Below are 54,730 nucleotides of genomic sequence, written 5' to 3'. Positions count from 1 at the left end.
CGCCTGCACGTCGAATGCCGCGCCACCGTTCTTGATGCCGAGCTTGTTCTGCAGCAGGCACGCCGTGCTGGGAAACACGAAATCGGGGGTCGAAGTCGCGACGATGATCAGGTCGATCGACTGAGGATCGATGTCGGCGGCCTCGATCGCACGACGCGACGCTTCGAGCGCGAGATCGCTCGTCGTGACGTCCGGTGCGGCGAAGTGACGCGCATGGATGCCCGTGCGCGCAACGATCCACTCATCGCTCGTCTCGATGCCTTCCTTCGCGAGTCGATCGGCGAGCTGCTGGTTCGTGACGCGGTCGGGCGGCAGGTAGCTGCCCGTGCCGAGCACGCGGGAATAGAGAGTCGATTGGGCCATTTATGCTTTAGAGGATTGCGCAGCGGAAGGTTCGGCGTGATGGCCTGCGGCCGGGCTCGTCTGGCCCGCGCCGCCCGCGTCGTGTTCGCCGTCGCCGAGCGACACCGAATTGTCCGCCATCGCGCGCGCGAGGCGCTCCAGCACGCCGTTTTTGACGGCATCATACCCGCGTTTGATCGCCCACTCAAACGCGTAGGCATCGGCCGAACCGTGGCTTTTGATCACGAGGCTCTTCAGCCCCAGCAGCGCCGCACCGTTGTACTGGCGGTGATCGACGCGCTTCTTGAAACGCATCAGCACCGGCAGCGCAAGCAGCGCCATCAGCTTCGACATCAGCGAACGGCCGAACTCCTCGCGGATGATGTCGGACAGCATCTGTGCGAGCCCTTCGGACGTCTTGAGCGCGACGTTGCCGACGAAGCCGTCGCAGACGATCACGTCGACCGTGCCCTTGTAGATGTCGTTGCCTTCGACGTTGCCGCGGAAATTCAGCGTGCTGGCGCGCAGCAGTTCACCTGCGCGCTTGATCGTCTCATTGCCCTTGATCACCTCTTCGCCGATGTTCAGCAGGCCGATCGTCGGACGCTCCTTGCCTTCGAGCGCCGCAACGAGCGCGTGCCCCATCTCCGCGAACTGCAGCAGGTGCTGCGGCTCGCAGTCGACGTTCGCGCCGAGGTCCAGCATCATCGTGTAGCCGGTCGGGTTCGGCAGCGCGAACGCGATCGCAGGCCGCTCGATGCCGGGCAGCGTCTTGAGCACATAACGGGAAACGGCCATCAGCGCGCCGGTGTTGCCGGCGGAGATACAGGCCTGGGCCGCGCCTTCCTTGACTTGGTTGAGCGCGACACGCATCGAAGAATCCTTCTTCTTGCGCAGCGCCACTTCGACAGGGTCGTCCATCGCCACGACTTCGGTGGCGGGCACGATGGTCAGCGCGGGATCGTCGAGGGCTTTCAGCTTTTTCAGCTGGGCGCGGATCGCGCTTTCGATGCCGACGAGCATCAGGTGCGCATCGGGATGCGCGCGGACGAACTTGACTGCCGCGGGAACGGTCACGGACGGGCCGTGGTCGCCTCCCATGCAATCGATTGTGAGCTTTACGGTCATGGAATGCGACGAATTTCAGGCACAAAAAAGCGGCAGTTGAATGCCGCCTTTTTGTTGAGCCAGGAAAGTGTCAAGCGAACCAGTTGTCACGCGAACGGCGATCGTAGCGCGCAACGCGTGACTTGACGCTTAGTCGTTCTTCGTCTTGACGACTTTCTTGCCGCGATAGTAGCCGTTCGGGCTGACGTGGTGACGCAGGTGCACCTCACCCGTGCTCGGCTCGACTGCCAGCGGCGCTGCCGTCAGGAAATCGTGCGAACGATGCATGCCGCGCTTCGACGGCGACTTCTTGTTTTGCTGGACTGCCATGACTAACTCCTAAATAATTTTCCGGATTCTAACACAGCCCGATCCGGCGCTTAACTACCCTGGCCCAAAGCCCTTACGCCTTCCCGCGCCACAACTGCTTAGTGTTTCTTGCCGCCGTCCCCGTCCTTCTTCAGCGCTTCCAGCGCCGCGAACGGATTCGGCCGTTTGCCTTCGTCCTCGTCTTCGGCGGACTCGTCGTCCGCGTCTTCCGAAGGACCGCTCGCACCCGACACGAGGCTTTCGTGAACTGCCGGGCAAACCTCGTGCTTGGGCACGAGCGGCAACGAAAGCAGCAACTCCTCTTCGATCAAGTCGACGAGATCGAACTGGCGTGAGCCCACGATCACATCGGCTTCATCGTCGTCGAGCGGAAATTCTTCAGCTTCTTCTTCGGTCGCAACGACCCGGTACGTCATGTCGACGTCGAACGTCTGGTCGTACGGGGTCATGCAGCGCTGGCACGTGAGCCACGCATGGCCGTGCACCGCGAGGCGCAGATACGGCTGCTGCCCATCGGCGCCGTCGTCCTGCAACTCTTTCTGGGTGAACCCTTCGGCCTGCCACGTGAAGACCGTGTCGCGATCGGGCGCGTCCGCCGGCACTTCGTTCAGCATGCGCGGCAGCTGCGACAGGCGCACGGCACCCGCTGCCTGCCGCCCGCTGCGGGCGAATTCGAACAGGTCGACTGCGTGCGGATCAAGCGACGCCGCAGGTTTGCCAGAAGAAGTGTTCATGTTGCGCTCCTGCCTACAGGCTGACTTGCGGGATCCGGCTTGCTGGCGCCGTACATTTGGCGCCGCGCACGTGCGCGATCTACGCCGCGTACGATTACGTACTTTACTTCCGAAGACCCGGCAGGCGCCACCACTGCGAAAGCCTGCCGACGAAAAGCGGGAAAGCATACCTGTTTTACCTTTTGCGGTCAATCACTTATGCTTGCGCCCTCGCAACACCGCGCCACACCTGACGACTCATCGACCCAATCGACCATGCCGGATACCGTTTGCCGCCCGCCGCGGCTGATTCTCGCCTCCAGTTCCCGCTATCGCCGCGCGCTCCTCGAGCGCCTCGGCGTGCCGTTCGACGTGATGTCGCCCGACCTCGACGAAACCCCGCTCGAAGGCGAAACGCCGGCCGCGACCGCGCTGCGCCTCGCCGGCGCGAAGGCGCGCGCGGTCGCCGCGACGATCGACGCGCCGGACGGCGTACTCGTGATCGGTTCGGACCAGGTCGCGACGTTCGACGGCCACCAGATCGGCAAGCCCGGCACGCACGAGCGCGCGCTCGCGCAGCTCCTGTCGATGCAGGGCCGCGACGTCGAATTCCACAGTGCGCTCAGCTTGTACGACAGCCGCACGGGTGAAACCTGGAGCGAGGACGTCGTCACGCACGTGCGCTTCCGCTCGCTGCCCGAAGCCGAACTCGACGCATACTTGCGTGCGGAAACGCCGTACGACGTCGCCGGCAGCGCGAAATCCGAAGGCCTCGGCATCGCGCTGCTGGATGCCATCGACTCCGACGACCCGACGGCGCTCGTCGGCCTGCCGCTGATCGCGCTCACGCGGATGCTGCGTGCCGCGGGCTATCCGCTCTTTGCCACCCAGGGAGACCGCGCATGACGGCCGGCACGCTCTATCTCGTCCCGAACACCCTCGGCGAAGGCGACGCATCGATGCTCGCCGCCGTGCTGCCCGCGGCCGTCCAGGCGCGCGCCGGCACGCTCGGCTATTACATCGGCGAAAACGCGAAAACGACCCGCGCGTTCCTGAAGAAGATCGGCACGACGCGGCCGATCCAGGAAATCGAGATCCGGGAACTGAACGTCAATACGCCGGCCGGCGAGATCGACCGGCTGCTCGCACCGGTACTGGCGGGGGCGGACGCCGGGCTCGTATCCGAGGCCGGCTGCCCCGCCGTTGCCGATCCTGGCGCGCTGCTGGTCCGCCGGGCGCACGAGCGCGGCGTGAAGGTCGTGCCGCTCGTCGGGCCGAGTTCGATCCTGCTCGCGCTGATGGCATCCGGCCTGAACGGCCAGAGTTTCGCGTTCAACGGCTATCTGCCGGTCGATGCGGCCGCGCGCGCGAAACGCCTGCGCGAACTCGAGCAGTTGTCGCGCAAGGCGCGCCAGACGCAGATCTTCATCGAGACGCCGTACCGGAACCACGCGATGCTCGACACGCTCGTCGCGACCTGCGCGCCGTCGACGCAGATCTGCGTCGCAGCCGACCTGACCCTCGAGACCGAGACGATCGCCAGCCGTACGGTGGCCGACTGGAAAAAGGCGCCTGCGCCGAATCTGCACAAGCGCCCCGCCATCTTCCTGCTGCTCGCGAACTGAGATCGGCACCGGCAACAGCCTCGCGGCACGGGGCACCCCGCTCCGCTCGCCGCGGCGCCGGCCGGCTGCCGCTCAGCGCAGGCTGAACGACGCGCCGCCGGCGGTCAGCGCCTTCATCGCGGCACCGCCGACCGCCGCGCCGAACTTGCGCGCAACGCGATTCGTCAGGCTTTCCTTCACCGTGTAGTCGACGAGATCCGGCGCCTTCAGCACGTCGCGCGCGACCGTGTCGGTCGTGCCGTAGCCGTCGGCGAGCCCGAGTTCGACGCTCTTCTCGCCGGTCCAGAACAGACCCGAGAACATGTCGGGCGTTTCGTGCAGCCGCTTGCCGCGGCCATCCTTCACGGCCTTGATGAACTGCGCATGGACCTGGTCGAGCAGCGCCTGCGCATGGGCATCCATCTTCGGCGTCTCGGGCGAGAACGGGTCGTAGAAGCCCTTGTTTTCGCCCGACGTGTGCAGGCGGCGATCGACGCCCAGCTTGCCCATCAGGCCCGTGAAGCCGAACCCGTCCATCAGCACGCCAATCGAGCCGACGATACTCGCCTTGTCGACGAAGATCTTGTCGGCGGCGGACGCAATGTAATAGCCGCCCGATGCGCACATGTCGGTCACGACGACGTACAACGGCTTGTCCGGATACTTCGTGCGGAGCCGGCGGATCTCGTCGTAGACCATTCCTGCCTGCACCGGGCTGCCGCCCGGGCTGTTGATCCGCAGCACGACGCCGGCCGTGCCGCTGTCGTCGAAAGCGGCATCCAGCGCCGTATTGATGTCGTCGGCGTTCGCGTTGGTGCCCGCCGCGATCTCGCCGTCGATCGTCACGAGCGCCGTGTGGCGCCCGCTCGACGAGAACTTCGAGTCGCTCGAGAAATCGATCAGCGCGAACGCGAAGAGCACGAATACGCCGAGGAACGCGAAGCGGAAGAAGATCTTCCAGCGCCGCGCCGCACGCTGTTCCTTGACGGCCGCGAGCGCGATCCGCTCAAGCGCCGCACGCTCCCAGTTCGGTTCGCGGCTGTCGGGACGGGACGAGGAATCAGGGATGTTCGGTTGGTCGGCCATGCAGTAATGTCGTCAGTCGGTCGTGGCGGAAGGAGGCGGAGCGGCGGGCCCCAGGTCGGCATCCGGCACCCAGAATACCGCACGCCCGTCCGGCGTGTCGCGCTCGTCGACTTCGACCGGCCGCAGACGGCCGCCGCGGCACGGGCCGCCGACGCACTTGCCGGTATCCGGCGCGTAGATCGCGCCGTGCGTCGCGCACATCAGGTACAGGCCCGACGACTCGAAGAATTGCCCTTCGGCCCAGTCGAGCTCCATCGGCACGTGCGCGCAGCGGTTCAGGTAGCCGTAAGCGCGACCTTCGTAACGCACGAAGAACACGACCGCCTGCTCGCCGCGCAACGATGCGTCGACGCGCACGCCGGCACCGCCGTCGGCCAGTGCGTCCGATGCGCACACGCGCACGGCTTCCGGCGCCGTGCTCATGCGTGTTCCCGCAGCCACGCCGCCAGCGAGCCGACGTCCGGCGCGACGAAGCGCGGCGTCAGCGCGGCCAGCGCATCGGCCGTGTGCGCGCCGTACGCGACGCCAATGCCGGCGGCCCCGGCGCTGGCAGCCATCTGCAGGTCGTGCGTGGTGTCGCCGATCATCACGGTACGCGCGAGATCCTGCCCCAATTCACGCGACAGTTCGTGCAGCATCGCCGGGTGCGGCTTCGAGAACGTCTCGTCCGCGCAGCGCGTCGCATCGAACAGGCTCGTCAGCTTCGACTGGTCGAGCACGCGGTTCAGCCCGACGCGGCCCTTGCCGGTCGCGACCGCGAGCAGGTAACCCGTATCGCGCAATTCCGCGAGCAGTTCGCGCACGCCGGCGAACAGTTCGATGCGCTGATCGTCCAGCAGGTAGTGATAGCGATAACGTTCGGCCAGCCGCGGATAGTCGGACGGATCGAGGGTCGGCGCCGTGATCTGAAGCGCGTCGCGCAGGCCGAGGCCGATCACATAGCGGGACGCCTCGTCCGACGGCGCGGGCAGGCCGAGATCACGGCACGCGGCCTGGATGCTGTGCGCGATGTGCGCAGTCGAATCCATCAGCGTGCCGTCCCAGTCGAAGACGATCAGGTCAAATTGCTGTCGGGCCATGCGAGTCAGGCGGTATCGCGCAGAGCGCGGAGTTGATCGAGGAAGCGCCGGCATTCGTCCGGCAGCGGCGCGTCGAACTGCAGCGCCTCGCCGGTTAGCGGATGCGCGAGCTTCAGCCGGTGCGCATGCAGGAACATCCGTTTGAGCGACGGCTGCGCGTTCGCGCGCGCCAGCGCCTTGTTCAGTGCGAAATCGCCGTACTTGGCGTCGCCGGCGATCGGCAGGCCGAGATGCGCGAGGTGCACACGGATCTGATGGGTCCGACCCGTTTTAAGTTCCGCTTCGACCAGCGCATAGTCCGGCCAGCGCTCGATCAGGTTGAACACCGTGTGCGACGGCAGGCCGTCGTCCTGCACGCGCACCCGCCGCTCCCCTTCCGGGGTCGAATACTTGAACAGCGGCGCCTTCACCGCGCGGCGGCGGCCCCAGTCGGACTGCCACTCTCCGTGTCCGCACGCGAAGTAACGCTTGTCCATCCGGTTCTCGCGGATCTGCTCGTGCAGGCCGACGAGCGCCGAGCGCTTCTTCGCGAGCATCAGGATCCCGGAAGTCTCGCGGTCGAGCCGATGCACGAGTTCAAGGAACTTCGCCCGCGGACGCGCCTGGCGCATCTGCTCGATCACGCCGAACGCGACGCCGCTGCCGCCGTGCACGGCGACGCCCGCCGGCTTGTTGATGACGAGCATCGCGTCGTCTTCGTACAGCACCTCGAACTGCGCGGGCGGCACGATCGGCGTGTCGGCGCGCGCGAGGTCGGCCGCCGCCACCCGCACGGGCGGCACGCGGACGATGTCGCCGAACGCGAGGCGATACTGGGCGTCGACCCGACCCTTGTTCACGCGCACTTCGCCGCTGCGCAGGATCCGGTAAATATGGCTTTTGGGCACGCCTTTACAGACGCGCAACAGGAAGTTGTCGATCCGCTGACCGGCCGAGTTTTCGTCGATCTGGATCATCGATACCTGGCCGCTTGCGACTGAATTCTGGGATATTTTGCCTAACTCATTCATACTGAATATAATTTTGCCCAGCCTGACGTTGAGGGTGGCCTGACAGGCCGGCCCCGACGGAATCGGGCAAGGCGCAAGCGCAAACTGCTATTTTACTTGCGCCGGGGGTCTGCTGCTCGCCCCTAATCAAAGAGATGCAGCAAGTTGCACGCACGGCGCCCACCGTCGGCAAGGATCGCGCCCGCAGGCGGATTCGGTCGGCAAGGCGCCGCGGTAACGGAAAGTTGGTTGAAAAGAATTTGATCGGCAGCCCGACGGCGTGAAGTACGTCCGCAGGCTGCCGGTTGCGAAAATACGGCGTTGCGCCCGATTTGGCCCCGCGAAGCGTGCGGGGCTTGGCGACGTCAAACCAGGGAAGTACACCCCAGGCGGGAAAGTCGGGCTGGATTCGATACTCCCCGCTGCGGCCCAAGCCGCAGCATCTGCCGCCCGTCGGCGCGCGCGACGCATTGCGCGCGCCCCGTGGCAGTGCCCCGGTCTCAGGCTTAGCGCGCTTTCGCAGCGTGCGGTGTGTGGACGCCGTGCTTTGAAGCCGTGTTCGCAGGTGCCCTTTGGCCGCCGGCCCCGTCTTTCGGGCCCAAGCGCCTCTTCAGGCAATTCTCCCCGCCATCCTTCCCGCTCCAGCGTGCTCGTGACAACACAACAAGGCGCGGCCTGCCGTCGTTCCCGCCCTCGCGACTGACAACCGCGAGGCGCCGGCAGCAGAGCCGCCTGGAGTCGTTCATGAAACGCATGCTGTTCAATGCGACGCAGCAGGAGGAGCTGCGCGTCGCCATCGTTGATGGGCAAAAGCTCATCGACATCGACATCGAGACAGCCGGGCGCGAACAGCGCAAAGGCAATATCTACAAAGGTGTCGTGACCCGCATCGAGCCGTCGCTCGAAGCGTGCTTCGTCAACTACGGCGAAGACCGCCACGGCTTCCTGCCGTTCAAGGAAGTCGCCCGCCAGTACTTCAAGGAAGGCATCGACATGCGCTCGGCGCGCATCCAGGATGCCCTGCGCGAAGGCCAGGAGCTGATCGTCCAGGTCGAGAAGGAAGAGCGAGGCAACAAGGGCGCCGCCCTCACGACCTTCATCTCGCTCGCCGGCCGCTACCTCGTGCTGATGCCGAACAACCCGCGCGGCGGCGGCGTATCGCGCCGGATCGAAGGCGACGAGCGGCAGGAACTGCGCGAAACCATGGCGCAGTTGCAGATTCCGGACGGCATGAGCATGATCGCCCGCACCGCGGGCATCGGCCGCAGCGCCGAGGAACTGCAGTGGGATCTGAACTACCTGCTGCAACTGTGGCGCGCGATCGAGGCGGCGTCGCAAAGCGGCAATTCCGGCCAGCCGATGCTGATCTATCTGGAATCGAGCCTCGTGATCCGCGCGATCCGGGACTATTTCCAGCCCGATATCGGCGAAATCCTGATCGACACGACCGAGATCTACGATCAGGCCCGTGCGTTCATGGACATCGTGATGCCGGACAACGTGTCGAAGGTGAAGCGTTACCACGACGACGTGCCGCTCTTCTCGCGCTTCCAGATCGAGCACCAAATCGAAACGGCCTACTCGCGCACGGTGCCGCTGCCGTCGGGCGGCGCGATCGTGATCGACCACACCGAAGCGCTCGTCGCGATCGACGTCAACTCGGCGCGTGCGACCAAAGGCGCGGACATCGAGGAAACGGCGACCCGCACGAACCTCGAAGCGGCTGACGAAGTGGCCCGCCAGCTGCGCCTGCGCGACCTCGGCGGCCTGATCGTGATCGATTTCATCGACATGGAGTCGGCGAAGAGCCAGCGCGAAGTCGAGCAACGCCTGAAGGACGCGCTCAAGCATGACCGTGCACGCGTGCAGATGGGCAAGATCTCCCGCTTCGGCCTGATGGAACTGTCGCGCCAGCGCCTGCGTCCGGCCCTGTCGGAAGGCAGCCACGTGACGTGCCCGCGCTGTAACGGCACCGGCCACATCCGCGATACCGAATCGTCCGCGCTGCAGGTCCTGCGGATCATTCAGGAAGAAGCGATGAAGGAAAACACCGCGGCGATCCACTGCCAGGTGCCGGTCGAGGTGACCGCCTTCCTGCTCAACGAAAAGCGTCAGGAAATCAACAAGATCGAGTCGCGCTTCAAGGTCGGCATCGTGCTGATCCCGAACAAGCACCTCGATACGCCGCACTACAAGCTCGAGCGCCTGCGCCATGACGACGCGCGCCTCGACGATCCGCGTGCGTCCTGGAAGATGGCGGAAGAAGCCGCCCGCGAACTGGAGTCGGAAACCGGCTACAGCAAGCGTGCGGCCGACGTGAAGCCGAAGCAGGAAGCCGCGGTCAAGGGCATCACGCCCGAGCGTCCGGCACCGAGCCCGGCACCGCAGCGGCCGGTCGAGCCGGTGGCGGCGCCCGCACCGGTCGCCGCGGCGAGCGGCGGTTTCATCGGCTGGCTGAAGGGTCTGTTCGGCATGTCGCCGGCTCCGGCACCCGCGCCGGTCGCACCGGCACCGGCCAAGGAGCAGGCAGCCCGTCCGGCCCGCGAGCGGACCGAGAAGACCGAGCAGCGCGGCGGCGATCGCAACCGCAATCGTCGCGGCGGCGCTCAGCAGGCTCAGGGCGGTCGCGATCAGGCAGCGGCAGGCCGTGGCCAGTCGCAACGCCAGGAACGCGAAGGCAAGGAAGGGCGTGAACCGCGCGAAGGTCGCGAACCGCGCGAAGGCCGTGAACCGCGCGAAGGCCGTGAGCCGCGCGAAAGCCGCGAGGGCCGTGGCCCGCGCGAAGGCCGCGAACCGCGTGAGAGCCGCGAGCCGCGTGAACCGCGCGAGAACCGCGAACCGCGCGAGCGCACCGAGCAGCCGGAAGCCGTCGAGGCAGCCGGCCGCGGCGAGCGCCAAGAACGCGGCGAACGTCGCGAGCGCGGAGAGCGCCGCAAGCCGACGCAACACGCGGCGACGCTCGAAACCGTCACCCGTGGCGAGAACCATCCGGAAGCGGAAGCCGACCAGGCCGCAGCCGTCGCCCTGCCGGGCGTCGATGTCGCGGCCGACGCGGAAGCCGGCGCACGTGACGGCGAGGAACGTCGCCGCCGCCGCCGCGGTCGCCGTGGCGGTCGTCGCGAACGCGAGGACGAAGGCGCAGTCGTCGACCACGCCGAGCAAGGCGCGGACGGCGAAGCCGCCGTGCAAGCCGTGACGACGGAAACCCCGAGCGCGGTCGAGCCGGCACATACGGCCGCACCGGTCGCGATGGCAGCCGTCGCCGCAGCAGGCGCAGTCGTTGCCGAAGCAGCCGCACCGGTCGCGGCCGAGCCGCAACCGGCACCGGTTCGCGTCGAAGCGACGCCGGTCGCGCCGCTCGAGCCGGCCGTCGTCGCACCGGCAGCCGAATCGGCACCGGTCACGCCGGCCGCTGCTACGGAAGCCGCCCCGGCTCCGGTCGCGGTTTCGCCGACCGATGCATTCGAAGTGCCGGCCGCGCCGGCTGCCGTCGAAGCGCTTCAGTCCGCGCCCGTCGAGCAGGCTGCCCCGGCACCGGTCGTCGCAGCCGAAGTGGCTCCGGCCGCCGTCGAACCGGCTCGCGTCGAAACTGCGTCGGTCGAAGCCGTTGCCGCGCCGGCTCCGGCGCCCGTGCAAACGGCCGCTGCGCCAGCTTCGGCGAGCCTCGATGTCGTGCTGGAACAAGCCGGTCTCGTGTGGGTGAACACCGACGCCGACAAGTTCCGCGCTGCTCAGGAAGCCGCGTCGCGCCTGCCGCGCGCAGTCCGCGTTCCGCGCGAGCGCAAGGCGCTGCCGCCGGTCGACACGACCCCGATGCAGCAGGTCGAAACGTCGCAACATTAAGCGACGCATCGCCCGACCAGGAAAAGCCCGCCTCCGGCGGGCTTTTCCATTTCCGCGCTGCGGGTTTCCGCCCACCGGCCCGGCCAGCCGCTTGCGGCTAGAATAGAAGCTTGGCTCGCACTTCTTTCAACATGTCCCGACGCATCATTCCTCTCGCCGACGTCAGCGGGATGCCGGATATCTCCGGCGTCGCGCATACCCCCGACGGCGCCTTGGCCGACACGTTCGCCAGGCCGCTGCGCGACCTGCGCATCTCGGTGACGGACCGCTGCAACTTCCGTTGCGTGTACTGCATGCCGAGAGACGTGTTCGACAAGAACTACCCATTCCTGCCGCACAGCGCGCTGCTCACGCACGAAGAAATCGAGCGCGTGGCGCGGCTGTTCGTCGCGCACGGCGTCGAAAAGATCCGGATCACCGGCGGCGAACCGCTGCTGCGCAAGAATCTCGAATTCCTGATCGAGCGCCTCGCGCGCCTGAAGACCCATGACGGCCGCCCGCTCGACCTGACGCTCACCACCAATGGCTCGCTGCTCGCGCGCAAGGCGCGCGCGCTGAAGGATGCCGGCCTCACGCGTGTGACGGTCAGCCTCGACGCGCTCGACGATACGTTGTTCAAGCGCATGAACGACGCCGACTTCGCGAGCGCCGACGTGCTCGACGGCATCTTCGCCGCGCAGGCCGCGGGCCTCGCGCCGGTCAAGGTCAACATGGTCGTGAAGCGCGGCACCAACGACAGCGAAATCCTGCCGATGGCCGAGCGCTTTCGCGGCACCGGCGTGATCCTGCGTTTCATCGAATACATGGACGTCGGCACGTCGAACGGCTGGAACATGACCGAAGTGCTGCCGTCCGCGGACGTCGTCGCACGGATCGCAGAACGGTTCCCGCTCGTGCCGCTCGAGCCGCACACGGCGGCGGAAACCGCGCAGCGCTGGGGCTATGCCGACGGCAGCGGCGAAATCGGCGTGATCTCGAGCGTCACACAGGCATTCTGCGGCGACTGCACGCGCGCGCGGTTGTCGACTGAAGGCAAGCTGTACCTGTGCCTGTTCGCGTCGACCGGCCATGACCTGCGCGCCCTCGTGCGTGGTGGCGCGAGCGACGCCGAGATCGCGACCGCGATCGCCCGGATCTGGCAGGCCCGCACCGACCGCTATTCGCAGCTGCGCGGCAGCGTGGCCGCTGACGCAGCGTCCCACGGTGCCGGCAAGCGCGTCGAAATGTCGTACATCGGCGGCTGACGCGCGCCCGCCGCCCCGATTTCCCGCGATGTCCGCTTCCGCCTCGCCTTCCGTCACCGGCCTGCTGCTCGCAGGCGGGCGCGCGACGCGCATGGACGGCGCCGACAAGGGCCTGCAACTGCTCGACGGTACGCCGCTTGCGCTGCACGTGCTGCGCCGGCTCTCGCCGCAGGTCGACGAGACGCTGATCAGCGCGAATCGCAACGCCGATCGCTATGCCGAGCTCGGTGCGCCGTTCGACGCGCGCATCGTGCCGGACGAAACACCCGATTTCCCCGGCCCGCTCGCGGGTCTGCTCGCCGGCATGCGCGCGGCGCGCGCACCGCTCGTCGCGTGCTCGCCGTGCGATACGCCCTATTTGCCGACCGACCTCGTCGCGCGGCTGCATGCGGCGCTCGACGCGCAGCAGGCCGACATCGCGATGGCGGTGACCGTCGACGCGCAACAAGCACGTTCGCCGCAGCCGACCTTCGCGCTGCTGCGCACGTCGCTCGCCGACGACCTCGCGGCCGGGCTTGCATCCGGCGAGCGCAAGGTGCGTGCGTGGTACGCACGCCACAAGACGGTCGAAGTCGAGTTTTGCGACGAGCGTGCGTTTTACAATGCCAACTCCTGGCAGGAACTTGCCGCGCTTGCCCGCCGCTGACGGCGCCGGCATCCGTTCCCGTCCGCCGCATGCGCCTTCGCGCTCCGGCGCCCTCCGCGCGCCACCGGCCACGAACCCGATACGCCTTGCGGCGCAGTCAGACTGATGATCACGCAATCCTCGCCCGCCCCCCGAACCGCACCCGATTCCGCTGCCCCGCTGTCGCTCGCCGACGCGCAGGCGCTCGCGTGCCGGTTCGCGGTGCCGGTCGACGCGTGCGACACGGTGCCGCTGCATGACGCCCTCGACCGCGTGCTCGCGGCCGACGTGAATGCGCCGTTCGACATTCCCGCGTACGACAACTCGGCGATGGACGGCTATGCATTCGACGGCAGCGCACACGCGCCTGCACCGGCCGCCGACATCGCGCTGACGGTCGCCGGCACGGCGTTCGCCGGCCATCCGTTCGACGGCGCCGTGGCGCCCGGAACGTGCATCCGCATCATGACCGGCGCGCCGATACCGGCCGGATGCGACACGGTCATTCCACAGGAACGCGTGCGCGTCGACGGCGACGTCATCCGCTTCGCCGCGCACGACGTCACGCGCGGCGCAAACTGCCGCCGGGCCGGCGAGGATATCGCCCGCGGCGCCTGCGCGCTTGCCGCCGGGCGCATCCTGCGCCCGTCCGATCTCGGCTTGCTCGCATCGTTCGGGTTGCGCGAAGTCACGGTGCGCCGCCGCGTACGCGTGGCCGTATTCTCGACCGGCGACGAACTACGCGAACCCGGCGAACCCGCCGGCCGCGGCACGCTGTATGACAGCAATCGCGGGATGCTGGTCGCGATGCTCGAAAGGCTGCACATCGACGCGCTCGATCTCGGAATCGTCCGCGACGATCCGGCGGCGCTCGAACGCGCGCTGCGCGATGCCGCCGCCGCACAGGCCGACGCGGTGATCACGTCGGGCGGCGTGTCGGTCGGCGAAGCCGATTTCACGCGCGACGTGATGGCGCGGCTCGGCGACGTGACCTTCGCGAGCCTCGCGCTGCGGCCCGGCCGGCCGCTCGCGTGCGGCACGCTCGCGCCTGCGGCCGACGGCGCCGGCCACGTGCTGTTCTTCGGGCTGCCCGGCAATCCGGTCGCGTCCGCCGTGACGTTCTACGCGATCGTGCGCCCCGCGCTGCTGACGCTGGCCGGCGCGCATGCGCCACCGCCGGCGATGTACACGGCACGCAGCACGCAGGCGCTGAAAAAGCGCCCGGGCCGTACCGAATACCTGCGCGCCGTCGCGACGCGCGACGCCGACGGCCAGTGGCACGTCGCGCCGGCCGGTTCGCAGAGTTCCGCATCGCTGAGCGGCCTCGCGGCCGCCAACTGTTTCATCGTCCTGGGCCACGATTCCGCGGCAGTCGACGCGGGCGCCCCGGTCGACATCCTGCCGCTCGACGGCTTGATCTGAATTCCAATCGGTATATCTCTACGGGGGCAATCCGCACATGAAGAAACAAATCTCGTCGATCGCCGCGGGGCAGACCGCGAAGGCACTGATCCTCGTCTACCTGACGTTCAGCGTGCCGATCGTGCTGCTCGGCATCCTGGTCGCGTACATCCGCTACGGGATGGTCGAACTGAGCACGATCCTGAGCGCCCTGCTGCTGAACGCGATCCTTGGTTTCGTGCTGCTGTGGATCGCCTGCCACGCGTACAACTGGGTCGCGTCGCGCTTCGGCGGCATCGAGATCGTGCTGTCCGATCCGCCGGAGGAAGCGTGAGCGGCACGCCACTGATCCGCACGGCCGAAACGCGCGACGTCGGTGCGATTCTCGCGCTGATGCGCGAGCTGGCCGAGTTCGAGAAGCTCACGCACCTGTTCGTCGCGAGCGACGCCGATCTGGCCGACGCGCTGTTCGGCGAGCGCCCCGCCGCCGAAGCGCTGGTGGCCGAGCGCGACGGCGCGATCGTCGCGTATGCGCTGTTCTTTCACAACTATTCGACGTTCCTCGGCCGTCGCGGCCTGTATCTCGAGGACCTGTACGTGCAGCCGTCGCAGCGCGGCACGGGCCTCGGCACCGCGATGCTGCAGCACCTCGCGGCACTCGCAGTCGAGCGCCGCTGTGCTCGCTTCGAATGGTCGGTGCTGGACTGGAACCAGCCGGCGATCGACTTCTACGAAAAGATGGGCGCGACCGTGCTGCCGGAATGGCGCATCGTGCGCGTCACCGGGGATGCGCTGAACGCGCTCGCCGCACGTTGACCGCGGGCCGGCCACGCGGGTCGGTGCTGCAAAGGAAAACGGGCGCCACGTGAACTGAACCCCAAGAGTTGGACATAGATCCGACCCTTGGGGTTTTTTCATGACGAAATACGACGAGCGGTTCAAGCTTGACGTGGTGCAGCGGTATCTGTCTGGCGACAAAGGGTGCAAAGCGCTTGCGAGAGAGTTTGGGGTGGGCAGCACACAGGTGGAGCAATGGGTTGCCAGCTACAAGCGCCATGGTGCCGATGGATTACGGCGCAAAGGACACGTGAAGTACAGCGCACAGTTCAATCTGGAGGCGCTGGAACGCATGCAGCGGGGGAATCCATCCCGCACGCACATGCAAGCGCTGCTGGACATTCGTGATGCAGGAGCCATCGCCCGTTGGGAACGCCAGTATCATGAGGGTGGTTTCGCCGCCCTCCTACCACGTCCGAAGGGACGCCGCCCCAAGATGTCGACTTCGCCGCTTTCCGAACCTGCACCGCCAGAATCCGAACCGGATACTCGCAACTGCCTGGACAATGCCGCCATGGAGGGCTTCTTTGGTACCCTCAAGGCGGAGTTTTTCCACCTCACCGAGTTCGACAGCGTCGAACAATTGCAGGCCGGAATCCGGCAGTACATCCGTTACTACAACCACGAACGCATCCGGCTGAAGTTGAAAGGGCTGAGTCCTGTTCAATACAGAACCCAGCCCCTGCTGGCCTAGCATTCCTGAACCGCCCAACTTCTGGGGTTCAGTTCAGAGGGTGCCCGTTTTTCGTTCCAGCCGGCTTCGGCTGAATACACGATGCGTCATGCATCGTCCGCATCGGCACCGTCGGCGCCTTCCGCGCCGAGCAGCCCGGCCGCCGTCTCGCCCGGCAACGCCTCGACCTGCTTCAGCTTGCGGTTCATCACGCGGGTGCGCTGCTCGGCCGCTTCGATCGAGCGCGTGACCGTTTCGAGCTGCGCCTTCGTGCGCGCGAGCACATCGCCGAACTTGCCGAATTCGGTCTTCACAGCGCCGAGCACCTGCCACACTTCGCTCGAGCGCTGCTCGATCGCGAGCGTGCGGAAACCCATCTGCAGGCTGTTCAGCAGCGCGGTCAGCGTGGTCGGCCCGGCCACCGTCACACGATAGTCGCGCTGCAGCAGGTCGGTCAGCCCCGGGCGGCGCAGGATCTCCGCATAGAGGCCTTCGGTCGGCAGGAACAGCAGCGCGAAATCGGTTGTATGCGGCGGTGCGACGTACTTCTCCGCAATCGTGCGCGCTTCCATCCGCACGCGCGCCTCGAGCGCACGGGCCGCGTCCTCGACCGCCACGGAATCGGCGCGCTCCTGCGCGTCGATCAGCCGCTCGTAGTCCTCGCGCGGGAATTTCGCGTCGATCGGCAGCCACACCGGCGGCGCGTCGCGCGTGCCGGCATCGCGCCCCGGCAGCCGGATCGCGAACTCGACGCGTTCGCTGCTCTTCGGCACCGTCGCGACGTTCTTCGCGTACTGGTCGGGCGTGAGCATCTGCTCGAGCAAGGCCTCGAGTTGCACCTCGCCCCAGGTGCCGCGCGTCTTCACGTTGGTCAGCACCTTCTTCAGGTCCCCCACGCCGGCCGCGAGCGTCTGCATCTCGCCGAGCCCGCGATGTACCTGCTCGAGCCGGTCCGACACGAGCTTGAACGATTCGCCGAGCCGTTGTTCGAGCGTCGCATGCAGCTTCTCGTCGACGGTGCGGCGCATCTCCTCGAGCTTCGCCGCATTGTTCGTCTCGATTTCCTTCAGCCGCTGCTCGAGTGTCGCACGCACTTCACCGATCCGCCGATCGTTGGCCTCGGTCAGTTGCGTGAGCTGCCGGTTCAGCGTGTCGCCGAACAGCCGCAGCGCGACCGTCTGCTCTTCGCGCGCCTGCTGCGCCTGACGCTGCACGCTCTCGCGCATCGCATCGAACTGCTGCGCGTTGCCCGCGACGAGCTTGCCCAGCTGTTGCGCGAAACCCTCGATCTGATTGTTCTGCACGGTCGCGATGCTCGTGAGCTGTGTCGCGAGCGTCTGCTGAAGCTGCGAGAAATTGCCGGTCAGCTCGGTGCGCGAGCCGCGCGCGTTCTCGACGATCTCGCCGCGCAGCTCGCGCTCGAGCCGCTCGACCGCGAGCGCCTGCGCGTGCGCGGCGTCCTCGATCTGGTCGCCGAGCACGGCCGCATCGTCGTGGCGGCCGCCGCCGCGCACGATTGCGACGATCGCCACCGCGAGCGCGACGGCCAGCACGACGACCGTCGCCAGCAACAACGTCGTCGTCATGCGCGCGGCTTCCCGATCACGTCAGGGTTGATCGGGTTCGGCGGTTGCCCCGCGCGCGGCCCTTCGCCCAGCGCGGCGATCAGGTTGTCCGCCGCAAGGTTCGCCATCGCGCGGCGCGTCTTCTCGGTCGCGCTCGCGATGTGCGGCGTCAGCACGACGTTCGGCACCGCGAGCAGCGCGGGATGGACGCTCGGTTCGCCTTCATAGACGTCGAGGCCGGCCGCGGCGATCGTCCCGTCGCGTAGCGCGGCGGCCAGCGCCGCGTCGTCGACGATGCCGCCGCGCGCGATGTTGGTCAGCGTCGCGGTGCGCTTCATCTTCGCGAGCTCGGCCGCGCCGATCGTGTGATGGTTCTCCTTCGTGTACGGCAGCACGAGCACGACGTGATCGGCGCGCGCCAGCAAGTCATCCTTCGACACGTATTCGGCATTCACCTCGGCCTCGATCTCGGGCGCGACCCGCGATCGGTTGTGATAAATCACCTCCATCCCGAAGCCGCGCGCGCGCCGTGCGAGTGCCTGACCGATGCGCCCCATCCCGATGACGCCGAGCGTCGAGCCGTAGATGTCGCTGCCGAGGAAACCGTCGTACGCCCACTTCTGCCAGTGTCCGGCGCGCAACCAGTGCTCGGATTCGGCGATTCGCCGCGCGGCGGCCATCATCAACGCCCAGCCGAAATCCGCAGTCGATTCGTTCAGCACGTCCGGCGTATTGGTGCCGAGCACGTTCGCGGCATTGAACGCGGCCATGTCGAAATTGTTGTAGCCGACCGCCATGTTCGACACGACGCGCAGGCGCGGCGCCGCCGCGAGCGCGGCCGCGCCGACCGGGTCGCCCGCCGTCAGCGCGCCGTCCTTGTCCGCGAGACGCGCGGCGAGCGCGTCGGGGGCGAGCGCGTCGCCATTGTTCCAGTCGACTTCGAAATACTGCTCGAGCCGTTCGATCACGTCCGGAAAGATCGGACGTGCGACCAGGATCTTCTGCATCGCCATCTCCGCATGCCGCGGCCGGCACGCGGTACATCGTGCACCGCCGAAGCCGTCCGCGCTTGGTTGAAAATCGTCAGCCTACGCCGGGAAGAAGATCCACGACGTCAGCAGGAATACGGGTACCAGGACCACGAGCGCCCAGCCGAGATACGCGAAGAAGCTCGGCATCTTCACCCCGCGCGATTCCGCGATCGCCTTCACCATGAAGTTCGGCGCATTACCGATGTAGCTGTTCGCGCCCATGAACACCGCCCCCGCGGAAATCGCGGCAAGCGTCGTCGCGCCCGTCGTCATCAGCGCTTGCGCATCGCCGCCCGCGAGGTTGAAGAACACGAGGTAGGTCGGCGCGTTGTCGAGGAACGACGACAGCAGGCCGGTTGCCCAGAAATACATCGCGTCGATCGGCTTGCCGTCGGGCCCCGTGACGAGATGGACGATCTGCGCGAACGCACCGTGCGCACCCGCGCGCAGGATCACGATCACCGGCGCGATCGTCACGAAGATCCCCGCGAACAGCTTCGCGACCTCCTCGATCGGCGCCCAGTTGAACGCGTTGCCTTCGCGCGCCGAGCGCGGCGTCAGCGCGAGCGACGCGAGCGCCACGACGACCAGCGCGACATCGCGCACGAGATTCTGCAGCGCGACGTGCGTGCCCCACACGTCGAATGAGATGCCGGGCTTCCAGATGCCGCTCATCAGCACGAGCCCGATCACGGCCGCGAGCAACACGAAGTTGACCTTGCCGTCGATCGACAGCGCGCCGCTGTCGGGCGTCGGGTCGAGTGCGGCCGGCCGCTCCTCGCCGGCCTTCCGGTAGAAGTACGTATCGAGCACGAAGAACAGCGTCAGCAGCACCGCGCAGATGAACAGCATCGGCAGTGCGAGATGCGAGGTCGTCCAGAAGAAGCTCACGCCATTCAGGAAGCCGAGGAACAGCGGCGGATCGCCGAGCGGCGACAGCGAGCCGCCCGCGTTCGCGACGAGGAAGATGAAGAAGATCACGACGTGCACCACGTGCTTGCGGTTATCGTTCGCGCGCAGCAGCGGCCGGATCAGCAGCATCGCGGCGCCCGTCGTGCCCATCACGCTCGCGAGCAGCGTGCCGAGCGCGAGGATCGCGGTGTTCAGCTTCGGCGTGCCGTGCAGGTTGCCGTTGACGCAAATGCCGCCGGCGACCGTATAGAGCGCCGTCAACAGCACGATGAACGGGATGTACTCCTCGAGCAGCGCGTGCACCAGCGTACCGAACGCCGTGCCCGCGCCGAACGCGGCGGCGAACGGGACCAGGAACACGATCGCCCACGCCGCGGCGATCTTGCCGAAGTGGTGATGCCAGAACACCGGCGCGACGAGCGGAAACACCGCGATGGACAGCAGGATCCCGGCGAACGGGATGCCCCAGAGTGCGGACAGCGTGGCACCGTCGAGCGTGGCGGCCGATGCAAGCGCGGGAACGGCGCCAAGCGCGGCTCCCGACGCCATGCCCGCCCAGGCGGCATGTCGTTTCATGCAGAACTTCCTTGTGCGAGTGAGTCGAGTGAATCGAGTGAGGATGGATCAGGTGCGCGCGTCATGCGCCGCGTACGACGATCACGTGAACGCGGTACGGGCCGTGCGCGCCCAGCACGATGGTCTGCTCGATATCGCCCGTGCGTGACGGGCCCGATACGAAATTGACCGCACGCGGCAATTCGCCGCGCTCCGCGCGAATCAGCGCGAATGCGTCTTCATGGCCCGCGACGATCCGCGACGCCGGCACGATCGCGATGTGCGTCTCCGGCAGCAGCCCGGCCGACGCATAGGTATCGGGGCCGGACAGCAGCACCAGCGAACCCGTTTCGGCAGTTGCGCAGAAGCAGCCGGTGAGGCCGACGAGATCGCCGTCGCGCGGCTTTCGGCATTCGACCGACAGGCCCGCGCCGGCCCAGTCGAGTTCGGCCAGCGTGCGCCATGCGACGGCCTGCATCGGCAGGCCGTGAGCGGAGAGATAGCGGGCGGCGGCGGCCGGCGCGTCGGCCAGTGTCGCGACTTCGTCGACCGTCGTCGACAGGCGAGCCGCTTCGTCGACGAATGCGGCGACGAGGTCGGCCGGCATCGGCGGGCGCGGCCCCTCGGGATGGCGGGCGAGATAGTCGGCGACGCCGTCGCGCTCCGCTGCATCGGGTTCGGGCGCGCGTCCTTGCGCCGCGCGAATGCGTGCGAGGATCTGGCGACGGGCAGCGGAAGTGTCCATGAACGGTCCTCGTGACGTTGGCGTGCAATACCGTCGGATTATACCGGCCGCCCTCGCCGCGACGCACCTGGCCGCTCGGCCGACGCTTACTGCGATGCGTCCTCGTCGACCGGCTGCGCGATGCCGAACACCTGGCGCAGGTACGCGAGATACGCCTTGTCGTCGCACATGCTCTTGCCCGGCGAATCCGACAGCTTCGCGACCGGCTGTCCGTTGCAGCGGACCATCTTGATCACGATCTGCAGCGGCACGTAGCCGAGATCGTTCGTGAGATTGGTGCCGACGCCGAACGCGAGCTTGCAGCGGTTGCGGAACCGTTCGTACAGCTGCATGACCTTCGGGATGTCCAGCGCGTCCGAGAACACGAGCACCTTGGTACGCGGATCGCAGCGGTTCGCCTCGTAGTGGCGCAGCATGCGCTCGCCCCATTCGAACGGATCGCCCGAATCGTGGCGCGCGCCGTCGAACAGCTTGCAGAAGTACATGTCGAAGTCATTCAGGAACGCGTCCATCCCGTAGACATCCGACAGCGCGATCCCGAGGTCGCCGCGATACTCCTTCGCCCACATTTCGAAACCGTAGGTCTGCGAATCGCGCAGCCGCGGGCCGAGCGCCTGGCAGGCCTGCAGGTATTCGTGAGCCATCGTGCCGAGCGGCGTCAGGCCGTGCTTCATCGCGTAGAACACGTTGCTCGTGCCCGCGAACTGCGGCCCGAGCCCGTCGCGCAGCGTCAGCGCGACCTCCTCGTGCCACACCTTCGAGAAGCGCCGGCGCGTGCCGTAGTCGGCGATCTTGCAGTCGGCGAACTCGGGCTTCGCGCCGAGCAGCTTGATCTTCTCGCGCAACCGTTCGCGGCCTTCGCGATAGTCGGGCTCGCGCTGCGTGTTGCGGAAATAGACCTCGTTGACGATGGCGAGCGCCGGAATCTCGAACAGGATCGTATGCAGCCACGGCCCCTCGATCACGATGTCGATCTCGCCGTTGCCCTTTGGCGAAGGCGTGATCGAGATGTATTTCTCGTTCAGGTGGAACAGCGCGAGGAAGTCGACGAAATCGCTCTTGATGAAGCGCATGCGCCGCAGGTAGTCGAGTTCGTCGTCGGTGAAGCGCAGCGAACACAGGCCGCGCACCTCGTCGCGGATCTCGTCGATGTACGGGACGAGATCGACGCCGGGCGTGCGACACCGGAACCGGTACTCGACGTTTGCGGCAGGAAAGTGATGCAGGACGACCTGCATCATCGTGAATTTGTAGAGATCCGTGTCGAGCAGCGAAGTGATGATCATGATTGCGGCACCGCCAATATCGTGACAGGGCCTCGGCGCACCGCGCGCCGCCCGGTCTGCCGGCCATGTTACCCGAATGCGGGCCCGACCATCGTGAAACCGCCTCCGCCGTCCCCACCGCGTCTTGCGGCCGGCCGCAAGCACCGCGCCCACGGTCGGCCCCATAAACTAATCACGAAACGATATAAGCCGGAAAGCCGACCACGCCATGCGGGTTTTGCGCTTCAGTTACAATGCCGCTTTTGGCGCAAACGCCACCCCATATATACCGCCAAGCAGGAGCGTTTTAATGACTCACGTTGTGACCGAAGGCTGCATCAAGTGCAAATACACGGATTGCGTGGATGTGTGCCCGGTGGATTGCTTCCGTGAAGGTCCCAACTTTCTCGCCATCGATCCGGACGAGTGCATCGACTGCGCAGTGTGCGTCGCCGAGTGCCCGACCAATGCGATCTATGCCGAAGAAGACGTTCCGGGCGACCAGCAGCAGTTCACCGAGCTGAACGCCGAGCTGGCGAAGAACTGGCCGTCCATCACGAAGACGAAGCCGGCACCGGCCGACGCGGACGAGTGGAAGGACGTGCAGGAAAAGCTGCACCTGCTCGAACGCTGATCGCGCAGCGGCGCCGCAAAATATTTTGCACGTCGCCGCTCAAAAGTGTTGACAGGTTGGCGAACGCTCCATACAATCTCGTTTCTCTGCTGTTGTTGTTTGTTCCCCGATAGCTCAGTCGGTAGAGCGCCGGACTGTTAATCCGTAGGTCCCTGGTTCGAGCCCAGGTCGGGGAGCCAAAAACGCAAGAGCCCGTTGAAGGTGGACGGGTTTTTTGTTGGCCGCCAAACAAGCACGCAGATGTACCGATTTATTCCCCGATAGCTCAGTCGGTAGAGCGCCGGACTGTTAATCCGTAGGTCCCTGGTTCGAGCCCAGGTCGGGGAGCCAGACAGCAAAAGGCCCGTCATTCGACGGGCCTTTTGTTTTTTCGGCGCCCGTCGGTCACCGCCGCGCATGCTAGAGTTTCTGTCCCGCATTCGCATCCGGTTCCATCGATGAAGCACCGCCTCCTTTCCGCTGCGCCGTTCACCCTTCTGCTCTCCGCCCTTGCCGCCGCGCCGCTCGCGCACGCGGAGGAAGTCGGCAGCGTCAACACCCATTTCCGCGTGACGGGCTCCGACCGCGTGGTCGTCGAAGCGTACGACGATCCGCTCGTGACGGGCGTCACCTGCTACGTGTCGCGGGCGCGCACCGGCGGGATCAAGGGCACGCTCGGCGTCGCCGAGGATCCGAGCGAAGCGTCGATCGCGTGCCGGCAAGTCGGCCCGCTCAGCTTCAAGGAGCCGCTCAAGCAGCAGACCGACGTATTCAGCGAGCGGATGTCGTTCATCTTCAAGACGCTGCACGTCGTGCGCGTGGTCGACAAGAAGCGCAACACGCTCGTCTACCTGACCTACAGCGACCGCATCGTCAGCGGCAGCCCGAAGAACGCCGTGACCGCAGTGCCGATGCCGGCCGGCACGACGATTCCGGTCAAGTAAGCCCGCGCCGGCCGGGCACTCGAACGATACACTGTCGATTCGACCGCCCGCACGCCCGACCATGTCCGCCTCCCGCCTTCTTCCGGACTCCGCACGTTACTGGCGCACGCCGCTGCTGCCGGACGCGGACCTGCTCACGGCGACCTATCGCGACCATACGTTCGCGCCGCACTGGCACGACGCGTACACGATTCCCGTGATCCTCGAGGGCGCGGAGCGCTACACCTGCCGCGGCAGCGGCCATGTCGCCGATACGGGCACCGTGCCCGTGATCAATCCCGGCGAAGTGCACACGGGCTCGCGCGCGACCGACGAAGGCTGGTGCTATCGCGTGAGCTACGTGCCGGTCGACTACATTCGCGCGCTCGCGAGCGCGATCGCGGGGCGCCCGCAGGATGCGCCATGGTTCCCGTCCGACGTGATCCGCGACGCCGATCTCGCCGCACGGCTCGCGCTGGCTCACCGGATGATGGAGGCCGGCAGCGAGTGCATGTCGCGGTCTTATCCGCACGAGCAGCCGGCCGCCGACGCTCCGGCCGCCGCGGCACCGCGCGTGTACGATCCGCTCGCCGCCGAAACGGCGATGCTCGATGCATTGTCGACACTGATCGTACGCCATGCCGACGCGCGGTTGCGGCCGGCGGCGCTCGCGGCCGACGAGCCGCGCGTCGATGCGATGCGCGAGAGGCTCGCCGCCGATCTCATGTGCACGGTCACGCTCGACGACGTCGCACAGGCCGCCGGCCTGTCGCCGTTCCACGCAGCGCGCCTGTTCACCCGGACGATCGGGATGCCGCCGCATGCGTGGCGCAACCAGCTGCGGCTGCAACGCGCGCTTGCGCCGTTGCGCGCGGGCGTGTCGATCGCCGACGTCGCCGCGGCCAGCGGCTTCGTCGACCAGAGTCACTTCTCCCGGCATTTCAAGCGGATGTTCGGCGTGCCGCCCGGACGCTGGCAAGCGCGCTGACGCCTCCTCGCCCTGCATTCGACAATACGCGGCAAGTGGCACGCAGGTTGCACCGCGTGCGCAAGAACGTACAAGCCGCCACGGGCAGCGCACCGCTATCCTGCATTTCATGGAGACGCGCCCTGTGAAACCTTCCCCCACACCTTCATCCCCGCCCCGCCACCCGCTCAACGAATGGCTCGACGGCGCACGCGACACGATCCCGATGATGATCGGCGCGGCGCCGTTCGGCGTGATCTTCGGCACGCTGGTCGGCGGCGGCCCGCTCGCCGCATGGCACGGCGCGCTGATGTCGCTCGCGGTGTTCGCGGGCTCCGCGCAATTCATCGCGCTCGGCCTCATCGCCGGCAGCGCGAGCTTCGTCGTCGTACTCGCGACGACGCTGATCGTGAACCTGCGTCACCTGCTGTACAGCGCGACGCTCGCGCCGTACGTCGCGCACCTGCCGCTGCGCTGGCGCGCGACGCTCGGCGCGCTGATGACCGACGAGGTGTTCGCGGTCGCCTATGCGCACTACCGGCACTTCCCGCCCGGTGCGATCGGCCCCCACTACTTCTTCGGCTCAGGCCTCGCGATGTACCTGAACTGGCAGGTCTGGACGCTCGCGGGCATCGGTTTCGGCGCGGCCTTCCCGGGCCTCCAGTCGCTCGGCCTCGATTTCGCGATGGCGGCGACCTTCATCGCGATCGTCGTTCCGCAACTCGGCACGCTGCGCTATTTCGCGGCCGCCGCGACGGCCGGCACGCTCGCGTACTTCTGGCAGGGCTGGCCGTACAAGCTCGGGCTGCTGGGCGCGGTCGCCGCCGGCGTCGCGGTCGGCGTCGCGCTGACGCTGCGGCGCGAGCGTTCGCGCACCGCCTCACGCACGGAGACCGCATCGTGAGCTACGCGCTGCTGATCCTCGGGATGGCCGTGATCACCTATGCGATCCGGACGACGCTGTTCCTGTTCGGCGAGCGGCTGACCTTCCCGCCGCTCGTGCGGACCGCGCTCGGCTTCGTGCCCGTCACCGTGCTGACCGCGATCATCGTGCCGATGACCGTCTCGCCGCACGGCGGCACGGCCGAACTGACCTGGCGCAATCCGCAGCTTGTCGGCGCGCTCGCCGCCGTGCTGGTATCGGCGACGACACGCCGGCCGCTCGTGACGATCGCGGTCGGGCTCGCGGTGTTCTTCTTCTGGCAAGGGATCGTGATGCCGCATTGGCTGCCGGCCTGAGCGAACGTCGCCCGCCCACGCTCAAGTTTTCTCCCGGCGCGCCGATATCGGGTAGGAAGACCCGCCATCGGCCTCGGCGCGAACCGGTCCGTCGACGCTGCGCCCGCACCGGTGCGCGGTGTCGGCCGCCGGCCCGCGCGGGCCGCCATCGAGACGACTCATGGGCCAGATCACCCTTTCCCTCAAGGACGACACGCTTGCGTCCCTGCGCAAGGACTACGACGCATTCGTGCGCGTGTCGCTGAAACTCGACCCGCAGTTCGCGACGCCGTCGTTCGAGGATTTCCTGCGCGCCAAGCTGCTCGACAACATGGTGCCGCTGACCGAGCATGCCGTGCAGCGGATGCTCGAAGGCGGCCAGTACGCGTGGGCGAAGCGCACGCTCGACAAGGAATTTCCGGACGTCGTCGCGATCCTGATGCGACAGGCCGGCGAATTCGGCTTCGGCTTCGCGTCGCGCTCCGAATGGACACCCGACGAGCTCGCGAAGGCGTGCCGTGACTGGGCCAAGGCGATCGTCGCCGAAGCACAGGGCGACGCGTCGCTCGTCGATCCGCTCGCCGCGCAGATCAAGAGCGCGGTGCACGACATCCAGGCGCTCGAGGAAATGATGCAGACGCCCGCATGGCGGCTTGCGGAATCGCTGCGCCAGCGCGTCTACGAGGCGAAGCTCGCGTGCGAGATGAGCGTCGGCAGCGCCGCGCGCGACAAGCTCGGCGAACTGCGCGGCCTGCTGCGGCTCGGGCTCGCGCACGGTTCGTTCCAGAAACAGGAAGCGCAGCAGATCATGGAATACCTGCGGCTGCTGAAGCCCGAGATCTTCGTCGACGAGCCGTACGACGTTTTCGCGCGGCTTGCCGCGTGGCTGCGCAGCGTATTCACGCCGTCCGCCGCGCGATCGGCGCACGGACCGGGGCAGGAACAGCACCGGCCATGACGGCCCGCGTCCACGCATGAAGAACGGCCCGGTCCGCGCGAAGCGAACCGGGCCGCCGATCGATCGCCGTCACGACGCGCCGTCCGGGGCGAACGTCGTGCGACGTCGGGGGGCCGCTTACTGCGCGGCACCCGAGGCCGATGCACCGCCCTGCACGCCGGCCGACGCGCCGCCTTCGACCGCCTCGTCGCCCACCTTCGACTTTGCCGTGCCGGCATGATGCTTGGCCGACTTCGCCGCATGCTTCGCGTGCTTCTTGGCCGAGTGGACCGACGACGATGCCGTATCCTTCGCGCCGTCGGCTGCCGCACCGACCGCGTCGGTCGCGCCGCCGACCGCATTGCCCGACGCGTTCGCGCCGGCACCACCCTGCATGCCTGCACCTGCGCCAGCCCCTGCCGCCGGCGCCTGCGCCTGCACGCCGGCACCTGCGGTGCCCTGGGCCGCGACACCCGTCTGCGCGAATGCGGCCGAAGTGGCGAACGCCGTCAGCGCGGCACCGATCAGCATCGTACGAATCTTGGACATGACAATCCTCCTCAAGAAGTTGTGGGCGCGGACCGCGTCGATGCGATCCGTCGCGTCCCCTGCCGCAACGCGCAGCAGGTACGACGAAAGACCCGCGGGCCGCACGTCCGGTTCTCGAATCTCTCAGACTGTTACCCACCGTTTCATTTGCTGACGAATCGCTCACAGTCCTTAACAACTGCGGCGCGCGGGCCTGCACGAGCGTCCGCACTCGCGCGCCGGCCGTCGGTGCCGTATGATGCGGGGCGATTCCTCCCGCGCACGCGCGCTCCCTTCGTCATGCCCAATCTGGATTTCACGCTGACCGGCGAATACGTCGAGCTGCACAACCTTCTCAAGATCACCGGCCTCGCGGATAGCGGCGGCACCGCGAAGATGTTCGTCGCGTCCGGCGCGGTGAAAGTCGACGGCGTGGTCGAGCTGCGCAAGACGTGCAAGATCCGCGCGGGTCAGGTCGTGCTGTTCGGCGATACGCGGATCGCGGTTCACGACGCGTAGCGGTTCCCCCTGGCCGCGACATGGCCATCGGCGCGCGTTCGACACCGTTCGAATAAAGCCGTAAGCTAGCCGTCTCTCAAAATAAAGACAGCGCGGGCCCGCACCCGCGCGAGCGCTCATTCCATGTCGCATTCCGGTCTTACGCGGACGGCCGCCGCGCCGCCGTCCCTGTCCAGTCATGCCGCCGATACCGCGCGCCTCGCCGCGCCGCTCGCGATCGCGCAGCTCTCGCAGATGGCGATGAGCGTCACCGACACGGTGCTGCTCGGCTCGCTCGGCCCCGACTCGCTCGCGGCGGGCGGCCTCGGCGCGAACTTCTTCTTCGTCATCGTGACCGTGCTGCAGGGCGTGCTGTCGTCGGTCAGCGTGAGCGTCGCGCATGCGCGCGGCGCGCAGGCGGAAGACCGCGTGCCGCACATCTACTGGACCGGCTTCGCGCTTTCCGTGCTGCTCGCGATTCCGGCGATCGTCGCGCTGTCGCTGTCCGAACCGATCCTGCTGATGTTCCACGAGCCGCCGACGCTCGCGCATCACGTCGGCGAGTACACCGGCGTCCTGCGGTTCGCGGCGCTCGGCAGCCTGATCGGCGTCGGACTGATGCGCGCATTCCTGCCGGCGATCGGCGCCGCACGACGCCTGCTGTGGGTGTCGATCGGCGGCGTCGGCGTCAACGGCGTGCTCAACTACGGGCTGATCCACGGCGCATTCGGCTTGCCGCGGCTCGGCTTTCTCGGCTCGGCGGTCGCGACGACCATCACCATCTGGCTCACCGCGCTCGCGCTGATCTGGCTGCTGCACGGCCGCCAGCGATTCCGCCATTTCGTGACCGCCGCCCGCCCGAAACTGCCCGTGATGGGCGAGCTGATCGGCATCGGCTGGCCGGTCGCGATCACGTACGGGGTCGAATCGACGCTCTTCCTCGCCACGGGCCTCACCATCGGCGTGCTCGGCGCGACGTCGCTTGCCGCGCACCAGATCGCGCTGAACGTCGCGTCGGTCGCGTTCATGGTGCCGCTCGCGATCGGTCAGGCCGCCAATGTGCGGGTCGGCTACTGGATCGGCGCCGGCCAGCCGGTCGCCGCGCGGCATGCTGGCTTCGTCGCGCTCGGGCTCGGCGTCGCGTTCATGTCGCTGTCGGGGCTCGTGCTGATCGTCGCGCCGCATGCGATCGTCGGCCTGTATCTGCAACTCGACGACCCGGCCAACGCGGCGACCGTGTCGCTGGCCGCGTCGCTGCTCGGCATCGCCGCGGTGTTCCAGATCGTCGACGGCATGCAGACCGTCGGGTCGGGCGCACTGCGCGGACTGCGGGACACGCGCATCCCGATGCTCGCGGCGACCTTCGGCTACTGGGGCATCGGTTTTCCGACCGGTTACTGGCTGGCGTTCCATGCCGGCCTCGGCGCGCGCGGCCTGTGGTGGGGGCTCGCGGCCGGCCTCGCGAGCGTCGCCGTGCTGATGGCCTGGCGCTTTCACCGGAAGACCTCGTCGCTCGTCGCGCCGACGCGTTGAGTTCGGCACGACGCGAAATCGCGGCCGGCGCTATGCTTGTCGGCTGAAGACCCAGGACGCCGCGCCAGCGGCGCGACTGCCTCACGATACGCCAGACGCCGCGCGACGCGCGGCCTTTCCCCTTCCCAAGAGGAGTGCATCATGAACGAAGCAGTTCGGATGGAACGCGACACGTTCGGCGAGATCGCCGTGCCGGCCAACCGGCTCTGGGGCGCGCAGACGGAACGTTCGCTGCAAAATTTCCGGATCTCGACGGAGAAGCAGTCGCCCGAGCTGATCCACGCGCTCGCGATCGTCAAGCGCGCGGCAGCCGCCGTGAACCAGTCGCTCGGCGTGCTGGCCGACGACAAGGCGCGCGCGATCATCGACGCGGCCGACGAGATCATCGCGGGCAAGCATCCGCGCGAATTCCCGCTCGCGGTCTGGCAGACGGGCTCCGGCACGCAGACCAACATGAACCTCAACGAGGTGATCGCGAACCGGGCGAGCGAGCTGCTCGGCGGCGAGCGCGGCGAAGCACGCAAGGTCCACCCGAACGACGACGTGAACCGCGGCCAGTCGTCGAACGACGTGTTCCCGACCGCGATGCATGTCGCGGCCGCCTACGCGATCGCCAACCACCTGCTGCCCGCGCTGCGCACGCTGCGCGCGACGCTCGACGCGAAGTCGAAGGCTTTCGCCGACATCGTGAAGATCGGTCGCACGCACCTGCAGGACGCGACGCCGCTCACGCTCGGGCAGGAGTTTTCCGGCTATGTCGCGCAGCTCGACCAGGGCGTCCGGCACGTCGAATCGGCGCTGCCGCACCTGTACGAGCTCGCGCTCGGCGGCACCGCCGTCGGCACCGGGCTGAACGCGCATCCGGAGTTCGCGGTGCGCGTCGCCGACGAGATCGGCCGGCTGACGAAGCTGCCGTTCGTGACCGCACCGAGCAAGTTCGAGGTGATGGCGGCCGCCGATGCGCTGGTGTTCGCGCACGGCGCGCTGAAGACGGTCGCGGCCGGCCTGATGAAGATCGCCAACGACGTCCGCTGGCTCGCGAGCGGACCGCGCTGCGGGCTCGGCGAACTGTCGATTCCGGAAAACGAACCGGGCAGCTCGATCATGCCGGGCAAGGTGAACCCGACGCAGTCGGAAGCCGTGACGATGCTGTGCTGCCAGGTGTTCGGCAACGACGTCGCGGTCAACGTCGGCGGCGCCAGCGGCAATTTCGAGCTGAACGTGTTCCGGCCGATGATCGCGCACAACGTGCTGCAGTCGGTGCGGCTGCTCGCCGACGGCGCGCAGAGCTTCAACGACCACTGTGCGGCGGGCATCGAGCCGAACCGCGCGCGCATCGACCTGCTGCTGAACGAATCGCTGATGCTCGTGACGGCGCTCAATCCGCACATCGGCTACGACAAGGCCGCGCAGATCGCGAAGAAGGCGCACAAGGAAGGCACGACGCTGAAAGCCGCCGCGCTCGCGCTCGGCTACCTGACCGAGGCGGAATTCGACGCCTGGGTGCGCCCCGACGAGATGATCGGAGCGCGGTAATCGCGGGGAAGTGACGCGATGACGGGCGCGGCACGCATGCGCGGCGCCCGTTGTCGTCAGACGGTGCCCTTCGCCACTTCCTCGGGCTTCATCTCGACGATCTTGTCGAGCGCGGCGCGCACGTCGGCCGCATATTTCGCGAGCACTTTCTGCTCGTCGGTCTCGGGCACGAACGGTGGCACGGGCACAGGGTTGCCGTTCTCGTCGACCGCGACGAACACGACGAGGCAATCCGTGGTCTGGCGCAACACGCCGCCCTTCGGATCGCCGGCATGCACGGACACATGGATGTGCATGCTGGTGCGCCCCGTCGCGACGACGCGCGCCTTCAGTTCGACCAGGTTGCCGACGAGGATCGGACGCTGGAAGCGGATGTTGCCGACGCTGACCGTCACGCAATAGCGGCTCGACCAGACCGCCGCACACGCATACGCGACCTCGTCGATCCACTTCATCAGCGCGCCGCCATGCACCTTGCCGCCGAAGTTCACGGACGACGGCTCGGCGAGGAAGCGGAATACGGTTTCGGTGCGGTCGAGGGCGGCCGGTACGGGGGACGGTTGGGACATCGTGGTAGCTCCAGGCGACGGGGTACTGCAATCGGCGCATTATACGTTGCGCTGCGGCAACACGTCGCGGCGCCCGCCCCACCCGCTGAGCCGGCGTCGGCGCCGGAAATCGGCGCCCGTCAGCGGCGCACCGTGATCCCCTGGTCGATCGTCCCGTACATTTCGAGGCTGCCGCCCCCCGCGCCGGCGGCGCCCGCGCCGCCCTGCGCACAGGCCGCGCAGAGGAGCGCGGCCGCCAACAAGCAGAAAATCGTCTTCATCGTTGCATCGTGTCGCATCCGGCGGCCCACTGCCGCCGCGTCGCGTCATTTTACGCGCGCGCGGCCGGCAGCCGCAGGTCGCGCACCGCCCCGCCGCATCCGACATTTCACCCGAACGCGAAACATCGAATGCGCGCAACGCCTACACTGCAGTCATTCCGACTGACGAGACACGACGATGACCGATCAAGACGATCACCACTTTCCAGGCCTGAGCCGGATCGGCGCACTGATCGCCGATCCCGGGCGCGCCGCGATGCTGTGGGTGCTGATGGATGGCAGCGCGCGGCCGGCGGGCGAACTGACGATGATCGCGGGGCTGTCGCCGTCCGCGGCGAGCGCGCACCTTGCGCGCCTGACCGAAGGTGGCCTGCTCGCGCTCGACGTGCGTGGCCGGCACCGCTACTACCGGCTCGCGTCGGCCGACATCGCGGCGTCGCTCGAGGCCCTGGCGAACGTTGCCCGAGCGGCCGCGCCGAACCGTCCGGTGCCGCCGCCGTCGCGTACGGTGCCGGCCGAACTGCGCTATGCGCGCACTTGCTACGACCACATGGCCGGCGAGCTCGCGGTCCGCATCTTCGACGGGCTCACCGCTCGCGGCTGGCTGCAGGCGGACGGCGACGCGATCGAGGCCACCGAGCTCGGCACGCAGGCGCTCGCGCGCTGGGGCATCGACGTCGCACAGCAACGCGCGCGCCGCCGCCGTTTCGCATGCGGCTGTCTCGACTGGAGCGAGCGCCGCCCGCATCTCGGCGGCGCGCTGGGCGCGGCGCTCCTCGACAGCTTTTGCGCGCACGGCTGGATCGAGCGTGCCGCCCGGCCACGCGTGCTGCGCGTCACCGTGCCCGGACAGCAGATTTTCGACGACTGGCTTACGTCTGCTTGACGCGCACATTGCGACCGGACGACAACGGCGCGCGATGGACAGGTTTTGTTACATCGCGTGCCATCCGACTTACAAAACACCGAGCACTGAAACAGGCCGAGCAGATATTGTGAACTCGACGGCACGAATCGACGCGCCGCGATAACGACGAAGATGCTCATCATGGCCTCCCTGTTCACGCTCAAGCGAACCGCCCGCTGCACGCTGCTCGCGTTCGCCACGCTGGCGACCCTGCCCTCCGCATTCGCGCAAGCGACACAGGCCGCGGCGTATGCGGCCGCCGCCCGACAGCCGGGCGGCGATCCGCCGAGCCGCGTTGCCCGGCTCAACTACATGTCGGGTGCCGTGACAACGGAACCTGCCGGCACCGATACATGGTCGTACGCCGCCGTGAACCGGCCGCTGACGACCGGCGACCAGCTGTGGAACGATGCCGGCGCGCGCTCGGAGCTGCACATCGGCTCGACCGCGGTGCGTCTCGGCGAATCGACGAGCCTGTCGGTCCTGAACCTCGACGACAACACGACGCAGCTGAAGGTCGGGCTCGGCACCGTGTCGACGCACGTGCGCGATCTGCCGCCCGGCGGGACCTACGAAATAGATACGCCCAATCTCGCGCTCGGCGTCACGGGCCCCGGCGACTATCGCGTCGATGTCGCGCCGAATGGCGCGACCACGACCGTCACCGTCCGCAGCGGCAGCGCGACCGTCTACGGCAGCAACGGGCAGTATCCGCTGTCGCCCGGGCAGCAGGTCGTGTTCACCGGCACCGACCTGCAGGTCGCGCAGCAGTCGGCCGCCCCGGCCCCCGACGCGCTCGACCAGTGGGCCGCCGGCCGCGATGCGGCCGAGCAGCGCTCGGTGTCGGCCCGCTACGTATCGCGCGACGTTCCCGGCTACCAGGACCTCGACGCGAACGGTACTTGGCGCGAAACGCCGAATTACGGCAACGTCTGGGTGCCGAACGACACGCCGGCCGACTGGGCGCCGTATCACGACGGTCACTGGATCTGGCAGGCGCCGTGGGGCTGGACGTGGGTCGACGATGCGCCGTGGGGCTTCGCGCCCTATCACTACGGCCGCTGGGCCTATGTCGACGACAGCTGGGCATGGGTGCCCGGCCCGATGGTCGTCAGCCAGCCGCCCGTCTACGCACCGGCGCTCGTCGCGTTCGTGGGCGGCGGCGGGGGGCCCGACTGGAGCGTCGCGCTGACGGTCGGCGGCGTCGCCGCGGCCGGCTGCGCGTGGTTCGCACTCGGCCCGGGCGAACCCTGGCACCCCGGCTGGGGCGGCTGGAGCCCGCATTACTACGATCGCGTGAACCGGAACATCGTGGTCAACAACGTGACGGTCAACAAAACCGTGAACGTGACGAACATCAATAACATCACCAACATCACCAACATCAACAAGACGTACGTGAACTTCCGGGCGCCGCATGCGATCACGGCCGTGCCGGCGTCCGCGTTCGTGCACGGTCAGCCGGTCGCGCACTTCTCGCAGCACGTCGATCCGCAGCAATGGCGCAACGCGCACGTGATGCCGGGCACCCCCGGCATCGCGCCGGTACGCCAGAGCTTTACCGGCGGACTGCGCACGGCCAGCTACCGCCCGCCGGCGGCGATCGGACAGCACACGTTCGTCGCGACGCGCAATCCGGCGGTGCCGGCCGCATATCGCGACCAGGCGGCCGCGCATCTCGCCCGGCAAGGCGGGCGCGTGCCGGGCGCGGGCGCGCCCGTCGCGAGGACGAACGTGCCGGCCGACTATACGGCTCGCCCGGTTCGCGTTCCGGGCAATCCGAAAGCCGGTGCATGGGCGATGCGCAACGTGCAGCTCGTGAATCCACACGGTCCCGTCGTGCAACCGGCGCACGCGCCGCGCGACGGGCAGCCCGCTCCGGCACAGACAGAGGCACAGGCCGCACGGCCGGGTGCGCCGATGCCGATCATGCCGAATGGCGTGCGGCCGATGAACGGCGAAGCCCCCAATGCGCCGCGCGTCGCGAACGGCGCCACGCCGCAGGCACCGGGCAATCCGGCTCCGCATCAGGCGCCCGGCGCCGGAAATGGCGTCCCGCACCCGCCGACGGCCGTCAACGCGCCGACCGGGCACGACAACACGCACGCTGCCGCGGCGCCCGCGCCCGCGTGGATGCAGCCGCACACGCCGATGGAGCGTCAGCGCCCGACGCCGCCGACGGCACTCCACGGAGCGGGACAGAATGCCATGCCGCCCGTGCGCAGTGCTGCGGCGGTCCCGCATCCGGAAGCCGCGCACGGCACGCAACCCGATGCGCGGCAGGAAACGCCGCGCGCGTTACCGCAACCACGGATCGATACGACCGCGCAGATTCCGCAGCCACGTCCGCGTCCTGACTTCGCGGCACCGGCCCAGCATGCGCAGCCGCGGCCCGAGCGGGCGACCCCGACACCGCAACCGCGCCCCGAATTCGGGCAACCGGCACCGCGGCGCGAGGTCGCGCCGCCGCGCGTGAACGAGTACCGGCCGCCCGCGCCGGCCGTGCACGACATGCCACGACCGCAGCCGCAGGCGCCGCGCATGGAGCCGCGGCCGTCGATGCCCGCGCCGCACATGGAGCCGCGGCCGCAACCGGCGCCGCACGTCGAGGCGCCGCGCCCGAGCAATCCGCCGCCCGGCGGCCACGACGAGCGGCACCGCCAGTAACCGCCCGATGAAACGGAAAGGCCCGACCGGCAAATGCCGGTCGGGCCTTCTTCATTCCGTCTGGCGCGGGCCGCGTAACCCGCCCCGCCGTCAAGCGCCCGGGCTCAGACCGCCATCGGCGCGGTCAACGGCTCATGATGCCGGTAGCCGACGAGCGAGAAGTCGGACGGCTCGATCTGCTCGAGCCATTCGGGCGCATAAACGCCCGTCTTCGCGTAATCCGGCACGCGCTCGGCGATCTCGAGCCTCGGGCTGTCGTACGGTTCGCGCGTGAGCTGCTGCTGCAGCATGTCGAGCTGGTTCTCGTAGATGTGCGCGTCACCGATGAAGTACGTGAACCAGCGCGGCGTGTAACCCGTCAGCCGGCCGACGAGCGACAGCAGCGCGGCCCCTTCCGTCAGGTTGAACGGCGTGCCGAGCCCGACGTCGTTGCTGCGGATGTACAGGCACAGCGAGATCTCGCGCTTCGTGACGTTCGGCAGGAACTGGTACAGCAGATGGCACGCGGGCAGCGCGATCTGGTCGAGTACGGCCGGATTCCACGCGTGAAACAGGATGCGGCGATCGGACGGGTTCTCCATGATCGTGTCGAGACACTGGCGCAACTGGTCGATCGCCTTGTACAGCAGCACCTTCGGCGCACCGTCCTCGTCGAAGCGCGTGACGATCCGGAAACCGCGGCGCGTCGCGTCGGCGATCTGCGCGTCGGCGCCCGCGTCGAGCACCTTGTAGCCGGGCCACTGGCGCCATTGCACACCGTACACGTCGCCCAGGTCGTCGACGCCCTGGCGGTACGGGTTCGCGAGCCACTGCGCGTTGTCGTTCGCGTTCGCGTCCCATACCTTGCAGCCGAGCGCGCGGAAATCGGCCGCGCTGCGCGACGCCCGCAGGAATCCGACCAGTTCGCCGATCGCGGACTTGAACGCGAGCTTCTTGGTCGTCACGGCCGGGAAGCCTTGCTGCAGGTCGAACCGCAGCATCGCACCGGGCATGCTGATGGTGCGGATGCCCGTGCGGTTCTCCTGCCAGGTGCCGGTATCGAGGATGGTGCGAACGAGGTCGAGGTACTGTTTCATGCGGGTTCCTTCGGCCGCGAGGGCGGCCGTCACCCGCCGATTTTAGCAAGCGTGACGCGGAACCTCCGGCAACGGCGCCGAAAACCCTCCCAGCGGGTCGCTGCGGTCGCGCATGCCGTGCGCGCACATCAGCCTGTACAGCGTGACGCGCGACACGCCGAGTTCGCGCGCCGCATCGGCGAAACGGCCGCGGTGGCGCAGCAGCGCCTGCTCGATCGCCTGCCGTTCGGCCGCTTCCCGAGCTTCGGTGAGCGAGACGGGCGCCAGGATCGCGAATTCGTTGAGTTCGAGATCGGCCGCGGTAATCATCCGGCCCTCCGACATCACGATCGCGCGGCGCACGCGATTGATCAGTTCGCGCACGTTGCCCGGCCACGAATAACCGTACAGCGCGGCGATCGCGTCCGGCGAGAAACCGCGCAGACGGCGATGCGCATCGCCCTTGAAACGCTCGAGCATGTGGCGCGCCAGCAGTTCGATATCCTTGCCGCGCGCGCGCAGCGGCGGCTCCTCGATCTTCAGCACGCACAGCCGATGGAACAGATCCTCGCGGAACCGCCCGTCGCGCAGCGCCGCTTCCATGTCCACGTGCGTCGCGCAGATCACGCGCACGTCGACCGGCACCGACGCATGCGCGCCGAGCCGCTCGATCTTGCCTTCCTGCAGGAATCGCAGCAGGCTCGCCTGACTCTCGAGGGGCAGGTCGCCGATCTCGTCGAGAAACAGCGTGCCGCCGTTCGCGGCCTCGACACGGCCGATCTTGCGCTGGTTCGCGCCCGTAAAAGCACCACGCTCATAGCCGAACAGTTCGGCTTGCAGCAGCGTCGACGGAATCGCACCGCAATTGATCGCGACGAACGGCGCCGGCGCGCGGGCCGAGCGCTCATGGATCGCAACGGCGGTCAGTTCCTTGCCGGTACCCGATTCGCCGGAGATGAACACAGGTGCATCGGTCGTGGCGACACGCCGGATCGTCCTGAAGAGCCCGAGCATCGCGTCGCAGGTGCCGACCATCTCGCCTTCGGCGCGCCCGGCGCCGACGGGCGACGTCACCGGGTCGGTCAGCGCGACCATGCCGTGCGCATGGCCGATGGTCTCGACGATGCGCGACGCCTCGTACGGCATCGTCACGTAGTCGAAGCAATAGTCGCGAATGAGATGTCGCAGCGTGGCATCCTGCAACTGCCCACGCCGGGTCGCCGCGATCCAGCCGATGTGCTGGATGCTCAGACACGTTTCGAGTTCGCGTAGATCCGCGGGCCGAAAACCCGGCGAGAAATCGAGCAGACCGGCGGTTGCCACGCCGTGTTGCACGACACGCCGCACGTCGCGTGCGCTTTCCGCAAGATCGACGCGCCACCCGCATTCGTCGAAATGCCCGCGCAACGCATCGTTCGGCTCGCGCGAGAAATAGATCACATGCCGCTGCTCGGCTCCCATATACCCACCCCGTTCATCAACCGTCCAACGATTGCCGCACACGCCAAGTCGCGTGCAAAAGGATCGAACCGGGTCAGCCGAAGCGGCTCGATTCGCCATGCCGATGCGCGACGACGACTAGTCTCGCATGATGGCGCTTGTCTCGCGTCCAGTTATTTTTTGGTCACGACGGCTTAGTTATAGGCGCTGAATACGACAAACGAATCGCAGCGCAAATGGGCGAGCGGCCGAATCGCTCAATGGTCGACGTTTATCAATCATCTGCACATAGCACACGCGCAGCGACGCGTACCTGCATCGACACACGCGCCGATTTTCATCCTTGAAGCGTATCGATTGAATCCGCAGTATTCCCAAGCCCCGTCGTTTCACGCCTGAAACATTTTGCGGTGTTTTCGATCGCGATTCATGACGCTCCCCCGCGAACCGCAGACGCGACAACGGTCTTCGCCCGATGGCATGCATTTCGCTGAATGTGTAACGGATCGGAGAAGGCGGCCATGCGAACATTTTTTTCACGGTCTTGCGTGCAGATGACGATCGCGTTTGCGCTCGCGTGCCCGTTCATGCCGGCCCGCTCGGAAGAAGGCACGCGGCCCGAACGCGCGATGCTGCTTGCCGATAACGCTCCGCGCATGCAACAGGAAAGCCGCATCGTTATCCTGCCGATTGCCGCCCCCCAACCGCGTTCGTCGGGCAAGACATGGGTGACGCTGTGGGACGAACTCGCCCCGCCGGCTCGGCTGCCGGTACCGAGTCCTGTTCCGCTTCCCGGCAACACGCAGCATGCGATGGAGGGAAACACCGGAAACCGCATGCATCAATAATCTGCACACGGCGTCACATGCCGCTCAATCGATGAGGATTACAGATCGAATGGGATGGTCAGGCCGTTTCATGCAGCGTCGATATCGCGACGCGAACCGTTTTTTGTGTCCGTCCCCCGGCGGGCACTCTTTTTATTCGGGACATCACTGCGCAAAGGCCGCACCTCGTCACCACCGCCGACGAGGTGCGGCGGACTGGAAACCGCCAATGCGCGCGCATCCGCATCGTCGCGGTCGCGCGCCGCCATTCCGGTAAAATCGGTGCCATTCCGGCTCCCCTCTTCCCAGACCTTCATGACGACGTTGACCCTGATCGTCGCGCGCGCCCGCAACGGCATCATCGGCCGCGACAACCAGTTGCCCTGGAAACTTCCCGAAGACCTCGCGTTCTTCAAGCGCACGACGATGGGCGCGCCGATCGTGATGGGCCGCAAGACCCACGAGTCGATCGGCCGGCCGCTGCCGGGCCGCCGCAATATCGTCGTCACGCGCGACGCAACGCGCCGCTTCGTCGGCTGCGACACCGTCAAGTCGCTCACAGATGCGCTCGCGCTCGCCGCGCGCGACGGGGTCGCCGAAGCATTCCTGATCGGCGGCGCACAGCTCTATGCGGAAGGCCTGGAACTCGCCGACAAACTGATCGTCACCGAGATCGACGCGGACTTCGAGGGCGATGCGTCGTTCCCGGCGCCCGATCCCGCGCACTGGCACGAAGTGTCGCGCGACCCGCATCAGGCCGCCGCGCCGAACACGTTCGGCTACGCGTTCGTCGTCTACGCGCGCAAGCGCGGCTGACACGCGGCACACGACAAAAAGCCCGACCGGCGCACTCACGCCGGTCGGGCTTTTTCGTTTCCCCGCGGCCGACGCCGCGCCGCTTACTGCCCGGCGATCGTCATCTGCTCGATCAGCACCGAGCCCGTTTCCTTCGTACCGCGCACGATCGAATCCGCACCGATCGCGACGATATGCCGGAACATCTCCTGCAACGTGCTCGCGACGGTGATTTCCTCGACCGGATACTGGATCACGCCGTTCTCGACCCAGAAGCCGGCCGCGCCGCGCGAATAGTCGCCCGTCACGTAGTTCACGCCCTGCCCCATCAGCTCCGTCAACAGCAGGCCCGTACCGAGCTTCTTCAGCATCGCGTCGAAATCGTCGCCCGGCTGCGTGTTCGAACTGCGCAGCGCGAGGTTGTGCGAACCGCCCGCGTTGCCGGTCGTCTGCGTGCCGAGCTTGCGCGCCGAATAGGTCGACAGGAAGTAGCCTTCGACGACACCGTCGCTGACGACGCTGCGCGCACGCGTGCGCACGCCTTCCTCGTCGAACGGCGCGCTGCCCATCGCACGCGGCACGTGCGGATCCTCGACGACCTGCACGTGCGGTGCGAACACCGGCTTGCCGAGGCTGTCGACGAGGAACGACGTCTTGCGGTACAGTGCGCCGCCGCTGACGGCTTGCACGAAAGCGCCGAGCAGGCCGGCCGCGAGCGGCGCCTCGAACAGCACGGGCACCTTGCGGGTGTCGAGACGGCGCGCGCCCATCCGCGCAAGCGCACGCTCGGCCGCATAACGCCCGACGGCTTCCGGCGCAGCGAGGTCGACCGCGCTGCGCTTCGACGAATACCAGTCGTCGCGCTGCATGTGGCGGCCAGTGCCCGCGATCGGCGCACACGCGATGTAGTGGCGCGAGTACGGGTAGCCCGCGAGGAAGCCGCGCGACGTCGCGAGCACGAACTGCGAATGCTGCGCCGACACGCTTGCGCCTTCCGAGTTGCGGATCTGCGGGCTGACCGCGAACGCGGCGTCTTCCGCGCGGCGGGCGAGCTCGACGGCCTCGTCGGCCGTCAGCGCCCACGGGTGGTAGAGATCGAGGTCGCGCGGGTCGGTTTCGAGCAGCTCGGCCTCGGCGAGGCCGGCCGCGTCGTCCTCGGCCGTGAAGCGCGCGATGTTGTACGCGGCGGCGACGGTGTCCTTGATCGCGGCCGGCGAGAAATCCGACGTGCTCGCGTTGCCGCGCTTCTTGCCGATGAACACCGTCACGCCGACCATCTTGTCGCGGTTGTGTTCGATCGTCTCGACCTCGCCGCGGCGCACCGACACCGACAGGCCGTCGCCTTCGGAGATTTCGGTCGCGGCGTCCGTCGCGCCGAGTGCCTTCGCATGGCGAAGGATGTCCGAGGCAATTTCTTTGAGCTGGTCCTGCGTGTGCGGGAAATAGCGCGCTTGTACGTCGAGATTGGCTGCCATCGTCGTGATATCCGGTGGCGGGCGAGCCGCCCGCATGTTCAAAATGTTGCGTATCCCGCGATCATAGCAAGGTCCGGGGCCACATACCGACAAGCTTGGGGTGTCCGCGCCGCGATACAATGCCGCCCATGACACGCAAAACCCGAATCCAGCCGATCGAGCACGCCGCCGACGACGACGGCAATGGCTACGATCGCCCCAGCAAATCCCAGTTGAAACGCGAGATGCACGCGCTGCAGGAGCTCGGCCAGGCCCTGGTCGACCTGCCGAAGGACGCGCTCAAGCGCATGCCGATGCCCGAGGACCTCGCCGACGCCGTGCGCGAGGCGCGCCGGATCACCGACCACGAAGGCAAGCGCCGCCAGCTCCAGTACGTCGGCCGCGTGATGCGCTCGCTGACCGACGAGGAAACGGCCGCGCTGCGCACCGCGCTGGACGCCCAGCGAGGCGTGAACAAGGCCGCGACCGCCCGCCTGCACTGGATCGAGCGCACGCGCGAACAGCTGCTCGCCAGCGACGACGCGCTGACCGAATTCCTCCGCCGGCATCCCGAAGCCGACATCCAGGAAGGCCGCACGCTGATCCGCAACGCACGCAAGGAAGCACAGCAAGGCAAGCCGCCGCGCTATTTCCGCGAGCTGTTCCAGTGGATCAAGACCGCGAGCGGTTCGGACGAGGCCGACGCAGACGAAGCGCCGGACGAAGCCGGAGACGACCATGACGACGAAGCGTAACCACCCGGACGAGCTCGTGGTCGGCCTCGTGTCGATCAGCGACCGCGCCAGCACGGGCGTTTATGAGGACAAGGGCATTCCGGCGCTGCAGGAATGGCTCGCCGGCGCATTGCGCTCGCCGTGGCGCGCCGAAACCCGGCTGATCCAGGACGACGCGCCGACGATCTCCGCCACGCTCGCAGAATTCGTCGACGTCGCGGGTTGCGATCTGGTGCTGACGACCGGCGGCACCGGCCCCGCGCGACGCGACGTGACGCCGGAAGCCACGCTGGCCGTTGCGACGAAGGAAATGCCGGGATTCGGCGAACAGATGCGGCAAATCAGCCTGAATTTCGTGCCGACCGCGATCCTGTCGCGGCAGGTCGCGGTGATCCGCGAGACGGCCGACCACGCGGCGCTGATCATCAACCTGCCCGGCCAGCCGAAGTCGATCCGGGAAACGCTCGAAGGGCTGCGCGACGCCGACGGCAAGTCGACCGTGCCCGGCATCTTCGCGGCCGTACCCTACTGCATCGACCTGATCGGCGGCCCGTACATCGAGACCGACGCCGCGGTGGTCGCGGCGTTCCGGCCGAAGAGCGCGCAACGCGCGCCGCGCTGAGCGCGTGCCGGCCCGCTCAGGCGGCCGGCGCGGACTCGCCTGCCGGCGCCGAAGCGGCCGGAATCAGGAAATGCTCGCGGTAATACTTCAGTTCGTCGATCGACTCGTGGATGTCCGCGAGCGCCGTGTGCATCGCGCGCTTCTGGAAGCCCTTGTAGATCGCGGGCTGCCAGCGGCGGCACAGTTCCTTGAGCGTGCTGACGTCCAGGTTGCGGTAGTGGAAGAACCGCTCGAATTCCGGCATCCAGCGCGCCATGAAACGGCGATCCTGGCAGATCGAATTGCCGCACATCGGCGACTTGCCGGGCGATACGTACTGCGCGAGGAACGCCTGCAGCTGCGCGGCGGCGTCCGCCTCGGTCACGGTCGACGCGCGCACGCGCTCGATCAGGCCCGAGCGGCCGTGCGTCGACTTGTTCCAGTCGTCCATCTTCGCGAGCGTTTCGTCGCTCTGGTGGATCGCGAACACGGGGCCTTCCACCGCGATGTCGAGCGTGGAATTGGTCACGACGACCGCGATTTCGATGATGCGGTCGTTATCCGGGTCGAGGCCCGTCATCTCCATGTCGAGCCAGACGAGGTTCAACTCGTTGCGCACGAGCGCGGGCTGGCTGGCGGAAGCGGCGGTATCGGTCATGAGTCATCCTGGAAAATGGCGGACGGCGCGCGGCGCCGCCCGGGCGGCCGGCAGCGCGTGAGCGGGCCCGGTCCGCAAGAACATATAATTCTCGCATAGAACCCTTTGGCGCCTTCGATGTCACCCTTTTCGTTCACCTTGCTGTTCGCGATCGCCGTGCTCGCGATGGTCGTCACCAAGCTGTGGCTCGCGTCGCGGCAGATCCGCTTCGTCGCCGCACACCGCAACGGCGTGCCCGCGCAGTTCAGCGCCACCATTCCGCTGACCGCCCACCAGCGCGCCGCCGACTACACGGTCGAGCGCACCCGGCTGGCGATGTTTGAAATCGTCGTCAGCGCGGCCGTGCTGGTCGGCCTCACGCTGCTCGGCGGCGTCGGCGCCCTCGACACGCTGCTGACGGGCTGGTTCGGCCGCGGCTACGGTCAGCAGGTCGCGCTCGTCGCCGTCGTGCTCGCGATCATGGGCGTGATCGACGTGCCGTTCGAGTATTACCGCCAATTCGGGATCGAACAGCGGTTCGGCTTCAACCGCATGACCAAGCGCCTGTTCTTCACCGACATGCTGAAGAACACGCTGCTCGGCGCCGTGCTCGGCCTGCCGCTGCTGTTCGTCGTGCTTTGGCTGATGAACCAGGCAGGCAGCCTGTGGTGGCTGTGGACCTGGATCGTCTGGGTCGCATTCCAGATGCTCGTGCTGCTGATCTACCCGACCTTCATCGCGCCGATCTTCAACAAGTTCGAACCGCTGAAGGACGAAGCGCTGCGCGTACGCATCGAGTCGCTGATGAAACGGTGCGGCTTCGCGGCGAAAGGCCTGTTCGTGATGGACGGCAGCCGCCGTTCCGCACACGGCAACGCGTACTTCACGGGCTTCGGTGCGTCGAAGAGGATCGTATTCTTCGACACGCTGCTCGCTCGGTTGTCCGGCCAGGAAATCGAGGCCGTGCTCGCGCACGAACTCGGCCACTTCAAGCGCCGCCACGTAATGAAGCGGATGCTCGTGTCATTCTTGCTGAGCCTCGTGCTGCTCGCACTGCTCGGCTGGCTCGCGCAGCGCACGTGGTTCTACACGGGGCTCGGCGTCACGCCGTCGCTCGACACGAGCAACGCGGGCGCCGCGCTCGTGCTGTTCTTCCTTGCGCTCCCCGTGTTCCTGTTCTTCGCGACACCGTTCAGCAGCCTCACGTCGCGCAAGCATGAATTCGAGGCCGACGCGTTCGCGGCGAGCCAGACCGACGCGCAGGATCTCGTCAGCGCGCTCGTGAAGCTTTACGAGGACAATGCGTCGACCCTCACGCCGGACCCGGTCTACACGGCCTTCTACTACTCGCATCCGCCGGCATCGCAGCGGATCGACCGATTGATGCAGCACGCATGAGCCGGCCGACCTCCCGCAATCCGGCTGCGCGCGCATCGGGCGCGCCGCGTGTCGAAGGCCGCGTGATCGCGGCGCATGGCCGCCATTACATCGTCGCGCCCGACGACGGCGGCCCGATGCTGCAGTGCTTCCCGCGCGGCAAGAAAAGCGAGATCGCGGTCGGCGACCGCGTCGTGTACGAACAGGCGTCGGCCGATCAGGGCGTGATCGTCGAGATCGGCGAGCGGCGTAACCTCCTGTACCGTTCCGACCAGTTCAAGTCGAAGCTGTTTGCGGCCAACCTCGACCAGTTGCTGATCGTGCTCGCGACCGAGCCCTATTTCAGCGAGGACCTCCTCGGCCGCGCGCTGATCGCGGCCGAAGCGAACGAGCTGAAGCCGCTCGTCGTGCTGAACAAGATCGACGTCGAGGCCGCGCTGCCGGTCGCACGCGAGCGCCTCGCGCCCTACCGCGCGCTCGGCTACGACGTGCTCGAACTATCGGTAAAGGGCGCGCCCGACGATGCGCGCGCGCAACTGATGCCGCATCTGGCCGGGCATTCGACGATCCTGCTCGGCCAGTCCGGGATGGGCAAGTCAACGCTCGTGAACCTGCTCGTGCCCGATGCCGAAGCCGCGACCCGCGAAATCTCGGCCGCGCTCAACAGCGGCCGTCACACGACGACGTTCACGCGCCTCTACCCGCTCGAAGGCGGCGGCGCGCTGATCGATTCGCCGGGTTTCCAGGAATTCGGCCTCTATCACCTGACGGAAGGCCGCCTCGAGCGCGCGTTCCCGGAATTCCGCTCGTTGCTCGCGGACTGCCGTTTCTATAATTGCCATCATCTGCACGAGCCAGGCTGCGCGATTCTCGAAGCCGTCTCCGACGGTCGCATCTCGCCGTCGCGGCATGCGCTTTACGCGCAACTCGTGCATGAGGCAAGCCAGATCGTCCGCTAACCGCACGGCGGGCAAGGCGGCCGGGCCGGCCCGGCCTTCACAGACAGGAGCCGCGATGCGTTTCAAGGCCCCCGACCTCGCCACCGCGCAGCATTGGGCGAATGTGCTGCAGGCGGCCGGCATCGGCTGCGAACTGCACAACTGCTACGCGACCGGCGCGCTCGGCGGCCTGCCCGCCGACGCTTGCACCCCCGAGCTGTGGCTCGACGACGAGCGCGACGATGCACTCGCCCGGCGGCTCCTCGATGCGGCGTCGCACGGCCCGTCGGCCAGCGCCGCTCCGTGGCGCTGCCGCCAATGCGGCGAGGCGCTGGAGGCCCAGTTCACCGCATGCTGGCAATGCGGCGCCATACGCGATCCGCTCGACGACTGAGCAGATCAACGTGCCGCACAGCAAAAAGGCCGGCATGAAGCCGGCCTTTTTCGTTTCAACGCGCACGTGCGCTGCCGCGTCATGACACCCAGACGGCCAGCGTCAGCATCAACAGCAGGATCATCCACAGGATCACGGCACGCCAAACCAGGCCGACCGCGGACTGCAGCGTGCGCGGCGTGCAATCATCGCCGACCGTCAACGGCCCGCTGTCACCGACCGCCAGCGCGTCGAGACTCGACGGTTCCGCCAGCGGCCCCGCGAGGCGCGCGCCGAGCGCACCGCTGCCGGCCGCGAGGAGCACGCCGTCGTTCGGGTCGGGCCACTGGCGCGTGTGGTTGCGCCACGCGTAGATCGCATCCTCGAAGTTGCCGACGATCGCGAAGCCGAGCGCGGTCAGGCGCGACGGAATCCAGTCGATCACGAAGAACGCGCGCTGCGCGAACGTGGAAAACGCGGCCGTCCGATCGTCGCCCGGCGTCGACCAGCTGCGCGCGAGATATTCGGAGATCCGGTACAGCACGGCACCGGCCGGACCGATCGGCAGCACGTACCAGAAGAACACACCGAACACGTGGCGATGCGACGCAACGACCGCATGAATCAGCGTATGGCGGACGATTTCGCCGACCGGCATGTCGACCGTGTCGAGACCCGTCCACTCGTGCAGGATTTCACGCGCGCGCGGCACGTCGTCGTTGTTGAGCGCGAGATGGATATCGGTGAAATAGTGGCTGAACTGGCGGAAGCCGAGCGTGAAATACACGACGACGACGTTCCAGATGAAAGCGAGCACGAAGCTCACCTTGAACAGCAGGAAGTAGATCAGCGCGACGACCAGCACCCACGGCAGCACGACTGCGAGCCATGCGAGCACGCCATGCTTTTGCTTGCCGGCGTCAAGGCCATGCGCGACGGTTTCCGCGTGAAACTGGAACAGCGCAAACACCGGATTGCTCGGCGACAACGCGCGGACCTGTTCGATGATGAGGGCGAGAAGAACCGAAAAGAAAGTCATGCGTGGCGCCGTCTTCGGAGTTATGTCATTTTTTGCATAACGATAGCACAGCGTAAGCGGCGCATGGCTGCCGACGCGACGGGCCGGCAGCCGGCCGCGTGCGCAGGTTTGGGAGGGATGCTATCCGGCTGCCAAGAAGCGGTACAGATTGCGCAACATGCCGGCAGTTGCGCCCCAGATGAAGTAATGCCCGGCCGATTCGCCATTCGGATAGGGCATCGCAAAAAAACGACGCTCGCCACCCTCCCAGCGGAACACGCGCACCTGATGGTTTGCTGGACTCATCAGGAACGTGAGCGGCACCTCGAAAATCTCGGCAACTTCGAACGCGTCAGCCTGCACGCTAAACGGTGGATGCACGAGCCCCACGACGGGCGTCACGCAGAAGCCGGTCCCCGTCAGATAGTCGGGCAGCGCACCGAGAACCTCCACCGGTTCGGCGGCCAGTCCGATTTCTTCCTTCGCCTCGCGCAACGCGGTGGCCGTCGCATCGCGATCGAACGGCTCGCGACGGCCACCGGGGAAGCTGATCTGCCCGGCATGGTCGTTCAGGTGATCGGCTCGCTGGGTCAGCAGCACGGTAAGGCCACTCTCGCGAACGACGAGCGGGATGAGGACGGCCGCGCTGCGCGGATCGACGCCCTCCTGCAGCCGCACCTCTCCGGGTTCGACGCTCCATTCAAGCGTGCGCGCGAAACGCTCGCGCAGCCCGGGTGGTGTCATCAAGCGGGTTTCGATGGACGGCAGGCCGGCGCCGGTGCCTTCGACCGGCAGCACCTCAGGGTCAATGATGGGGCGGCGATTCAATGGAGGTCTCGAGTTCGTGACGTATCGAGCATATTGTCGCGCCAGAATGAAAAAAGCACCCGGGAGGGTGCTTTTTCCTTACAGCTCTTACTCTTGGGAAGCTGCTGCGGTGCGATCCTTCGACACCAGCTTTTCCTTGATTCGAGCCGACTTGCCCGAACGCTCGCGCAGGTAGTACAGCTTCGCGCGACGCACATCACCGCGACGCTTCACGACGATGCTCGCCAGCAGCGGCGAGTAGGTCTGGAACGTACGCTCGACGCCTTCGCCCGACGAGATCTTGCGGACGATGAAGTTCGAGTTCAGACCACGGTTGCGAATCGCGATCACGACGCCTTCGTACGCCTGAACGCGCTTGCGGTTACCTTCAACCACGTTCACGTTCACGATCACCGTGTCGCCCGGGGCGAATTCGGGGATCGTCTTGCCGGCGAGCGCGCGCTCGATCTCTTCCTGCTCAAGTTTTGCAATCAGATTCATCACTGACTCCTAAAGCCATCTTGTCGGCGTTTGCACCCGCCTGCTTCCAGGCTTGGCCCCGATAGAGGATGGATTCACATCAGGCACCGCGCACGCATGCACGGCACCGCCATTTCCCGCCCGCGCCGCCGCCTCAGGAGGCGTTCTTCGCTTCGCGTGCGAGGTTCGCAAGCCACGCCTCGTCGGCACGGCTCAACAACTTCTCGCGGCGCGCCCGGACGATCAGGTCCGGCCGCTTCCGCAACGTATTCCTCAATGCTTCCTGACGCCGCCACCGCTCGATCTCGGCATGATGGCCGCCGAGCAGCACGTCCGGCACGCGCATCCCCTCGTACTCCTCGGGGCGCGTGTAATGCGGACAATCGAGTAGCCCGTCCGCGAAGCTGTCCTGCACGGCCGACTGCGCATCGTTCAGCACGCCGGGCAGCAGACGCACGACGGCATCCATCATCGCCATCGCCGGCAGTTCGCCACCGGACAGAACGAAATCGCCGAGGCTGATTTCCTCGTCAACACAACGGTCGAGCAGACGCTGATCGATCGCCTCGTAGCGGCCACACAGCACGATGACACCCGGCTCCTGCGCCATTCGCACTGCACGTTCGTGCGTGAACGGCGCACCTTGCGGCGACATCATCACCACACGCGTGCTCGCGACGCCCTGCTCCGCCTGCGCTGCTTTCGCAGCGCCGATCGCGGCCTCGAGCGGCTTGGCCAGCATCACCATGCCCGGACCGCCGCCGTACGGACGATCGTCGACCGTGCGGTAGTTGTCCGCCGTGAAATCACGCGGATTCCAGGTGCGCAGCCCGAAGCGCCCCTGCTTCACGGCCCGGCTGGTGATTCCCCAGTCGGTCAGCGCGCGGAACATTTCGGGAAAGAGCGTGACGACGTCGAACTGCACCGCGCTCTCCGTAACCTGGTTCATTAGTAATCGGCTTCCCAGTCGACGACGATGCGACGTGCCGCCTGATCCACCGTTTTGACGTAGACGCCGACGAACGGAATCAGCCGTTCGTCGGTGGTCGGCCGACCATCCTTGCCGACTGCCGGATACTCGACGCGCATGATCGAATGCACGCCGTTGTCGATCATCCCGCTTACCGTCCCGAGCGCCACCGATTGCTCGTTGACGACTTCGAGGCCGATCAGGTCGACCCAATAGAATTCGTCCGCGGCCAATGCCGGGAAATCTTCCCGGCGCACGAACACGCGAAAGCCGCGCAAAGCCAGTGCGGCATCGCGGTCGCTGACACCCGCGGTATGCGCGACGACTGTGTCGCCGTGCGTCTTCGACTGCAGGATGCGGGCGGATAACCGCTCCCCACCCCGTTCCAGCCACCAGCGGCGCGCCTCGAGCAGCGCATCGCCGCCGCGACCGGCGTCTGCATGCGTCGCCACCTTGACCCAGCCTTTCAGGCCATAGGCGTCGACGACCGCCCCGACCTCGACAGCATCGTCGGGCCAGGCTTGTACTGCCTCGAGACTGCCCTGCTCGGCAGCCACACCGATGCTCGCGACAGTGTCGCGCTCGACCGGCTTGCGGACGAATGCGCCAAATGACGCTCGCCCGCGCTTTGCGTTACCGGAATCGTGACCGGACATCAATGCTCCTTGCAGCCGGCACGACCGGCACACCGCGCCATGTTAGGCAGCCGGTTGCGCCTTTTGCGCTTCCTTCACGAGACGCTGGACGGTCGGCGACAGTTGCGCGCCAACGCCTTGCCAGTACGTCAGGCGGTCCTGAGCGATACGCAGCGACTCGCCCTTCGTGGCGACCGGGTTGTAGAAGCCGACGCGCTCGATGAAGCGGCCGTCACGACGATTGCGCGAATCGGTAGCGACGATGTTGTAGAACGGGCGCTTCTTCGAGCCGCCGCGAGCCAGACGGATGATAACCATATGAAATCCTTCGGGAAAACCGGGTTCGAAACTACTGAAACATGCGATTATAGCCGGAAACCAAAGCCACAACAAACACTTACGCGCAAATATTCCATGGATGCCCTGCGCGCCGGGCATACAATCGCCGTGTCCACGACGCTCACCGCCGCCATGTCGCTATCTTGCGCCAGCCCGGCACGCCGCGCGCAGCACCGCCTCGCGGGCTTGCTGACCTGCCTCGTCACCTGCCTCGCAGCCACCGCGGCTTGCGCCGCACCGGCGGTGGACAAACTCGTCTTGCCACCCGGCTTCCATGTCGACGTCCTGACCGACGCGGTGCCGACCGCCCGCGAAATGGCATGGTCGCCGCGCGGAATTCTGTATGTCGGCTCGCGGGAAGGCCGCGTGCATGCATTCGTGATGCAAGAGGGCCGGATCACGGCCCGCTACGTGATCGCAGCGGGGCTCGACATGCCCGTCGGCGTTGCGTACCGCGACGGCGCACTCTATATCTCCGCCGTATCGCGCATTCTGCGCCTCGATCACATCGACGACCGGCTCGCCAGGCCTCCGGCGCCGGCGGTCGTGACGAATGCGCTGCCGACCGATCATCATCACGGCTGGAAATTCATCGCATTCGGCCCCGACGGCAAGCTCTACGTGCCGACCGGCGCCCCATGCAACGTGTGCCTCGCCGATCGCGATCGATACGCGATCATCGCACGCATGAACGCGGACGGCAGCAGCCGGGAAGTGTTTGCCCGCGGCGTGCGCAATACCGTCGGCTTTGCCTGGCACCCCGAGTCGCGCGAGCTGTGGTTCACCGACAACGGGCGCGACTTGATGGGCGACGACGTGCCCGACGACAAGCTGAATCGTGCGCCGCGCGCAGGCCTCGATTTCGGCTTTCCTTACTGCCACGGCGGCGACACGCCCGATCCTGAATTCGGGAGCGCCGACGTGTGCCGCCGCTACGCGCCGCCCGTGCTGAAACTCGGCGCGCACGTCGCGGCACTCGGCATGCGCTTCTATACGGGGCCGATGTTTCCGGCCTCATACCGCAACAATATCTTCATTGCCGAGCATGGTTCGTGGAATCGCAGCACGAAGGTCGGCTATCGCGTGATGCGCGCGGTCGTGTCGGCCGACGGCAGCCACGCGAGCCAGACACCGTTCATCACAGGCTGGCTGCGCGCGGACGGCACCGTGTGGGGGCGCCCGGCCGACGTACTGCCGCTGCCGGACGGCTCGCTGCTCGTCAGCGACGACTACGCAGGCGCCATCTATCGCATCACCTATGCGGCACCTTGACGCAGGCAAGGGGTGACCGGGCCCGACCGGGCATCGTAGAATGCGTGCCGGGCCGAGCGCCCCGTGCCGGCCTGCCGGCCGCCCATGCCAACGATAATTCGCCGCCATCCATGTCCAGCAGCACCGCATCGTCCCGCCGCTTCCGCTCCAAGACGCTCACCGCCGCCCTCGCGTTCCTGCTCGGTTCGCTCGGCGCGCACCGCTTCTACCTGTACGGCTTTCGCGACGTGTACGGCTGGGCGCACCTGCTCGCGACGATCGTCGGGATCCCGGGATTCCTGCTGCTCGCCGCGACCCAGCGTAGTGCCAACCTCGGCTGGTGGCTCGCCGTGCCGGGTGCGATCTCGCTTCTGGCTGCGTTCCTTGCCGCGCTCGTCTACGGCCTGCGCCCCGACGAGAAGTGGGACGCGCAATTCAATGCCGACACCGGCAAGCACAGCCAGTCAGGCTGGACGGTGATCTTCATCGTGATCTTCTCGCTGCTGATCGGTGCGTTCCTGCTGATGACCGCCCTCGCGTTGTCGTTCCAGACGTACTTCGAATCGCAAGTCGAAGCGGCGAAGCAAATCTCGCAGTAAGCGCCAACACGCGTCGGCCGGATCAGAACAGGCTCAGTTGCACGTCGTCACGCGACTTCGTGCCGGTCGCGCCCGCCACCGGGCGCTGCGCTGCCGCCCCGGTCGCCGGTGCACCGCGAAACTGCGACAGATCCAGAATGCCGTTCGCACGCTCGTTCAACCCTAGCCGCTTCACGGCCTGACGGAACCGCTGCCGCAACAGGTCGGCCCAGATTCCCTCGCCCTTCATCCGCTTCGCGAAATCCGAGTCGTAGTCCCTCCCGCCGCGCATGTCGCGCACTCGGTTCATCACGCGCTCCGCGCGATCGGGGAAATGCGCGGAGAGCCAGTTCTTGAACAGCGGCGCGACCTCCCACGGCAGCCGCAGGATGATGTAACTCGCGTGCGTCGCGCCGGCTTCCGCACAAGCTTCCAGCACACGCTCCATGTCCGGCTCGGTGACGAACGGGATCATCGGTGCAATGCTTACGCCTACCGGCACACCCGCATCGCGCAGCGCGCGGATCGTGCGCAGCCGGCGCGCCGGCGTCGCCGCACGCGGCTCGAGCGTGCGCGCGAGATCGGCATCGAGCGTCGTGATCGTGACCGCGGCCATCACCTGCCCGCGCTCGGCCATCGGGGCCAGCAGATCCAGATCGCGCTCGATCAGGGAAGATTTCGTGATCGCGGCGAACGGCAGCCCGTGATCGTGCATCACCTGGATCACGCTGCGTGTGATGCGCAGATCGCGCTCGACCGGCTGGTATGCATCGGTGTTGACGCCGAGCGCGATCGGCTCCGGCACGTAGCGCTTGCGCGAAATCTCGCGCTCGAGCAATTCGGCCGCGTTGACCTTCGCGTAGATGCGGCTCTCGAAATCGAGCCCCGGCGACAGACCGAGGTAACTATGGGTTGGCCGTGCAAAGCAGTAGATGCAGCCATGCTCGCAGCCGCGATACGGATTGAGCGACACGCTGAACGGTATGTCCGGCGACTGGTTGTGCGTCAGGATGCTCTTTGCGCGCTCCTCGAACACCTGTGTGCGCAGCGGCGCGGGCAGATCGGCGTCGTCCGATTCGTGTGTCCAGCCGTCGTCGACCGCTTCGCGCAGCGCCGTTTCGTATCGCCCCTGGAGGTTGTCGACCGCACCGCGCCCCTTGCGGGGCGCCGGCGGCGCTATCGGAAATTCGTTGTCGGACCGACCGTCCATGCGCTCACCCATTCGCCTGCACCCAATACTGTACATTTATACAGTATTTGGTGCAGCATGCCAAGGGCGGGATAGAGGGACGGACTGCTGGCGGCACCACGGTCATTCGCCGACCGAGATCGTCAGCGTCTCCTTGATTTCTTCCATCACGACATAGCTCTTCGACTGCACCGCGCCGGGCAGCTGCAGGAGGATGTCGCCCAGCAGCTTTCGATAGTCGGCCATTTCACCGATGCGTGCCTTGATCAGGTAGTCGAAATCGCCGGACACGAGATGACATTCGAGCACTTCGTCGATCTTCATCACTTCGCGCCGGAACTGCTCGAACATGTTGCCGCCCTTGTGGCCGAGCGTGATCTCGACGAACACCAGCAACGCGGCGCCGAGCTGCCCCGGATCGACGCGCGCGTGATAGCCGGTGATGACGCCGTCGCGCTCCATGCGCCGCACGCGTTCGATGCACGGCGTGACGGTCAGACCGACCTGCTCCGCAAGGTCCTTCATCGCCATCCGGCCGTCGTCCTGGAGCAGTTTGAGGATGCGCCGGTCGAGCTTGTCGAGCGAGCGTACTGGCTGGCGTTGCGTTCTCATTTGTTTATGCTGAAAACCTGAAAAATACGATAACAAAACCTACACATTCGACAATACCATAGTGCAAAAAACTAGATCAGCTAGAGGTTACACGGAGACGCACGTGCGCCCGGCCTCGACCTGATCCTTCCATCTGGAGCAGCTATGCGAGTCGTCATTCTGGGCAGCGGTGTGGTGGGCGTGGCAAGCGCGTATTACCTCGCGCGCGCCGGTCATGAAGTCACGGTGATCGACCGGGAAGCCGGTCCGGCGCTCGAGACGAGCTTCGCGAACGCAGGCCAGATCTCGCCCGGCTATGCCGCGCCGTGGGCCGCGCCCGGCGTGCCGCTGAAGGCCGTCAAGTGGATGTTCGAGAAGCACGCGCCGCTCGCGATCCGCCTCGACGGCACGCGATTCCAGCTCCAGTGGATGTGGCAGATGCTGCGCAACTGCACGGCCGAACGCTATGCAGTCAACAAGGGCCGCATGGTCCGCCTCGCCGAATACAGCCGCGATTGCCTGCAGGCGCTGCGCGCCGACACGGGCATCCAGTACGAAGGCCGTACGGGCGGCACGCTGCAACTGTTCCGCACGCAGCAGCAACTCGATGGCGCGGCGAAAGATATCTCCGTGCTGCAGGAAGCGAACGTGCCGTTCGAATTGCTGTCGCCGGCCGAACTCAAGAATGCCGAACCGGCGCTCGCCGCCGTGTCGCACAAGCTGACGGGCGGCCTGCGCCTGCCGGGCGACGAAACGGGCGACTGCCAGTTGTTCACGACGCGCCTCGCGGCGCTCGCGGAATCGCTCGGCGTGAAGTTCCGCTACAACACGCCGATCGACGCGCTGGCGACCGCGGGCGGCAGGATCGCCGGCGTGCAGTGCGGCAGCGAAACGGTGCGCGCGGATGCATACGTCGTCGCGCTCGGGTCGTACTCCACGAACTTCATCTCGAACCTGATGAAGATCCCCGTCTATCCGCTGAAGGGCTATTCGATCACGGCACCGATCATCGACGAGACGGCCGCGCCCGTGTCGACGGTGCTGGACGAAACCTACAAGATCGCGATCACGCGTTTCGACCAGCGCATCCGCGTCGGCGGCATGGCGGAGATCGTCGGCTTCGACAAGAACCTGCGTGCCGCGCGTCGCGAGACGCTCGAAATGTGCGTGAACGACCTGTTCCCGGGCGGCGGCGACACGTCGAAGGCAACGTTCTGGACAGGCCTGCGCCCGATGACGCCGGACGGCACGCCGATCGTCGGCCGCACGCCGGTCTCGAATCTGTTTCTGAACACCGGCCACGGCACGCTCGGCTGGACGATGTCGTGCGGGTCGGGCCAACTGCTCGCCGATCTGATCTCGGGCAAGAAACCGGCAATCCAGGCCGACGACCTGTCGGTGCATCGCTACCTGAAGGACGTGGCCGGCCAGACGCGCCCGGCATACGCATAAGTCGGAGCGGTCCGCCGCGACGCAGGCCGGCCCGCATCAACGAAAAAGGCGCCCTCAGGGCCCTCGGGGCGCCTTTTTCGTTACAGC

The 54,730-nt window shown here is 67.1% G+C and carries 58 protein-coding genes, 2 tRNA genes and 2 pseudogenes (1 of these 62 cut by a window edge); 33 read left to right on the top strand and 29 right to left on the bottom strand.

The annotated features are described in order from the left end of the window. The 4 genes from ACV22W_RS25465 to ACV22W_RS25450 form a co-directional block, all read right to left on the bottom strand. Positions 1-363, bottom strand: partial view of a beta-ketoacyl-ACP synthase III gene (locus tag ACV22W_RS25465; RefSeq protein ID WP_059691080.1) — the start only. The gene continues 627 nt to the left of window position 1, outside the view; 363 of the gene's 990 nt are visible here — the first part of the coding sequence; its start codon is at positions 361-363; its stop codon lies off the left edge, out of view. Continuing rightward, positions 364-1,470, bottom strand: coding sequence for a phosphate acyltransferase PlsX (gene plsX / locus ACV22W_RS25460; RefSeq protein ID WP_448022365.1), 1,107 nt, complete (start codon positions 1,468-1,470; stop codon positions 364-366). A gap of 129 nt (positions 1,471-1,599) precedes the next feature. Then, on the bottom strand, positions 1,600-1,779 hold the full coding sequence (gene rpmF, locus ACV22W_RS25455; protein ID WP_006051932.1) for a 50S ribosomal protein L32: 180 nt from the start codon (positions 1,777-1,779) through the stop codon (positions 1,600-1,602). A 98-nt stretch (positions 1,780-1,877) separates the two neighbouring features. Beyond that, positions 1,878-2,513 (bottom strand): YceD family protein, encoded by a 636-nt coding sequence (locus tag ACV22W_RS25450; protein WP_059702495.1) that lies wholly within the window; start codon positions 2,511-2,513, stop codon positions 1,878-1,880. 255 nt (positions 2,514-2,768) lie between these two features. Between ACV22W_RS25450 and ACV22W_RS25445 the strand changes: the two genes are divergently transcribed. Beyond that, entirely contained in the window at positions 2,769-3,398 is a 630-nt protein-coding gene (locus ACV22W_RS25445) for a Maf-like protein (RefSeq protein WP_448022364.1), read from the top strand. Further along, positions 3,395-4,117 carry an SAM-dependent methyltransferase gene (locus ACV22W_RS25440; RefSeq protein WP_059523739.1) on the top strand — a complete coding sequence of 241 codons (723 nt, stop codon included), beginning with the start codon at positions 3,395-3,397 and terminating at the stop codon, positions 4,115-4,117. Before ACV22W_RS25445 ends, ACV22W_RS25440 begins: the two co-directional genes overlap by 4 nt. A gap of 72 nt (positions 4,118-4,189) precedes the next feature. Here the strand turns inward: ACV22W_RS25440 and ACV22W_RS25435 are convergent, their stop codons facing one another. The 4 genes from ACV22W_RS25435 to rluC are packed head-to-tail and all read right to left on the bottom strand — an operon-like array spanning position 4,190 to position 7,271. Then, positions 4,190-5,182 carry a S49 family peptidase gene (locus ACV22W_RS25435; protein ID WP_059702499.1) on the bottom strand — a complete coding sequence of 331 codons (993 nt, stop codon included), beginning with the start codon at positions 5,180-5,182 and terminating at the stop codon, positions 4,190-4,192. 12 nt (positions 5,183-5,194) lie between these two features. Beyond that, the gene (locus ACV22W_RS25430; protein WP_448022363.1) at positions 5,195-5,605 is read right to left on the bottom strand and encodes a Rieske (2Fe-2S) protein; all 411 of its coding nucleotides are present in this window, start codon (positions 5,603-5,605) and stop codon (positions 5,195-5,197) included. Continuing rightward, positions 5,602-6,261 (bottom strand): HAD-IA family hydrolase, encoded by a 660-nt coding sequence (locus ACV22W_RS25425; RefSeq protein WP_448022362.1) that lies wholly within the window; start codon positions 6,259-6,261, stop codon positions 5,602-5,604. Before ACV22W_RS25425 ends, ACV22W_RS25430 begins: the two co-directional genes overlap by 4 nt. 5 nt (positions 6,262-6,266) lie before the next feature. Continuing rightward, positions 6,267-7,271, bottom strand: a complete 1,005-nt coding sequence (gene rluC / locus ACV22W_RS25420; RefSeq protein ID WP_059702505.1) for a 23S rRNA pseudouridine(955/2504/2580) synthase RluC — start codon at positions 7,269-7,271, stop codon at positions 6,267-6,269. A gap of 723 nt (positions 7,272-7,994) precedes the next feature. On the opposite strand from rluC, the gene ACV22W_RS25415 reads away from it, so the two are divergent. The 8 genes and pseudogenes from ACV22W_RS25415 to ACV22W_RS25380 form a co-directional block, all read left to right on the top strand. Beyond that, positions 7,995-11,093, top strand: a complete 3,099-nt coding sequence (locus ACV22W_RS25415; protein WP_448022361.1) for an Rne/Rng family ribonuclease — start codon at positions 7,995-7,997, stop codon at positions 11,091-11,093. Positions 11,094-11,224: 131 nt separating this feature from the next. Next, complete coding sequence (gene moaA / locus ACV22W_RS25410; protein ID WP_448022360.1) at positions 11,225-12,337, top strand: GTP 3',8-cyclase MoaA; 1,113 nt, start codon at positions 11,225-11,227, stop codon at positions 12,335-12,337. A 28-nt stretch (positions 12,338-12,365) separates the two neighbouring features. Beyond that, positions 12,366-12,983, top strand: a complete 618-nt coding sequence (gene mobA / locus ACV22W_RS25405; RefSeq protein WP_448022359.1) for a molybdenum cofactor guanylyltransferase MobA — start codon at positions 12,366-12,368, stop codon at positions 12,981-12,983. Between the two features lie 105 nt (positions 12,984-13,088). Then, positions 13,089-14,384: a molybdopterin molybdotransferase MoeA gene (gene moeA / locus ACV22W_RS25400; RefSeq protein WP_448022358.1), complete on the top strand. Its 1,296-nt coding sequence runs from the start codon at positions 13,089-13,091 to the stop codon at positions 14,382-14,384. Between the two features lie 37 nt (positions 14,385-14,421). Next, the gene (locus tag ACV22W_RS25395) at positions 14,422-14,697 is read left to right on the top strand and encodes a hypothetical protein (protein WP_006476519.1); all 276 of its coding nucleotides are present in this window, start codon (positions 14,422-14,424) and stop codon (positions 14,695-14,697) included. Then, complete coding sequence (locus ACV22W_RS25390; protein WP_448022357.1) at positions 14,694-15,179, top strand: N-acetyltransferase family protein; 486 nt, start codon at positions 14,694-14,696, stop codon at positions 15,177-15,179. Before ACV22W_RS25395 ends, ACV22W_RS25390 begins: the two co-directional genes overlap by 4 nt. A 100-nt stretch (positions 15,180-15,279) precedes the next feature. Beyond that, positions 15,280-15,618, top strand: a pseudogene (locus ACV22W_RS25385) (transposase); the annotation flags it as partial. A 75-nt stretch (positions 15,619-15,693) separates the two neighbouring features. Further along, positions 15,694-15,894 (top strand): annotated as a pseudogene (locus ACV22W_RS25380) (IS3 family transposase); the annotation flags it as partial. Between the two features lie 86 nt (positions 15,895-15,980). Here ACV22W_RS25380 and ACV22W_RS25375 read toward each other — a convergent pair. The 5 genes from ACV22W_RS25375 to pncB all read right to left on the bottom strand — a co-directional run bounded on the left by ACV22W_RS25375 (position 15,981) and on the right by pncB (position 21,967). Next, positions 15,981-17,459 carry a DNA recombination protein RmuC gene (locus ACV22W_RS25375; RefSeq protein ID WP_448022356.1) on the bottom strand — a complete coding sequence of 493 codons (1,479 nt, stop codon included), beginning with the start codon at positions 17,457-17,459 and terminating at the stop codon, positions 15,981-15,983. Next, positions 17,456-18,445 carry a 2-hydroxyacid dehydrogenase gene (locus ACV22W_RS25370; protein ID WP_448022355.1) on the bottom strand — a complete coding sequence of 330 codons (990 nt, stop codon included), beginning with the start codon at positions 18,443-18,445 and terminating at the stop codon, positions 17,456-17,458. The genes ACV22W_RS25375 and ACV22W_RS25370 overlap by 4 nt, the downstream gene beginning before the upstream one ends. Before the next feature lie 81 nt (positions 18,446-18,526). Continuing rightward, entirely contained in the window at positions 18,527-19,957 is a 1,431-nt protein-coding gene (locus tag ACV22W_RS25365) for a sodium:proton antiporter (protein ID WP_448022354.1), read from the bottom strand. A 61-nt stretch (positions 19,958-20,018) separates the two neighbouring features. Beyond that, positions 20,019-20,681, bottom strand: a complete 663-nt coding sequence (locus ACV22W_RS25360) for a LutC/YkgG family protein (protein ID WP_448022353.1) — start codon at positions 20,679-20,681, stop codon at positions 20,019-20,021. 86 nt (positions 20,682-20,767) lie between these two features. Then, positions 20,768-21,967 carry a nicotinate phosphoribosyltransferase gene (pncB, locus tag ACV22W_RS25355; protein WP_059523765.1) on the bottom strand — a complete coding sequence of 400 codons (1,200 nt, stop codon included), beginning with the start codon at positions 21,965-21,967 and terminating at the stop codon, positions 20,768-20,770. A 289-nt stretch (positions 21,968-22,256) separates the two neighbouring features. Here pncB and fdxA point away from each other — a divergent pair, with 289 nt between their 5' ends. The 8 genes from fdxA to ACV22W_RS25315 all read left to right on the top strand — a co-directional run bounded on the left by fdxA (position 22,257) and on the right by ACV22W_RS25315 (position 26,625). Next, on the top strand, positions 22,257-22,580 hold the full coding sequence (gene fdxA / locus ACV22W_RS25350) for a ferredoxin FdxA (protein WP_006753067.1): 324 nt from the start codon (positions 22,257-22,259) through the stop codon (positions 22,578-22,580). Positions 22,581-22,683: 103 nt separating this feature from the next. Further along, positions 22,684-22,759, top strand: a tRNA-Asn gene (locus ACV22W_RS25345). Positions 22,760-22,834: 75 nt separating this feature from the next. After that, positions 22,835-22,910, top strand: a tRNA-Asn gene (locus ACV22W_RS25340). 107 nt (positions 22,911-23,017) lie between these two features. Further along, complete coding sequence (locus ACV22W_RS25335; protein ID WP_059816104.1) at positions 23,018-23,503, top strand: CreA family protein; 486 nt, start codon at positions 23,018-23,020, stop codon at positions 23,501-23,503. Positions 23,504-23,564: 61 nt separating this feature from the next. Further along, positions 23,565-24,470, top strand: coding sequence for an AraC family transcriptional regulator (locus tag ACV22W_RS25330; RefSeq protein WP_448022352.1), 906 nt, complete (start codon positions 23,565-23,567; stop codon positions 24,468-24,470). Between the two features lie 109 nt (positions 24,471-24,579). Further along, positions 24,580-25,353, top strand: coding sequence for an AzlC family ABC transporter permease (locus ACV22W_RS25325; RefSeq protein ID WP_448022351.1), 774 nt, complete (start codon positions 24,580-24,582; stop codon positions 25,351-25,353). Next, positions 25,350-25,688 (top strand): AzlD domain-containing protein, encoded by a 339-nt coding sequence (locus ACV22W_RS25320; protein WP_059523773.1) that lies wholly within the window; start codon positions 25,350-25,352, stop codon positions 25,686-25,688. Before ACV22W_RS25325 ends, ACV22W_RS25320 begins: the two co-directional genes overlap by 4 nt. A gap of 160 nt (positions 25,689-25,848) precedes the next feature. Next, on the top strand, positions 25,849-26,625 hold the full coding sequence (locus ACV22W_RS25315; protein WP_448022350.1) for a DUF4088 family protein: 777 nt from the start codon (positions 25,849-25,851) through the stop codon (positions 26,623-26,625). A 117-nt stretch (positions 26,626-26,742) separates the two neighbouring features. Here ACV22W_RS25315 and ACV22W_RS25310 read toward each other — a convergent pair whose 3' ends face one another. Further along, on the bottom strand, positions 26,743-27,153 hold the full coding sequence (locus ACV22W_RS25310; RefSeq protein WP_448022349.1) for a hypothetical protein: 411 nt from the start codon (positions 27,151-27,153) through the stop codon (positions 26,743-26,745). A gap of 279 nt (positions 27,154-27,432) precedes the next feature. Here ACV22W_RS25310 and ACV22W_RS25305 point away from each other — a divergent pair, with 279 nt between their 5' ends. From ACV22W_RS25305 to fumC, 3 genes are all read left to right on the top strand, one after another. Then, positions 27,433-27,651 (top strand): RNA-binding S4 domain-containing protein, encoded by a 219-nt coding sequence (locus ACV22W_RS25305; protein ID WP_006753074.1) that lies wholly within the window; start codon positions 27,433-27,435, stop codon positions 27,649-27,651. A 123-nt stretch (positions 27,652-27,774) separates the two neighbouring features. Continuing rightward, complete coding sequence (gene norM, locus ACV22W_RS25300; RefSeq protein ID WP_448022348.1) at positions 27,775-29,163, top strand: multidrug efflux MATE transporter NorM; 1,389 nt, start codon at positions 27,775-27,777, stop codon at positions 29,161-29,163. A gap of 141 nt (positions 29,164-29,304) precedes the next feature. After that, a complete protein-coding gene (gene fumC / locus ACV22W_RS25295) occupies positions 29,305-30,699 on the top strand; it encodes a class II fumarate hydratase (RefSeq protein WP_448022347.1) in 1,395 nt (464 codons plus the stop codon). Positions 30,700-30,755: 56 nt separating this feature from the next. Here fumC and ACV22W_RS25290 read toward each other — a convergent pair whose 3' ends face one another. Both ACV22W_RS25290 and ACV22W_RS25285 read right to left on the bottom strand, forming a co-directional pair. Next, a complete protein-coding gene (locus tag ACV22W_RS25290; RefSeq protein WP_014897688.1) occupies positions 30,756-31,268 on the bottom strand; it encodes an acyl-CoA thioesterase in 513 nt (170 codons plus the stop codon). 119 nt (positions 31,269-31,387) lie between these two features. Further along, positions 31,388-31,528 (bottom strand): hypothetical protein, encoded by a 141-nt coding sequence (locus ACV22W_RS25285; RefSeq protein WP_179950396.1) that lies wholly within the window; start codon positions 31,526-31,528, stop codon positions 31,388-31,390. A gap of 178 nt (positions 31,529-31,706) precedes the next feature. On the opposite strand from ACV22W_RS25285, the gene ACV22W_RS25280 reads away from it, so the two are divergent. Both ACV22W_RS25280 and ACV22W_RS25275 read left to right on the top strand, forming a co-directional pair. Next, a complete protein-coding gene (locus ACV22W_RS25280; protein WP_448022346.1) occupies positions 31,707-32,414 on the top strand; it encodes an ArsR/SmtB family transcription factor in 708 nt (235 codons plus the stop codon). A 162-nt stretch (positions 32,415-32,576) separates the two neighbouring features. Further along, positions 32,577-35,102, top strand: a complete 2,526-nt coding sequence (locus ACV22W_RS25275; protein WP_448022345.1) for a DUF6600 domain-containing protein — start codon at positions 32,577-32,579, stop codon at positions 35,100-35,102. 104 nt (positions 35,103-35,206) lie between these two features. On the opposite strand, the gene ACV22W_RS25270 is transcribed toward ACV22W_RS25275, so the two are convergent. Beyond that, positions 35,207-36,178, bottom strand: a complete 972-nt coding sequence (locus tag ACV22W_RS25270; protein WP_448022344.1) for a thymidylate synthase — start codon at positions 36,176-36,178, stop codon at positions 35,207-35,209. A gap of 42 nt (positions 36,179-36,220) precedes the next feature. Further along, positions 36,221-37,618 carry a sigma 54-interacting transcriptional regulator gene (locus ACV22W_RS25265; RefSeq protein ID WP_448022343.1) on the bottom strand — a complete coding sequence of 466 codons (1,398 nt, stop codon included), beginning with the start codon at positions 37,616-37,618 and terminating at the stop codon, positions 36,221-36,223. Between the two features lie 533 nt (positions 37,619-38,151). On the opposite strand from ACV22W_RS25265, the gene ACV22W_RS25260 reads away from it, so the two are divergent. Further along, positions 38,152-38,445, top strand: coding sequence for a hypothetical protein (locus ACV22W_RS25260; protein ID WP_448022395.1), 294 nt, complete (start codon positions 38,152-38,154; stop codon positions 38,443-38,445). A gap of 68 nt (positions 38,446-38,513) precedes the next feature. On the opposite strand, the gene ACV22W_RS25255 is transcribed toward ACV22W_RS25260, so the two are convergent. Beyond that, positions 38,514-38,741, bottom strand: a complete 228-nt coding sequence (locus ACV22W_RS25255) for a hypothetical protein (protein ID WP_448022342.1) — start codon at positions 38,739-38,741, stop codon at positions 38,514-38,516. Here ACV22W_RS25255 and ACV22W_RS25250 point away from each other — a divergent pair. Continuing rightward, on the top strand, positions 38,740-39,240 hold the full coding sequence (locus ACV22W_RS25250; protein ID WP_448022341.1) for a dihydrofolate reductase: 501 nt from the start codon (positions 38,740-38,742) through the stop codon (positions 39,238-39,240). The two genes, ACV22W_RS25255 and ACV22W_RS25250, sit on opposite strands and share 2 nt — an antisense overlap. Positions 39,241-39,323: 83 nt before the next feature. Here ACV22W_RS25250 and pmbA read toward each other — a convergent pair whose 3' ends face one another. Further along, the gene (gene pmbA, locus ACV22W_RS25245; RefSeq protein WP_059523791.1) at positions 39,324-40,694 is read right to left on the bottom strand and encodes a metalloprotease PmbA; all 1,371 of its coding nucleotides are present in this window, start codon (positions 40,692-40,694) and stop codon (positions 39,324-39,326) included. Between the two features lie 128 nt (positions 40,695-40,822). Here pmbA and yjgA point away from each other — a divergent pair, with 128 nt between their 5' ends. Continuing rightward, positions 40,823-41,428 (top strand): ribosome biogenesis factor YjgA, encoded by a 606-nt coding sequence (yjgA, locus tag ACV22W_RS25240; protein ID WP_448022340.1) that lies wholly within the window; start codon positions 40,823-40,825, stop codon positions 41,426-41,428. Beyond that, positions 41,412-42,029, top strand: coding sequence for a molybdopterin adenylyltransferase (mog, locus tag ACV22W_RS25235; RefSeq protein ID WP_448022339.1), 618 nt, complete (start codon positions 41,412-41,414; stop codon positions 42,027-42,029). Before yjgA ends, mog begins: the two co-directional genes overlap by 17 nt. A gap of 16 nt (positions 42,030-42,045) precedes the next feature. Here the strand turns inward: mog and orn are convergent, their stop codons facing one another. Further along, positions 42,046-42,666 carry an oligoribonuclease gene (orn, locus tag ACV22W_RS25230; protein WP_059465157.1) on the bottom strand — a complete coding sequence of 207 codons (621 nt, stop codon included), beginning with the start codon at positions 42,664-42,666 and terminating at the stop codon, positions 42,046-42,048. Between the two features lie 117 nt (positions 42,667-42,783). Between orn and ACV22W_RS25225 the strand changes: the two genes are divergently transcribed. The 3 genes from ACV22W_RS25225 to ACV22W_RS25215 are packed head-to-tail and all read left to right on the top strand — an operon-like array spanning position 42,784 to position 45,354. Continuing rightward, entirely contained in the window at positions 42,784-44,043 is a 1,260-nt protein-coding gene (locus tag ACV22W_RS25225) for a M48 family metallopeptidase (protein ID WP_448022338.1), read from the top strand. Next, positions 44,040-44,981, top strand: coding sequence for a ribosome small subunit-dependent GTPase A (gene rsgA / locus ACV22W_RS25220; protein ID WP_448022337.1), 942 nt, complete (start codon positions 44,040-44,042; stop codon positions 44,979-44,981). The genes ACV22W_RS25225 and rsgA overlap by 4 nt, the downstream gene beginning before the upstream one ends. 55 nt (positions 44,982-45,036) lie before the next feature. Next, positions 45,037-45,354, top strand: a complete 318-nt coding sequence (locus tag ACV22W_RS25215) for a putative signal transducing protein (RefSeq protein ID WP_448022336.1) — start codon at positions 45,037-45,039, stop codon at positions 45,352-45,354. 79 nt (positions 45,355-45,433) lie between these two features. Here ACV22W_RS25215 and ACV22W_RS25210 read toward each other — a convergent pair whose 3' ends face one another. The 6 genes from ACV22W_RS25210 to rpsP form a co-directional block, all read right to left on the bottom strand. Next, positions 45,434-46,372, bottom strand: a complete 939-nt coding sequence (locus ACV22W_RS25210) for a CobD/CbiB family protein (RefSeq protein ID WP_448022335.1) — start codon at positions 46,370-46,372, stop codon at positions 45,434-45,436. Between the two features lie 120 nt (positions 46,373-46,492). Continuing rightward, positions 46,493-47,179, bottom strand: coding sequence for a CoA pyrophosphatase (locus ACV22W_RS25205; protein WP_448022334.1), 687 nt, complete (start codon positions 47,177-47,179; stop codon positions 46,493-46,495). Positions 47,180-47,266: 87 nt separating this feature from the next. Further along, positions 47,267-47,659, bottom strand: coding sequence for a 50S ribosomal protein L19 (gene rplS, locus ACV22W_RS25200; RefSeq protein ID WP_011883860.1), 393 nt, complete (start codon positions 47,657-47,659; stop codon positions 47,267-47,269). A gap of 133 nt (positions 47,660-47,792) precedes the next feature. Beyond that, positions 47,793-48,587: a tRNA (guanosine(37)-N1)-methyltransferase TrmD gene (trmD, locus tag ACV22W_RS25195; RefSeq protein WP_448022333.1), complete on the bottom strand. Its 795-nt coding sequence runs from the start codon at positions 48,585-48,587 to the stop codon at positions 47,793-47,795. Then, positions 48,587-49,264, bottom strand: coding sequence for a ribosome maturation factor RimM (gene rimM, locus ACV22W_RS25190; protein WP_448022332.1), 678 nt, complete (start codon positions 49,262-49,264; stop codon positions 48,587-48,589). Before rimM ends, trmD begins: the two co-directional genes overlap by 1 nt. Positions 49,265-49,306: 42 nt before the next feature. Then, entirely contained in the window at positions 49,307-49,561 is a 255-nt protein-coding gene (gene rpsP, locus ACV22W_RS25185) for a 30S ribosomal protein S16 (protein WP_006476550.1), read from the bottom strand. A gap of 153 nt (positions 49,562-49,714) precedes the next feature. On the opposite strand from rpsP, the gene ACV22W_RS25180 reads away from it, so the two are divergent. Together ACV22W_RS25180 and ACV22W_RS25175 are read left to right on the top strand one after the other, a co-directional pair. Next, positions 49,715-50,854 carry a PQQ-dependent sugar dehydrogenase gene (locus ACV22W_RS25180; RefSeq protein WP_448022394.1) on the top strand — a complete coding sequence of 380 codons (1,140 nt, stop codon included), beginning with the start codon at positions 49,715-49,717 and terminating at the stop codon, positions 50,852-50,854. Positions 50,855-50,964: 110 nt separating this feature from the next. Further along, positions 50,965-51,432, top strand: a complete 468-nt coding sequence (locus ACV22W_RS25175; protein WP_059523814.1) for an NINE protein — start codon at positions 50,965-50,967, stop codon at positions 51,430-51,432. 22 nt (positions 51,433-51,454) lie between these two features. Here ACV22W_RS25175 and ACV22W_RS25170 read toward each other — a convergent pair whose 3' ends face one another. Together ACV22W_RS25170 and ACV22W_RS25165 are read right to left on the bottom strand one after the other, a co-directional pair. Beyond that, a complete protein-coding gene (locus tag ACV22W_RS25170) occupies positions 51,455-52,633 on the bottom strand; it encodes a PA0069 family radical SAM protein (protein WP_448022331.1) in 1,179 nt (392 codons plus the stop codon). A 90-nt stretch (positions 52,634-52,723) separates the two neighbouring features. Then, on the bottom strand, positions 52,724-53,212 hold the full coding sequence (locus ACV22W_RS25165) for an Lrp/AsnC ligand binding domain-containing protein (RefSeq protein WP_006762687.1): 489 nt from the start codon (positions 53,210-53,212) through the stop codon (positions 52,724-52,726). A 144-nt stretch (positions 53,213-53,356) separates the two neighbouring features. Between ACV22W_RS25165 and ACV22W_RS25160 the strand changes: the two genes are divergently transcribed. After that, positions 53,357-54,643: a D-amino acid dehydrogenase gene (locus ACV22W_RS25160; RefSeq protein ID WP_448022330.1), complete on the top strand. Its 1,287-nt coding sequence runs from the start codon at positions 53,357-53,359 to the stop codon at positions 54,641-54,643. Positions 54,644-54,730 lie beyond the last annotated feature (87 nt).

The sequence above is a fragment of the Burkholderia sp. AW49-1 genome (genome assembly GCF_053427845.1).
This window is presented reverse-complemented; position numbering and strand designations above follow the sequence as displayed.

Coding starts and splice junctions, on each gene's coding strand:
- plsX (WP_448022365.1), bottom strand. CDS start 1,470: ATGACCGTAAAGCTCACAATCGATTGCATGGGAGGCGACCACGGCCCG.
- rpmF (WP_006051932.1), bottom strand. CDS start 1,779: ATGGCAGTCCAGCAAAACAAGAAGTCGCCGTCGAAGCGCGGCATGCAT.
- ACV22W_RS25450 (WP_059702495.1), bottom strand. CDS start 2,513: ATGAACACTTCTTCTGGCAAACCTGCGGCGTCGCTTGATCCGCACGCA.
- ACV22W_RS25445 (WP_448022364.1), top strand. CDS start 2,769: ATGCCGGATACCGTTTGCCGCCCGCCGCGGCTGATTCTCGCCTCCAGT.
- ACV22W_RS25440 (WP_059523739.1), top strand. CDS start 3,395: ATGACGGCCGGCACGCTCTATCTCGTCCCGAACACCCTCGGCGAAGGC.
- ACV22W_RS25435 (WP_059702499.1), bottom strand. CDS start 5,182: ATGGCCGACCAACCGAACATCCCTGATTCCTCGTCCCGTCCCGACAGC.
- ACV22W_RS25430 (WP_448022363.1), bottom strand. CDS start 5,605: ATGAGCACGGCGCCGGAAGCCGTGCGCGTGTGCGCATCGGACGCACTG.
- ACV22W_RS25425 (WP_448022362.1), bottom strand. CDS start 6,261: ATGGCCCGACAGCAATTTGACCTGATCGTCTTCGACTGGGACGGCACG.
- rluC (WP_059702505.1), bottom strand. CDS start 7,271: ATGAATGAGTTAGGCAAAATATCCCAGAATTCAGTCGCAAGCGGCCAG.
- ACV22W_RS25415 (WP_448022361.1), top strand. CDS start 7,995: ATGAAACGCATGCTGTTCAATGCGACGCAGCAGGAGGAGCTGCGCGTC.
- moaA (WP_448022360.1), top strand. CDS start 11,225: ATGTCCCGACGCATCATTCCTCTCGCCGACGTCAGCGGGATGCCGGAT.
- mobA (WP_448022359.1), top strand. CDS start 12,366: ATGTCCGCTTCCGCCTCGCCTTCCGTCACCGGCCTGCTGCTCGCAGGC.
- moeA (WP_448022358.1), top strand. CDS start 13,089: ATGATCACGCAATCCTCGCCCGCCCCCCGAACCGCACCCGATTCCGCT.
- ACV22W_RS25395 (WP_006476519.1), top strand. CDS start 14,422: ATGAAGAAACAAATCTCGTCGATCGCCGCGGGGCAGACCGCGAAGGCA.
- ACV22W_RS25375 (WP_448022356.1), bottom strand. CDS start 17,459: ATGACGACGACGTTGTTGCTGGCGACGGTCGTCGTGCTGGCCGTCGCG.
- ACV22W_RS25370 (WP_448022355.1), bottom strand. CDS start 18,445: ATGCAGAAGATCCTGGTCGCACGTCCGATCTTTCCGGACGTGATCGAA.
- ACV22W_RS25365 (WP_448022354.1), bottom strand. CDS start 19,957: ATGAAACGACATGCCGCCTGGGCGGGCATGGCGTCGGGAGCCGCGCTT.
- ACV22W_RS25360 (WP_448022353.1), bottom strand. CDS start 20,681: ATGGACACTTCCGCTGCCCGTCGCCAGATCCTCGCACGCATTCGCGCG.
- pncB (WP_059523765.1), bottom strand. CDS start 21,967: ATGATCATCACTTCGCTGCTCGACACGGATCTCTACAAATTCACGATG.
- fdxA (WP_006753067.1), top strand. CDS start 22,257: ATGACTCACGTTGTGACCGAAGGCTGCATCAAGTGCAAATACACGGAT.
- ACV22W_RS25335 (WP_059816104.1), top strand. CDS start 23,018: ATGAAGCACCGCCTCCTTTCCGCTGCGCCGTTCACCCTTCTGCTCTCC.
- ACV22W_RS25330 (WP_448022352.1), top strand. CDS start 23,565: ATGTCCGCCTCCCGCCTTCTTCCGGACTCCGCACGTTACTGGCGCACG.
- ACV22W_RS25325 (WP_448022351.1), top strand. CDS start 24,580: ATGGAGACGCGCCCTGTGAAACCTTCCCCCACACCTTCATCCCCGCCC.
- ACV22W_RS25315 (WP_448022350.1), top strand. CDS start 25,849: ATGGGCCAGATCACCCTTTCCCTCAAGGACGACACGCTTGCGTCCCTG.
- ACV22W_RS25310 (WP_448022349.1), bottom strand. CDS start 27,153: ATGTCCAAGATTCGTACGATGCTGATCGGTGCCGCGCTGACGGCGTTC.
- ACV22W_RS25305 (WP_006753074.1), top strand. CDS start 27,433: ATGCCCAATCTGGATTTCACGCTGACCGGCGAATACGTCGAGCTGCAC.
- norM (WP_448022348.1), top strand. CDS start 27,775: ATGTCGCATTCCGGTCTTACGCGGACGGCCGCCGCGCCGCCGTCCCTG.
- fumC (WP_448022347.1), top strand. CDS start 29,305: ATGAACGAAGCAGTTCGGATGGAACGCGACACGTTCGGCGAGATCGCC.
- ACV22W_RS25290 (WP_014897688.1), bottom strand. CDS start 31,268: ATGTCCCAACCGTCCCCCGTACCGGCCGCCCTCGACCGCACCGAAACC.
- ACV22W_RS25285 (WP_179950396.1), bottom strand. CDS start 31,528: ATGAAGACGATTTTCTGCTTGTTGGCGGCCGCGCTCCTCTGCGCGGCC.
- ACV22W_RS25280 (WP_448022346.1), top strand. CDS start 31,707: ATGACCGATCAAGACGATCACCACTTTCCAGGCCTGAGCCGGATCGGC.
- ACV22W_RS25275 (WP_448022345.1), top strand. CDS start 32,577: ATGGCCTCCCTGTTCACGCTCAAGCGAACCGCCCGCTGCACGCTGCTC.
- ACV22W_RS25270 (WP_448022344.1), bottom strand. CDS start 36,178: ATGAAACAGTACCTCGACCTCGTTCGCACCATCCTCGATACCGGCACC.
- ACV22W_RS25265 (WP_448022343.1), bottom strand. CDS start 37,618: ATGGGAGCCGAGCAGCGGCATGTGATCTATTTCTCGCGCGAGCCGAAC.
- ACV22W_RS25260 (WP_448022395.1), top strand. CDS start 38,152: ATGACGATCGCGTTTGCGCTCGCGTGCCCGTTCATGCCGGCCCGCTCG.
- ACV22W_RS25250 (WP_448022341.1), top strand. CDS start 38,740: ATGACGACGTTGACCCTGATCGTCGCGCGCGCCCGCAACGGCATCATC.
- ACV22W_RS25255 (WP_448022342.1), bottom strand. CDS start 38,741: ATGAAGGTCTGGGAAGAGGGGAGCCGGAATGGCACCGATTTTACCGGA.
- pmbA (WP_059523791.1), bottom strand. CDS start 40,694: ATGGCAGCCAATCTCGACGTACAAGCGCGCTATTTCCCGCACACGCAG.
- yjgA (WP_448022340.1), top strand. CDS start 40,823: ATGACACGCAAAACCCGAATCCAGCCGATCGAGCACGCCGCCGACGAC.
- mog (WP_448022339.1), top strand. CDS start 41,412: ATGACGACGAAGCGTAACCACCCGGACGAGCTCGTGGTCGGCCTCGTG.
- orn (WP_059465157.1), bottom strand. CDS start 42,666: ATGACCGATACCGCCGCTTCCGCCAGCCAGCCCGCGCTCGTGCGCAAC.
- ACV22W_RS25225 (WP_448022338.1), top strand. CDS start 42,784: ATGTCACCCTTTTCGTTCACCTTGCTGTTCGCGATCGCCGTGCTCGCG.
- rsgA (WP_448022337.1), top strand. CDS start 44,040: ATGAGCCGGCCGACCTCCCGCAATCCGGCTGCGCGCGCATCGGGCGCG.
- ACV22W_RS25215 (WP_448022336.1), top strand. CDS start 45,037: ATGCGTTTCAAGGCCCCCGACCTCGCCACCGCGCAGCATTGGGCGAAT.
- ACV22W_RS25210 (WP_448022335.1), bottom strand. CDS start 46,372: ATGACTTTCTTTTCGGTTCTTCTCGCCCTCATCATCGAACAGGTCCGC.
- rplS (WP_011883860.1), bottom strand. CDS start 47,659: ATGAATCTGATTGCAAAACTTGAGCAGGAAGAGATCGAGCGCGCGCTC.
- trmD (WP_448022333.1), bottom strand. CDS start 48,587: ATGAACCAGGTTACGGAGAGCGCGGTGCAGTTCGACGTCGTCACGCTC.
- rimM (WP_448022332.1), bottom strand. CDS start 49,264: ATGTCCGGTCACGATTCCGGTAACGCAAAGCGCGGGCGAGCGTCATTT.
- rpsP (WP_006476550.1), bottom strand. CDS start 49,561: ATGGTTATCATCCGTCTGGCTCGCGGCGGCTCGAAGAAGCGCCCGTTC.
- ACV22W_RS25180 (WP_448022394.1), top strand. CDS start 49,715: ATGTCGCTATCTTGCGCCAGCCCGGCACGCCGCGCGCAGCACCGCCTC.
- ACV22W_RS25175 (WP_059523814.1), top strand. CDS start 50,965: ATGTCCAGCAGCACCGCATCGTCCCGCCGCTTCCGCTCCAAGACGCTC.
- ACV22W_RS25170 (WP_448022331.1), bottom strand. CDS start 52,633: ATGGGTGAGCGCATGGACGGTCGGTCCGACAACGAATTTCCGATAGCG.
- ACV22W_RS25165 (WP_006762687.1), bottom strand. CDS start 53,212: ATGAGAACGCAACGCCAGCCAGTACGCTCGCTCGACAAGCTCGACCGG.
- ACV22W_RS25160 (WP_448022330.1), top strand. CDS start 53,357: ATGCGAGTCGTCATTCTGGGCAGCGGTGTGGTGGGCGTGGCAAGCGCG.